Here is a 57,671-nt window from a genome sequence, read left to right as displayed (position 1 = left end):
CGGGACCGACGGCGGTGTCCACATCACCGACGTCACCAACGCCAGTCGCACGATGCTGATGAACCTGGAGACGCTCGACTGGGACGACGAGCTGATCTCGTTCTTCAACATCCCCCGCCAGATGCTGCCGGAGATCCGGCCGTCGTCCGACCCGAACAAGTATGGCGAGACGCTGGCGAGCGGCCCGTTCGGCGGTGTCGTACCGCTGACGGGTGACCTCGGGGACCAGCAGGCGGCCACCGTCGGCCAGGTCTGTTTCAACCCGGGCGAGGCCAAGAACACCTACGGCACCGGCAACTTCATGCTGCTGAACACCGGGACCGAGCTGGTCCGTTCGAAGGCCGGCCTGCTCTCCACGATGTGCTACAAGTTCGGTGACGACGCCCCCGTCTACGCGCTGGAGGGATCGATCGCCGTCACCGGGTCCGCCGTCCAGTGGCTGCGGGACCAGCTCGGCATCATCTCGGGCGCGAGTGAGACCGAGACCCTGGCCCGGCAGGTCCCGGACAACGGCGGCGTGTACTTCGTGCCGGCGTTCTCCGGGTTGTTCGCGCCGTACTGGCGGTCCGACGCTCGCGGGGCCATCGTCGGGTTGTCGCGGTTCAACACGAACGCTCACCTGGCGCGCGCAACACTGGAAGCGATCTGCTACCAGAGCAAGGACGTCGCCGACGCGATGGAGAAGGACTCGGGTGTGAAGCTCGAGGTCCTCAAGGTCGACGGCGGGGTCACGGCGAACGAGCTCTGCATGCAGATGCAGGCCGACATCCTCGGCGTCCCGGTGAGCAAGCCGGTCGTCGCGGAGACCACCGCGCTCGGCGCGGCGTACGCGGCCGGCCTGGCGGTGGGCTTCTGGAACAACACCGACGAGCTGGTCCAGAACTGGAACGAGGACAAGCGCTGGAGCCCGCAGTGGAACGACGACCAGCGTGCCGCTGGGTACAAGGGCTGGGAGAAGGCCGTCCAGCGCACGCTCGACTGGGTGGACGTCGACTGACGCCGCCCAGGCGAAGCGATAACACAGAGTAACAACAGGCAACAAGAAGTAAGACGAGGGAAGGAACAGCACAGTGGGCGCAGTGGCACTGTCACCGCAGGCGAGGACCGAGGCCATCGAGGCGATGGCGGACGGCCGGGAGCTCGACGTCCTGGTGATCGGTGGCGGGGTGGTCGGCAGCGGGTCGGCACTCGACGCCGCAACTCGGGGCCTGACCACCGGGCTGCTGGAGGCGCGCGACTTCGCGAGCGGCACCTCCAGCCGGTCGAGCAAGTTGATGCACGGTGGCCTGCGCTACCTGGAGATGCTGGACTTCCGGCTGGTACACGAGGCGCTGCAGGAGCGCGGTCTGCTCCTGCAGCGCCTGGCGCCGCATCTGGTGAAGCCGGTGCCGTTCCTGTACCCCCTGCAGCACCGGTGGTGGGAGCGGTTCTACGCCGGCGCCGGCGTAGCGCTGTACGACGCGATGGCGTTCAGCTCGGGCCACGGTGGCGGCATGCCCATCCACAAGCACCTGACCCGCCGCGGAGCGATGCGGCTGGTCCCGAGCCTCAAGAAGTCCGCCCTGGTCGGAGCACTGCAGTACTACGACGCCCAGGTCGACGACGCCCGCCACACGATGGAACTCGCCCGTACGGCGGCGTCGTACGGGGCGCACGTCGCGAACCGGGTCAAGGTGACGGGATTCTTGCGCCAGGGTGAGCGGGTCACCGGCGTGCAGGCGAAGGACCTGGAGAGCGGACGCGAGTTCGAAGTACGGGCCAAGCAGGTCGTCAATGCGACCGGGGTCTGGACCGACGACACCCAGGGGATGGTCGGCGAGCGAGGGCAGTACCACGTGCGCGCCAGCAAGGGCGTCCACCTGGTCGTGCCGAAGGACCGGATCCAGTCCAGCACCGGGATGATCCTGCGGACCGAGAAGTCCGTGCTCTTCATCATCCCGTGGGGCCGGCACTGGCTGATCGGCACCACCGACACCGACTGGAACCTGGACAAGGCGCACCCGGCCGCGACCAGCAAGGACATCGAGTATCTGCTCGACCACGTGAACGCCGTGCTCACCACACCGCTGACCCGCGAGGACGTGGAGGGCGTGTACGCCGGGCTCCGGCCGCTGCTGGCGGGGGAGTCCGAGAGCACGTCGAAGCTGTCCCGCGAGCACGTCGTCGCCCACGCGGCCCCCGGTCTGGTGGTTGTTGCCGGCGGCAAGTACACGACGTACCGGGTGATGGCCAAGGACGCGATCGACGCGGCCGCGAACGCGCTCGACGGACGGGTACCCAAGTCGGTCACCAAGAACACACCGCTGGTCGGCGCCGACGGGTACCACGCGATGTGGAACCAGCGGCACCTGATCGCGCAGCGCTCCGGGCTGCACGTCGCCCGGATCGAGCACCTGCTCAACCGGTACGGCGCTCTGATCGACGAGGTGCTCGATCTGGTCGCCGCGGACCCGTCGCTGGGGGAGCAGCTGCCCGGCACGCAGGACTACCTCAAGGCGGAGATCGTGTACGGCGCCACCAACGAGGGCGCCCGGCACCTGGACGACGTACTGGCCCGGCGTACCCGGATCTCGATCGAGGCCTGGGACCGCGGGGTCGAGGCGGCGGAGGCGGCGGCACGCCTGCTGGCACCGGTGCTCGGCTGGGACGAGGCGACGATCGAGCGCGAGGTCTCCTTCTACAAGCAGCGCGTCCAGTCCGAACGCGACTCCCAGGAACAACCCGACGACGAGTCGGCCGACAAGGTCCGCCTGGGCGCCCCGGACATCGTCTCGCCCACCTGAGCACGGCGCCGCCGTCTCGCGCGGTGCCGCCGTCTCGCGCGGCGAGGTGTCCGGCCGCCGCAGGCAGGCGAGCATGTTCAGAGCAACCGCTGAGCCGAGCACCCCATCCGGCCGCCAACTACCTAGCGCCCGAGGCAACCTGCCGCCGGCTCGACCCGTGCTCGGTGGTGCATGTGCCGGTGTTGCGCTGGGGACAGTGGGCGGGTGGCTCGGCTCGGCATGAGGGTGGGTGCTCGGGCTGGCATGCGTGCGGGTGGTCCTGCCGGGGCATGGGTGCGGGTGGTCCTGCCGGGGCATGGGTGCGGGTGGTTCTGCCGGGGTGTGGGGTGGTTCCGCCGGGTAGGGGTCTGGGTGTGGGTGTGGGTGGTTCGCGGTCTCCGCTGCGTGATGGTGCTAGTCGTGCTGGGGTGCGTCAAGAGCGCCTTTGGCGTCCCTTCGGGATCGAAACAAGTTTCGACTCTTGACCCACCCCATCCCGACCAGGGAAGGACGCAGCTACGCGGATCCCGCGCAGAGGTGTGAGCCGGGTTGGGGTGGTGTTTTCGGGGTGGGGTGTGCCGGGCGACGGAGGTGTGAGCCGGTCCGGGGTGGTGTTTCGGGGTGGGGTGTACCGACCGACAGGTATTGCTGGGGTGGTCGCGGAGGTTCCAGGCGTGGGCGGCCCGTCGGGGTGGGGTGTGCGGCGACTACTTCCTGTCCGTCGGTACGCCAGGGCTCCCGGGGGGTGGGTTTTCGCCCCCGAGGAGTGGTGGTTGCGGCGATTCGAGGGTTTGCGCTGGCGGTTTGTTCGACCGCTGGCAGGTTTGTGGCCGGTTGGCCGGTTGGGCGGGGTTGGTCGGCGGCGTGTGGCTCGTTTCGGGGTCGGCTGGCGGGGTGTTCGCTGGCTGGCGGCTTGTAAGGCGCCAGCGGCCGAACAGCCCGTCATCGGGAAGCCGATCGCCGGTCTGGGGGCCGACGGGGTGCGGTGGTGGGGACCGCGGACACCTTCTGGGGGGTGTGACGGCCGGCGGCGGTGCGGGTGGTGGGGACCGCGGACACCTTGTCGGGGGTGTGACGGCCGGTGGCGGTGCGGGTGGTGGGGACCGCGGACACCTTGTGGGGACCTGGGACAGGATATTTCGTGTCCGAGGTCCCGACTTGATGTTCGAGGTCCCGACTTGGTGTTCGAGGTCGCGACTTGGTGTCCGAGGTCCCCACCTTGTGCACCAGGCGAGCGTCTTTTGAGCGGGGCCTCCGCTGGGTTGTTGTACTTTCAACCACTAGTATTCTGGCGAGTATGACGATGGCTGAGCGGGTGGAGCGTCTCGAGGCCGAGCTGATCTTCCGGTTGTCGGGGTTGAACGGGCGGGTCCGGGATCGGATGGGGATCACCGCCGAGCGGATCGGCGGCGGCATCGCGGTGTCGATGGTGAACGATCCGTCCGGGTTCTGGTCGAAGGCGCAGGGATTCGGGTTCACCGAGCCGGTGACCAAGGACCTGATCGGTGAGGTGCTGGACTTCTACCGGGCCGCCGGCACGCCGGTGGCGAACGTCCATCTTGCCCCGGAGGTGCTGCCGGCGAACTGGGCCGAGATCTGCGAGGTGCAGGGCCTGGTGGAGGGACAGCCGACGGTGCGCAAACTGGTGCGCGACGCGCGGCCGGTGCAGCAGGTCGAGACCACCCTGCGGGTCGGCCCGATCGGGCCGGAGGACGGGGAAGCCTGGGCGGCGGTCCAGGTCGAGGCGTTCCAGATGCCGGACCCGGACGGCCGGATGGTCGAGATGCTTGCCTCGGTCAACGAGCTTCCGGGTCTCACCGGCTACGCCGCCTGGGACGGCGACAAACTGGTCGCCACTGGCGCCTTGTACGTCGACGGTGAGCTGGGAGAGTTCGTCAGCGCTGCAACCCTGCCGGAGTACCGCGGGCGCGGCGCGCAGTCCGCCCTGCTCGCCCGCCGCGTGCAGGACGCCCTCGCCGCCGGCTGCACAACACTCGCAGTCGAGGTCGTGAAACCCGCACGCGGCGAGGACAACCCGTCCCTGAACAACGTCCGCCGAGCCGGCTTCGAAATCGCCTACGACCGCCCAGTCTGGACCTGGAAGGGTTAACACCTGGTCCGTTGGGTCTGCTTCATAAGTGCCACGGAGAACAAGTGCTGTTGAGTGGTCAGGTGGATTTGAGCAGCATCGCGTGGCGTCGTGCGACCCCGTCGTTCATGACCTCAGCCAGAGCAGTGCTGTATCAGTCGGCGGTCTTTCGGGTGGGTGGAGTTCACTTGTTTGTTCACACTGGCGGCCTAGAGTCGAGGATGTAGTTCACCCCTGTTTTGGAGGATGTTCGATGTCGTGGGACCGGATCGCTGAACTGCTTGAGCTTGCTGAGGCTGAGGCGGTTTGGGGGTACGAGAACGCGGCGCCTCCCTCGGCGGTCGAGATGCTGGGGCTCGCGTCGAAGCGGCTTGGCGGTGGAGTGGTGTTGTCGGCGCGCAACGACGTGACGAAGTACTGGAGCAAGGCGCTCGGTTTCGGCTTCGAGAGCCCTGTCACGGCTGACCTCGTCGCGGAGATCACTGGTTTCTACCGCGAGCAGGGGGCACTTTTCGCGACTCTGCAGTTCGCGCCCGCGGTGCTGCCACCGGACTGGGACTCCATCCGCGAGAAGGAGGGCCTGACCGAGGGTGGCACCTGGGTGAAGGTCGCCCGGCTGGCGGGTCTGGTGCAGTCGCCCGAGACGGAGCTGCGGATCGCCGAGGTCGGTACCGCCGAAGCCGAGCAGTGGGCGTCGGTGCTGGCGCGCGGCTTCGGGATGCCCGAGGAAGGTATCGCTGAGATGGCGGCCGGAGTGGTCGGGCGGACCGGCTGGACGGCGTACGGGGCCTGGGACGGCGACGAGCTGGTGGCCGCCGCATCCTTGCTGATCACCGGTCAGGTCGCGGAGTTCCCGGGTGCCTCGACGTTGCCGGGTCACCGGGGCAGGGGCGCGCAGTCGGCGCTGCTCGCGGCCCGCGCTCGGCAGGCTGCCGCGGTCGGCGCGAAATGGCTGAGCGCCGAGACAGGCAAGCCGGAGGTGGAAGGCGCCAACGCCTCCCTGAACAACATGCTCCGCACCGGCTTCGAGATCCGCTACGAACGCCAGAACTGGATCTGGCGCCCCTGATCCGCGGCTATTGATCCGAGCCCGCCTGGTCGGGCCGGATCCAGCCGAAGGTGCGCTGGACGGCGGCCTGCCAGTTCGCGTACTCCGTTGCCCGGCGATCCGGATCCATGTGAGGGAGCCACTGGCCGGCCCGGTGCCAGTTGCTCCGGAGCCCCTCGAGATCGGGCCAATAGCCGACCGCCAGCCCAGCGGCGTACGCGGCGCCGAGTGAGACCGTCTCCGTCACCATCGGCCGGACCACCGGTACGTCGAGCAGGTCGGCCAGGAACTGCATCAGCAGGTTGTTCGCCGTCATCCCGCCGTCGACTTTCAACGCGGTCAGCGCGATCCCGGAGTCCGCGTTCATCGCGTTGACCACCTCGAGGGTCTGGAACCCGGTCGCCTCGAGCACCGCCCGGGCCAGGTGTCCCTTGGTGATGTAGCCGGTCAGCCCCGCGATCACGCCACGCGCCTCGCTCCGCCAGTGCGGCGCGAACAGCCCGGAGAACGCGGGCACGATGTAGGCGCCGCCGTTGTCCTCGACCGTCCGCGCGAGCGTCTCGATCTCCGCCGCCGTGTGGATCAGCCCGAGCCCGTCCCGGAACCACTGCACCAGCGAGCCGGTGACCGCCATCGACCCTTCCAGCGCGTACGCCGCGGGCTCGGAGCCGATCTGGTACGCCACAGTGGTGAGCATCCCGTGGGTCGATCGGACGATCTCCTTACCGGTGTGCAGCAGCAGGAACGACCCGGTGCCATACGTGCACTTGGCCTCGCCGGGACTGAAACACGTCTGCCCGAACAGCGCGGCCTGCTGATCCCCGAGCGCCGCACCGATCCGTACTCCGGGCAGCACCTCCGTGGCCGTCGCGAATACGCCGGACGACGGGCGGATCTCCGGCAGCACCGACCGCGGTACGTCGAAGGCGGCGAGCAGGCGGTCGTCCCACTCCAGGGTCTCGATGTTCATCAGCATCGTCCGGCTGGCGTTCGTCACGTCCGTCACGTGCAGGCCGCCCTGCGGACCACCCGTGAAGTTCCAGATCAGCCAGCTCTCCATCGTCCCGAACAGCACCTCGCCCCGCTCCGCGCGAGCGCGCAACCCGGGCGTGTGGTCGAGCATCCAGCGCAGCCGCGGTGCGGAGAAGTACGTCGTCAGCGGCAGCCCGCACAGATCCGCGAATCGGTCGGCGCCCTCGTCGCCGGCCAGTTCGGTGATCAGCCGGTCGGTCCGGGTGTCCTGCCAGACCACGGCGTGGCCGACCGGCTGACCGGTCCGGCGGTCCCAGAGCAGGCTGGTCTCCCGCTGGTTGGTGATGCCGATGGCAACGATCTGGGGCGGCTCGGCGGCGATCTGGCGGATCGCCGCGGGCACCACCCGGGTGACGTTGCGCCAGATCTCGGCGGCGTCGTGCTCGACCCAGCCGGGCCGCGGGAAGAGTTGCCGGTGCTCGCGCTGGGCGACCGACACCAGCCGCCCGCGCCGGTCGAAGAGGATGCACCGGGTCGAGTTCGTTCCCTGGTCCACCGCCGCGACGTACTGCTCAGCCATCCGAACCCCCCTTGCCCGACAGCACCCGTGGTACCGGCAGTACTTCGCACGGTAGGCCCCAGACGGCCGTCCGCGCACCCACCGAGGCGCGGACGCGCCGCTGCATCAGCGCTCTTCCCGCAGATCGCGGCCGATGGCCTCGGCGGTGGCGCGGACCATGGTGACCAGGTCGCTGCGGTGCCGCAGCCGGCTGTCGCAGATGCGTTCGATCCGGCCGGTCAGCCCGACCGCTCCGACCACCAGGCCGCCGAGACCGCGGATCGGCGCGGCGATCCCGGCCAGCTCCACGGTGTGCTCCTCGAACTCGCCGGCCCAGCCCTTCGCCCGGACCGCCATCAGTTCCTCGGCCAGCCGGGCCGGGTCGACGATCGTCCGGGTCGTGTACGAGTCGAGCCTGCCGGGCCGCGCGGCTCCGCTCGCGTCGAAGGCGAGCACGGCCTTGCCGAGGGCGCACGCGTGCGGCGGCAGCGTCGTACCGACGTCGAGGTCCTGGTCGCTGTCGTCGGGGCGGAAGACGTGGTGAACGACGACGACCTTGCCCTCGACCAGGCGGCCGACCCGGACCACCTCGCCGCTTCGGGAGGCCAGGGAGTCGGCCCAGTTGATGGCGCGGCTGCGAAGCTCGTTCGGGTCCAGGTAGCTCTCGCCGAGGCGGCCGAAGGCGTCACTGAGCCGGTAGTGCGCGCCGGTGTGGTCCTGCTCGACGAACCCGACCTGGTGCAGGGTCTTGAGGATGCCGTGCACGGTCGGCTTGGCCAGGCCGAGCGCGTTGCCGAGATCGGCCACACCGAGCCCGTTCGGCGCCGCCGCGAGCAGTCGCAGCACAGCGGCCGCCCGCTCGATGGACTGCACGCTGCCCGGCACACCGGCAGGCTACCCGCGAATTCCTGTCCTGGCTGCGGTTCACTCGGTGGCGATCGCCCGCAGTACGTCGAGCCTTGCTGCACGGCGTGACGGCCACACTGCAGCCAGTACGCCGACCGCTGCCGCGACCAGTACGGCGATCCCCAGCTGCAGCACCGGGATGTCCAGCACGGCCAGTCCGTCCTCCGCCATCACCTGCTGGATCGAGGCGCCGAAGAGCACCCCGATCACCAGGCCCAGCAGGGCGCCGAGGAGCGCGATCGCGATCGACTCGATCTGGAGCATCCGCCGCAACTGCGGGCGATCCATCCCGATCGCGCGGAGCAGGCCGATCTCCCGGGTCCGCTCGACCACGCCGAGCGCGAGGGTGTTCACGATGCCGAGCACGGCGATCAGGATCGCCAGCGCCAGCAGCATGCCGACCACGCCGAGGATCGCGTTGATCGGTCCACGCTCACCTTTCGCGTACGCCTGCTGGTCGCGGACCTGGACGGCGGGGTAGTCCTGCAGCTTGGCGACCACCGTCGGCAGCACGGTGGCAAGACTGGTGCCGTCGGCAACCTCGACGTAGAGGGTCGTGTCGGTGGCCGCACCGCCGATCGCGGTGTAGCCGGGCAGGGAGAGCGCGATCGCGTTGAGTTGCCGGTTCGGCGCGATCACGCCGGCCACGGTCAGCCGGTGAGTGCCGGTCGTGGTGATCAGCTGGAAGGCCTTGCCGACGGAGAGGTCGAGGGTCCTGGCCAGGTTGCGCGGGACGATCGCCTGGCCTGGTTGCAGGCCGTTGACCATGCCCGCCTCGACCTGCGCGGTGATCGGCCCGTCGAGCGTGCCCTCGTCGACTCCGGACACCCGCACCGAGGTGTCGCCGACCTTGCCGGCCATCTGACGGACCCGGTGCACCGAGGTGATGCCGGGCACCTCGGCGATCCGGTCACGGACCTGCCCGCTGAACGGGTTGCCGCCGTCGCTGGTGACCACCAGGTCCGAAGTACCGATGGCGTCGGTGATGCCCTTGTCGACGGACGCCTTCGCGGACGACGCGATCACGACCAGGCCGCTGACCAGGGCGAGCGAGATCATCAGTGCTGACGCGGTGGCCGACGTACGCCGCGGGTTGCGCTCGGCGTTCCGCCGGCCGAGGGTCACCGGCGCTTTGCGCCCGAACGGCGACATCAGCCCGCGTACGGCGTACCGGCTGATCAGGGGGCTCGTCATCACGACGCCCAGCAGGGTGATCGCCGCACCGAGGCCGAGCAGTACTGCGGCCGGCAGGCCTTTGAGGTTGACCGCGATCGCGTAGACGGTGGCTGCCATCAGCAGCATGAACGCACCGATGGTGACGCGGACCAGGATCGAGCGCTCGGGCAGCATCGCGTCGTCGCGCATGGCGGCGACGGGTGGGAGCTTCCCGGCGCGGCGGGCGGCCGGGGACGCGGCGGCGAGCGTGATGCCGATGCCGAGGAGATAGCAGGCGATGATCGTGGCCGGGCTGATCTGCAGCACCGCGGTGGGGATCGCCAGGTCGAGTCGCTGATAGAAGAACTGGAGCCCCGCAGCGACGCCTCCGCCGAGCAACAGACCGAGGGTGGAACCGATGGCGCCGAGCACGAGTCCCTCGGCGAGGACGGTCCCGGTCACCTGGCCGCGGGAGGCGCCGATCGCACGGAGCATGGCGAGCTCGCGGGAGCGCTGGGCGACGAGCATCGCGAACGTGTTGACGATCAGGAACGCGCCGACGAAGAGCGCGAGGCCCGCAAACATCAGCAGCACCGTGCTGAAGCCGCCGAAGGTGTCGTCCAGGGCGTTCTTGCCGTCGGCCGAGACCTGCGCGGCGGTACGCACGGTCGCGTCCTTGCCGGCGACAGCCTCGATCGCCTTCGTGACGGCGGCCGAGTCCTGCCCGGGCTGAACCGCGACACCGATGGAGGTCCAGCCTGGTCCGCCGAGCAGGAGTCGTTGGCCGGTGGCCGGGTCGAAGGTGACGAGCGGGGCGCCTGCCGCGACGCCGGCGAGTACTGGGGTGGTGATCGCGGTGAGGGTCCCGGTCACGGCCTTAGCGGGGGTGACCACCTTGACCTTGTCGCCGAGCTCGTACCCCTCGCGCTGAGCGGTGGACTGGTCGAGGCCGAGCTGGCCCTCGCCCCATGGCGCCTTGCCGTCGATCAGCTTGAAGGGGGAGGTGCGCGGATCGTGCGGCCAGCCGGCGCCGTACGTCGGGAGGCCGTACGTGTCGGTGGGTTTGCTGTCGGAGCCGAGGATCTGCGGGCCGGTGGTGAGGAGCTGCGGGTCGGTTCCGGCGACGCCGGGGACCCCGGCGATCTGGTTCGCGAGGTCCGACGAGAGGGTCGCCGGGCGGGCGCTCGAAGTACCGGTGTCGTCCGACAGCGCCGAGACCGGGGTGACGGTGATGTCGGCTGTGCTGCCGGCGAAGTTCTTCTTGAGCGCGGTCGACAGGGTGTCGGTGAAGATCATCGCGCCGGAGACGAAACCGATGCCCAGCATCACGGCCACCGTGCACAGGACGAAGCGGAGCCTGTGCGCGAGCACCGACCGCAGGCCGAGCTTGAGCATCAGCCCGCCTCGTGCGCGTCGAGCTGCTTCATCAGGTCGAGGACCGACTCCGCGGTCGGGTCGAGCAGCTCGGCCTCCAGACGGCCGTCGGCGAGGAAGAGCACCCGGTCGGCGTACGCCGCGGCGGTGGGATCGTGGGTCACCATCACCACGGTCTGCCCGAACTCGCGCACCGAGCGGTGCAGGAAGCCGAGCACATCGGCCGACGAACGTGAGTCGAGGTTGCCGGTCGGCTCGTCCGCGAACACCACGTCGGGCCGGGATACGAGCGCCCGGGCACAGGCGACCCGCTGCTGCTGACCGCCGGAGAGCTCGGACGGCTTGTGGTTGAGCCGATCCCCGAGACCGATGGTGGTGATCACCTTGTCGAGCCATTCCCGGTCGGGCTTCCGGTTGGCGAGGTCGAGCGGGAGCGTGATGTTCTCGAGCGCGGTGAGCGTCGGCACCAGGTTGAACGCCTGGAACACGAACCCGATCCGATCCCTGCGCAGATGCGTCAACGCTTTCTCGTCCAGCCGGGTCAGCTCGACATCCCCCAACCAGACCTGCCCAGCCGACGGCCGATCAAGCCCCGCCAGACAATGCAACAAGGTCGACTTCCCGGACCCCGAAGGCCCCATGATCGCGGTGAACCGCCCCCGCCCGAAGTCCACACTCACGTCATCCAGCGCATCAATCCGGGTCTCCCCGCCCCCGTACCGCTTCCCCACCCCCACAGTCCGAACCGCCACCACCCTCTCGACAACCTCCACACTCATACCCCGAACGCTAACCGCCCCCAGGCCCACCCAGCCCTCCAACCCACTACGCGCCTCTCGGGGAGCTGGCGCTGCCCAGAGTCCGGGTCTCTACCCCGGGGCAGCGGGAACTCCCCGAAACCGGCACCTTGTGCACCATCCGAGCCGCCACGGCTCCACGGCGGCCAGCGGGGTGTCCGATGGCCGGTTGTTCGACGGCTGGCGCCTTGTGCAAGCCGCTAGCCGTCGGACAGGCCGCCAGCCGGGCTGCTGGATCGACGAAACCGCCACTCGTGGCCCGAACGACGATCTGGATGCCGCCGGCGTGCCAATGGGAGTAGCTGCGCTGGTCTTGGTACCTGCAGCGGGTGCCTGGCTGAGCACGCGAGCGAGCTCGCAGCAGTGGTTGGAGTGTTCGGTTGACCGCGCGCGGTGGGTGTCTGGGGCTGTCTGGTCCAGCGGGGTAGTCGATCAGGCGTCGATGACGACCGGGATTACTACCGGGCGACGGCGCCAGTGGCGGTAGGTCCAGTTGCCTACGGAGCGGCCTACCAGTTCCTCCAGGGCGTTGGCCTCGCCGATGCCTTCGGAGGCTGCCTTCGCGAGGGTTTCCTCGATGACGGGGATGACCTCTTTGAAGGTGGTGTCGTCGTGGACGAAGCCGCGGGCCAGGAAGTCCGGCGGCTCGGCCAGGCGGCCCGTGTTGGCGTCGACGAGCAGGACGACGGTGACGACGCCCTCCTCCGCCAGCGCACGGCGGTCCTTCAGCGACGCCTCGGTGACCCCGCCGACCGTCATCGCGTCGACGTACACGTAGCCCGCCTCGACCTTGCCGACGATCCTCGCGCGGCCGCGGTCCAGGTCGACCACCACGCCGTCCTCGGCGATGATCACCCGGTCAGCCGGTACGCCGGTGCGGGTGGCAAGCTCGGCGTTCGCCTTCAGGTGGCGGAACTCGCCGTGGATCGGCATCACGTTGCGCGGCTCGACCAGGTTGTAGCAGTAGACCAGCTCGCCCGCGCTCGCGTGCCCGGAGACATGCACCTTCGCGTTGCCCTTGTGGATGACGTTCGCACCCCAGCGGATCAGGCCGTTGATCACCGCGTAGATCGCGTTCTCGTTGCCGGGGATCAGCGAGCTGGCCATCAGCACGGTGTCGCCCTCGCCGATCCGGATCATGTGGTCGCGGTTCGCCATCCGGGAGAGCGCGGCCATCGGCTCACCCTGCGATCCGGTGCAGATCAGCGTGACCTTGCGGTCGGGCAGCTTCTCCAGCTCCTTCAGGTCGACGATCAGACCCTTCGGAATCTTCAGATACCCGAGATCGCCGGCGATGCCCATGTTGCGGACCATCGAGCGCCCCACGAACGCGACCTTGCGGCCACCCGCCTTCGCGGCGTCCAGAACCTGCTGGATCCGGTGCACGTGGCTGGCGAAGCTGGACACGATGATCCGGCCGGGCGCTGTCCGGAAAACGGTGTCGATCGCCGGACCGAGATCCTTCTCGGCGGTGGTGAAGCCCGGTACGTCGGCGTTCGTGGAATCCGTCATGAACAGATCCACGCCCTCCTCACCGAGCTTGGCGAAGCCGCGCAGGTCGGTGAGCCGGCGGTCCAGCGGGAACTGGTCCATCTTGAAGTCGCCGGTGTGCAGTACTACGCCGGCCTTCGTCCGGATCGCGACCGCGAGGCCGTCCGGGATGGAGTGGTTGACGGCCAGGAAGTCGCACTCGAACGGCCCGAGCTTGCGCCGGTCGCCCTCCTTGACCTCCACGGTCACGGGCTTGATCCGGTGCTCCTTGAGCTTCGCGGTCAGGAACGCCAGGGTGAGCCTGGAGCCGACCACGGGGATGTCGGAGCGCTCCTTCAGCAGGTAGGGCACGCCGCCGATGTGGTCCTCGTGGCCGTGCGTGAGGACGATCGCGTCGATCTTGTCCAGCCGGTCCCGGATCCAGCCGAAGTCGGGCAGGATCACGTCGACGCCGGGCTGGTGCTCCTCGGGGAACAGCACGCCGCAGTCCACCACGAGCAACCGGCCGCGATGTTCGAACACGGTCATGTTGCGGCCGATCTCGCCGAGGCCGCCGAGAGCGACCACGCGGAGTGCGTTGTCGGGGAGTCTGGGCGGTTGACCGAGTTCGGGATGCGGATGGCTCATAGTGTGGACGGTATCCGAGTCCGGTGACACACCCAGGCATCGACCGGGTGTGACCAGTACCTCAGCCAACTGCTAACGCCCGTCATATCGCTCCTCAGCCATCGACTCCGACGAGGTCTACGCCGGCGGATTCCTGGGCAACCTCCTCGACGGAGCGCACCGGCAGCGGCGGGGGAGTGCCACCCCAGGCTGGGCAGATCGCCTTGTGGTCGCACCAGTCGCACAGCGGTCCCGGGCTCGGCCGCCAGTCGCCCGACTCCAGCGCCCGGGTGATCGCGTTCCACAATGCGCCGACCTTGCGCTCGCAGGCAAGCAGGTCGGCCTCGTCCGGGATATAGCGGACGATCTCGCCATTGCCCAGGTACACCAGCTGGAGCATCGCCGGGACCACCCCGCGCAGCCGCCACAGCACGAGCGCGTAGAACTTCATCTGGAAGAGCGCCTTCGCTTCGAAGAACTCTGACGGCGACCGGCCGGTCTTGTAGTCGACCACCCGGATCTCGCCCGTCGGAGCCACGTCCAGGCGATCGACGTACCCCCGGAGCGTGAGACCCGACTCGAGCTCGGTCTCGACGTACAGTTCGCGCTCGGCGGGCTCCAGCGCGTTCGGGTCCTCCAGGGTGAAGTACTTGCCGAGCAGCTGATGGGCTTCGGCCAGCCACTTGGCCAGCTCGGCACCGTCCGCGTCCTCGGCGAACAACTCGGCGACCTCGGGCTCGGCGGCGAGCACCTGCTGCCACTGCGGCTCGAGCATCTCGGCTGCGTGCTCGAGGGTGCGCTGGCCGGCCGGCAGGTCGAAGAGGCGCTCGAGAACGCCGTGCACCACCGTGCCGCGCACGGCGGCGGAAGACGGTTTCTCCGGCAGCCGGTCGATCACCCGGAACCGGTACTTGAGCGGGCAGGACATGAAATCCGCCGCCCGAGACGGGGACAGGGCTCCGCGCGGGTGGCCGTGCACATCGACTGCTGCTGCAACGCTCATGCCCGAAAGGCTAGGCGAGACCACCGACACTGCGCGCGCACGCCGCACCAGGCTGTGGACAACCACCTCACAACCGGCCCAGAACCGCCCGGCTACGGGTTGAATCGGCTCACAGGGAACTCCCAGCGGACTTTCGGCAAACCATCGGCCTCGGTCGGCACTCTGGAGTCACAGCCGACCAAGGAGACCGACCATGACACCCCCGCACGAACACGACCTGGGCCTCGTACACGACCTGGGCACGCTCCGCCGGCGGAACGTGCTGCGACTGCTGGCAGGCGTCGGCTTTGCGGCGATGGCCGGCTGCGCGACCGACGACTCCACCTCCGGCGGCTCCACGAGCCCCTCCAGCAGCAGCCCGTCCAGCAGCGGTACGACGTCGGCCGGTACGCCGAGCGCCACGACCTCGACGGGAGACGTCGACGAGATCCCGTCCGAGACAGCCGGCCCGTTCCCAGGAGACGGGTCGAACGGCCCGAACGTGCTGACCGAGTCCGGCATCGTCCGCAGCGACATCACCAAGAGCTTCGGATCCTCCTCAGGCGTTGCCGAAGGAGTCCCGCTCACGGTCGAGCTCGTAGTACTGGATGCGGACAAGGACACCGCACTGGCGGGTGCTGCCGTCTACCTGTGGCACTGCGATGCCCAGGGCAGGTACTCGCTCTACGACACTGAGATCACCGACGAGAACTACCTGCGCGGCGTCCAGGCGGCCGATGCCAACGGCAAGGTCACCTTCACCACGGTCTTCCCCGCGGCGTACTCCGGCAGGTGGCCCCACATCCACTTCGAGGTCTACGCCTCGCTGTCGGAGGCCACGGCCGCAGGGAAGATCAGTGCGACCTCCCAGCTGGCCCTGCCGGAGGAGGCCTGCAAGGCGGTCTACGCGACTTCCGGGTACGACGGGAGCACCCAGAACCTGTCCAGGACGTCGCTGCAGAATGACAACGTCTTCGGCGACGACGGCGGGATACACCAGTTGGCGAGCATGAGCGGCAGCGTGCAGGAGGGCTATGCGGCTCGCCTCACCGTGGGTGTGTAGCACGGTGTTACCTAGGGACCAGTAGCGTTACCTCGATGTCCGAGCCGCGTGATCCCCAGAGTCCCGCCCAGCCTGCCGGCGCACCACCCGGCACCTGGGTGCTCGGCCGTGTCAAGGGGATCCGGCTCACCATGCGGTACACCTGGCTGCCGGTCGCAGTACTGCTGGCTCTGGGCTTCTCCAGCATCATCGGGCAGCAGTTCCCCGACCTGGGCAACTGGCGCTACGTGGCGTCGTTCGCCTTCGTGATCGCGTTCACCGTGTCGATCCTGCTGCACGAACTCGCGCATGCGCTGGCGGCGCTGAAGTTCAACATCCAGGTGTCGGAGATCAACCTCGGCTTCTTCGCGGCCGGCACGCACATCGAGGGGGAGCGCAAGAGCCCCTTCGAGGAGTTCGTCGTGTCGGTGGTCGGCCCGCTGGCCTCCCTGCTCGTCGGCGGCCTCGCGTACCTCGGTGCGCGCGCAGCTGACGAAGGCGTCGCATACGTCGCGCTGTTCGAACTCGCCGTGGCCAACCTCATCGTTGGCGTCACCAACCTGCTCCCGGGGCTGCCGCTGGACGGTGGTTGGGTACTGCGGGCGTTCGTCTGGAAGCTGACCGGCAACATGCACACCGGGACGATCGCGGCCGCGTGGGCAGGCCGCCTGATCGCCATCGCGGTACTGGCGGCCCCAGTGATCCTGCAAGAGTTGTTCGACCGGCCGCCGACCATCATCGACTTCGTGATCGCCCTGGCGGTCGGCTTCTTCCTCTGGATGGGCTCGACGGCCTCGCTCATGCAGGCCCGGCTCCGGCGCAAGCTCCCCGCCCTCCAGGTCCGCACCCTCGCCCGCCGCGCGATCGCCGTACACGCCAATACTCCGGTGTCGGAAGCGGTCCGCCTGGCCGCCGGGGCGCAAGCGGGTGCCGTAGTGGTCATCGACGGCGACGACAAGCCGCATGCGCTCGTCTCGGAGTCCGCGGTCAACGCGATCGCCCCGAACCAGCGCCCCTGGACCACAGTCGGCGAAGTAGCCACCCGCATCGGCGCCGGCCACATCATCGGCGTCAACGACACCGGCGAAGAAATCCTCGCCACCCTCCGCAAGAACCCCGCCACCGAATACCTCGTCCTCGACGCCAACGGCGCCGTGTACGGCGTCCTCGCCACCGCCGACGTGGAAGAGGCCTTCCGCGCCCGCTGACCCGGTACCGCCGGTACGTCGGTACGCCGCGCGGGGTAGTGGGTGAACATCAGGTGCGGGTGGTTCGTCGGGCATGGGTGCGGGTGGTTCGCCGGGCGTGGCGTGCGGGTGGGTTCCCCGGGCATGGGTGGGGGTGGTTCGCGGTCTCCGCTGCGTGATGGTGCTAGTCGGGATGGGGTGCGTCAAGAGCGCCTTCGGCGTCCCTTCGGGATCGAAACAAGTTTCGACTCTTGACCCACCCCATCCCGACCAGGGAAGGACGCAGCTACGCGGATCCCGCGGAGGGGTGTGAGCCGGGTCGGGGTGGTGTTTTCGGGGGGTGGGGTGTACCGGGCGACGGAGGTGTGAGCCGGTCCGGGGTGGTGTTGTCGGGGTGGGGTGTACCGACCGACAGGTAGTGCTGGGGTGGTCGCGGAGGTTCCAGGCGTGGGCGGCCCGTCGGGGTGGCGTGTGCGGCGACTACTTCCTGTCCTTCGGTACACAAGGGGCTTCCGGGGCTGGGTTTCGCCATGGTGGGTGGTGGCCGTGCCGATTCGGGGGGTGGCGCCGCCGGGTTGTTCGACCACTGGCAGGTTGTCAGCCGGCTGGCCGGTTGTTCGGCCGCTTCTGACTCGTTTCGGGGTCCACTGGCGGGATGTTCGCCGGCTGGCGGCCAGTAGGGTGCCAGCGGCCGAACAACCCGCCAGCGACGGCCTGCCGACGGCCCCGGACCCGCATTTTGGGCACCAGACGTGCTCCCCGGCCCTTGTCGCCACACCCCTCAGCGGCTCCGGGATAGCTGCGTCCTTCCCTGGTCGGGGTGGGGTGGGTCAAGAGTCGGAACTTGTTCCGATCCCGAAGGGACGCGAAGCGCTCTTGACGCACACCGGCCCGACTAGCACCATCACGCAGCCCGGGGACGCAACCACCCGAACCGATGCCGCGGGAATCCATCGGCCGGTGCGAGGTGGAACCGCCCGGACCCTTGCCGGTGGACTGTCCAGAACCTGTGCCGACGGGGTCAGCCGGGGGCGGCGTACCGGCGTACCTGGGTACGGGTGGTGGGCAGTTAAGGTGAGCGCCTTATGTCTGATCTTCGTGACTTTCCTGATGTGTCGTACTCCGGGGTCCACCACGGGCCGCTCCAGGCGGGGGAGTGGATCACGTTGTCGGACCCGAAGGGGCGGCGGCACTCTGTGTTCCTGGAGCGGGGGAAGATCTTCCACACGACCAAGGGCGGGATCGCCCATGACGACCTGATCGACGGGCCGGACGCGGTGGTGATCCGGTCGGCGGGGAACGTCGAGTATCTGGCGCTGCGGCCGTTGATGGCCGACTACTCGGTGTCGATGCCGCGGGGGGCCGCGGTGATCTACCCGAAGGACACCGCGCAGATCGTCACGATGGCCGACATCTTCCCCGGCGCGAAGGTGGTCGAGGCGGGTGCCGGGTCGGGCGCGCTGACCACCGCGCTGCTGCGGGCCGTCGGCATCCACGGGGAGGTCATCTCGTACGAACGGCGCGAGGACTTCGCCGAGGTGGCCCGCAAGAACGTGACCGGGTTCTTCGGCGGGGAGCATCCGGCTTGGCGGCTCGAGGTCGGGGACCTGGTGGAGTCGCTGGACGAGACGGACGTCGATCGCGTCGTACTGGACATGCTGGCCCCCTGGGAGTGCGTTGACGCCGCCGCGGGTGCCCTGGTGCCGGGCGGGGTGTTCTGCGCTTACGTCGCCACCACGACCCAGTTGAGCCGGGTCGTCGAAACGCTGCGGGCGCACGGTGAGTTCACCGAGCCGCGGGCCTGGGAGTCGCTGGTCCGGGACTGGCACGTCGAGGGGCTCGCCGTACGGCCCGGCCACCGGATGCAGGGGCACACCGCGTTCCTGGTCACCGCTCGGCGGATGGCGCCGGGGGTGAAGGCACCCCGGAAGAAGCGGCGTCCGGCCCCCGGAGCGTACGGCGACGACTATTCCGGGCCGCGCCGGTCCGATTCGGTCGGGGACACGCCGACGGCAACCGATTCATCCGCAACCGACACGTGATGGGATTCAGCTTGCTCAGTGAGGTTTTCTGGGTAAGGTCCATAGGGTCGAGCCCCACATGGTGAGGTGATGATCGTGGCTGGAGACGAGAGTCCTACCGCGGCAGAGCTGCGTAATCAGGTCCGGTACCTGGAAGCCGAGGTCGCAGCGTTGCGGCGTCGGTTGTTGGAGCACCCGGCGGACAGCCGGTCGCTCGAGAGCAGACTGTCGGAAACCCAAGCGTCCTTGGCGAGCGTGACCGCGCAGAACGAGCGGTTGGCGGAAACGCTGCGCGAGGCCCGAGAGAAGATCATCGCCCTCAAGGAGGAGGTCGACCGGCTGGCGCAACCGCCGTCCGGTTTCGGTACCTTCCTGGGCCGCAACGACGACGACACGCTGGACGTGTTCACCGGGGGACGCAAGCTCCGGGTCGCGGCGAGCCCCTCAGTCGACCTGGACGCGCTGAAGCTCGGCCAGGAACTGATGCTGAACGAGGCGTTGAACGTGGTCGAGGCCTGCGACTTCGAGGTCGTCGGCGACGTAGTGATGCTGAAGGAGCTGCTGGCCGACGGCGAGCGGGCACTGGTCATCGCGCAGGCGGACGAGGAACGGGTCGTACGACTCGCGTCACCGCTGCTCGACCAGCCGCTGCGGGCCGGCGACTCGCTGCTGCTGGAGCCCCGCTCCGGCTATGTGTACGAACGGATCCCGAAGTCCGAGGTCGAGGAGCTGATCCTCGAAGAGGTGCCGGACATCGACTACACCCAGATCGGCGGCCTCTTCGGCCAGATCGAGCAGATCCGGGACGCGGTCGAGCTGCCGTACCTGCACAAGGACCTGTTCCTGGAGCACGAGCTCAAGCCGCCGAAGGGTGTTCTGCTGTACGGCCCGCCGGGCTGTGGCAAGACGCTGATCGCCAAGGCGGTGGCGAACTCGCTGGCCAAGAAGGTCGCCGAGAAGACCGGTGTCGAGGGCAGGTCGTTCTTCCTCAACATCAAGGGTCCCGAGCTGCTGAACAAGTACGTCGGCGAGACCGAGCGGCACATCCGGCTGGTCTTCCAGCGGGCCCGGGAGAAGGCCTCCGAGGGCATGCCGGTGATCGTGTTCTTCGACGAGATGGACTCGCTGTTCCGCACCCGCGGCTCCGGTGTCTCCTCCGACGTCGAGAACACCATCGTCCCGCAGTTGCTGAGCGAGATCGACGGCGTCGAGGGCCTGGAGAACGTGATCGTCATCGGTGCCTCGAACCGTGAGGACATGATCGACCCGGCGATCCTGCGGCCGGGACGGCTGGACGTGAAGATCAAGATCGAGCGTCCGGACGCCGAGGGCGCCCGCGACATCTTCTCGAAGTACCTGACCACCACGCTGCCGTTGCACGCCGACGACCTGGGGGAGTTCTCCGGGGACAAGTCGGAGACCGTGAACGGGATGATCCAGCGGGTCGTCGAGCGGATGTACACCGAGACCGACGAGAACCGCTTCCTGGAGGTCACCTACGCCAACGGTGACAAGGAGGTCCTGTACTTCAAGGACTTCAACTCCGGCGCGATGATCCAGAACATCGTCGACCGGGCCAAGAAGATGGCGATCAAGGCCTACCTGGACGAGAACCAGAAGGGTCTGCGGGTGCAGCACCTGCTGCAGGCGTGCGTCGACGAGTTCAAGGAGAACGAGGACCTGCCGAACACGACCAACCCGGACGACTGGGCGCGGATCTCCGGCAAGAAGGGCGAGCGGATCGTCTTCATCCGTACGCTCGTCTCCGGCAAGCAGGGCACCGAGCCCGGCCGCTCCATCGACACGGCCACCAACACCGGGCAGTACCTGTAACACCTGCCCACCACGCGACACCCCAGCCGCCCCGGTCCCCACGGACCGGGGCGGCTGTGCGTTGTCAGCTCAGGCGGAAACGCCGCGGAGCGGGCGGCTGCTGGAGGGTGGCTACTCAGGGGGTCGGACCGGGGTCTTCCCTGATCCGTCAGGTGGTGAAGCTGTCGTACCTTCCTGGGTATGGCGACGGACGAGATTCGCAAGGACCTGCGCGCCGCGGTGGCCGCGCGGCAGGAGCTGGGCCCGGAGTACGAGCCCGAGATCATCGACGCGTTCCTGGAGAAGATCGACGCCCGGATCGCCCAACGCCCTGTCGCTCCGGAGCCGGTCAGGACCGGGCCGCCGAGCAAGGAGAACGACCCCGGCGGCCTCGCCCTCGCGATCGTCTCCGTCGTGGCCGGTATCCCGATCACGGCCATCGCCGGCGAGATGGAAGGCACCTTCGCTGTCATCATCTGCTGGGGCGGCCTGGTCGGCATCAACCTGGCCCGCTCCATCTCCCGCTTCATCGCCCGCCAGCCGTAACCCGCCAGCAGATCGCCAGAACGGCTCACAGACGCGCCAGGATGCCCTTCAGGCCGCTCTCCACGTCCTCCGGCAGGTCGAGCAGCAGCCCGCGATGTACTTCGTACCAAGGCCCGAGCTGGTGCCAGTCGTGCGCCCGGCTGCGGAGCTCCGGGGTGACGCCGTACGTCTCGCTGACGCCCTCGGCGATGCCCGCCGGCGCGCCGTTGAGCAACCAGCACAGGTCCAGCGCCGGATCGCCGATCTCAGCATCGGTCCAGTCGATGATCCCGGTGATCCGCCCGTCAGCGACGAGCAGGTGATCCGGCCCGAGATCCGCGTGAACCAGTGCTGTCCGAACTCCACCGACCCGCTCCAGGAGCGCCCTGCCGGCAGCCTGCGCGGACTGCGGCAGCAGCGGCACAACCTGCGCCCGGGCCTCGTCGAGGAACACCGTCTTCTCCGCGGCCGCCGTCTCCGCGTCCACTGCGCCATGGGCGACGGCCTCGGCCGGATCCACCGCGTGGAGCGCTTTCAGGAACGACCCGAGCTCGCGGCCCAGCGCAGTACTGCCTGCTTCTAGTGGGTCCCCGACCATGAGACGATGGCGTACGCCGTACTCAGTGGGCTCGGGGACTGGCACGGGCAGCGGGAGTTGTGGCGCGAGCCAGGGGAGGAGGCGGGTCTCTGCGAGCAGGCGCGGGCGGACCTCCTCGCGGCGTGGTTCCCGGTGCAGCCAGTCGCCGTCCAACCAGGCGCGGCTGTCCCAGCCGTTGTCCTCGATCCTCATGCGAGGCTGCGGACGAGTGGACCGAGCAGGGCGGCGGTGTCGGGCATGAACGGCCACTCGGGGTCGTCCAGCCGCGCTACGAGCTCCGCGGGGGACATCCAGTCGCCCCACTCGACCTCCTCCGGCTGGTGCTTCACAGGGCCGTCCCAGACGCACGTGTAGAGGTAGGCGTGGTAGCTGGTGAACTCGTCCGCGTAGTCGCCCTCCGGCAGCCGGGCGAGCTCGACCCCGGCGATCCCCAACTCCTCGGCCAGCTCGCGCACGACCGCGTCGTACGGGTCTTCACCGGCCGCTACGACGCCGCCGGCCGCGAAGTCGTACCGTCCCGGGTAGACGTCCTTGGTGGGCGTTCGGCGGTGCACGTAGATGTCACCGGCCGTGTTCCGGACCAGTACTCCGGTCGCGCCGTGGCGCAGGTTGTCGCGCCGCATGACGGAACGTGGCGCGGATCCGCACACCCGGCCGTCGCTGTCCAGCAGTGCCACTTGTTCGTCCATTCGTGCAGTCTCACAGGTAACCCTGTGGACACAGCAACACCTTTAGTCGGCCCGACCGCGTAGGCTCGATCGCATGAGTGTTCGGCGGATCATGGGGACCGAGACCGAGTTCGGCATCTCGGTTCCAGGCCAGCCCGGGGCCAACCCGATGCTGACTTCCAGCCAGGTGGTGAACGGTTACGCACAGACGCAGCCACTGGCGCGCAAGACGAGGTGGGACTTCGACGAGGAGCACCCGCTGCGGGACGCGCGCGGCTTCGACCTGAGCCGGGAGGTGGCGGACTCGAGCCAGCTCACCGACGAGGAGACCGGGCTGGCGAACGTGATTCTCACCAACGGCGCCCGGCTGTACGTCGACCACGCCCACCCGGAGTACTCCGCACCCGAGTGCACGAATCCGCGCGACGTGGTGGTCTGGGACAAGGCGGGCGAACTGGTGATCATGGAGGGCGCGCGCCAGGCCCGGCAGATCCCCGGCGCCCCGCCGCTGAACCTCTACAAGAACAACACCGACAACAAGGGCGCGTCGTACGGGTCGCACGAGAACTACCTGATGCGCCGGTCCACGCCGTTCGCGTCGATCGTGCGGCACCTGACCCCTTTCTTCGTCAGCCGCCAGGTGGTCACCGGCGCCGGCCGGGTCGGCATCGGCCAGGACGGCAACGCGCACGGCTTTCAGATCAGCCAGCGGGCGGACTACTTCGAGGTCGAGGTCGGCCTGGAGACGACGCTGAAGCGCCCGATCATCAACACCCGCGACGAGCCGCACGCGAACCCGGACCGGTACCGTCGGCTGCACGTCATCATCGGCGACGCCAACCTGTCCGAGATCTCCATCTACCTGAAGGTCGGTACGACGTCGCTGGTGCTGGCGATGATCGAGGACGGCTGGCTGACCGACGACCTGAGCGTCGACCGGCCGGTCACCGCGCTGCACGAGGTCAGCCACGACCCGACCTGCACTCACCTGATGACGTTGAAGGACGGCCGCAAGCTGACCGCGGTCCAGTTGCAGACGGAATACCTCGAGCAGGCCCGCAAGTACGTCGAGGACAAGTACGGCGACGACGCGGACCGGCAGACCAAGGACATCCTGTACCGCTGGGAGCAGCTGCTCGACCAGCTGGCCACCGACCCGATGAAGCTGGCCGACCAGCTCGACTGGGTCGCGAAGCTGAAGTTGCTGCAGTCCTACCGCGACCGCGACGGGCTGGAGTGGGACGACCCGAAGCTGCACCTGGTCGACCTGCAGTACGCCGATCTTCGTCCGGACAAAGGGCTGTACTACAAGCTGGTCAAGGCCGCCCGGATGCAGCGCCTGGTCAGCGACGAGGAGATCCGGATGGCCGTCTCGCACCCGCCGACGGACACCCGCGCCTACTTCCGCGGCCGCTGCATGCAGCAGTACGCCGGGCAGGTGGCGGCGGCCTCGTGGGACTCGGTGATCTTCGACCTGCCGGGCCGGGAGTCGCTCCAGCGGATCCCCACGCTGGACCCGCTGCGCGGTACGAAAGCACATGTCGGGGCGCTGCTGGACCAGTGCGACACCGCGAGTGACCTGGTTCGCACCATTACTGGGGGCGCCGCCGGGTAGGGTCGCTGTAGAGGGTCGGTTGGGCGGCCCTCCACGGCGGTTCTAGGAGGTGTGTGCCATGGCGAAGGACGGCGGACAGCAGCACAAGCAGACGAAGCGCTCGTCGACCGAGGAAGAGGTCACCGAGGCCAAGTCGAGCGAGGACGTCGCTGAGCGCAAGGAAAGGCTCGACGACGATGTCGACTCGATCCTCGACGAGATCGACGAGGTGCTCGAGGAGAACGCGGAAGAGTTCGTCCGCGGCTTCGTGCAAAAGGGTGGGGAGTGAACCGCTAGATGACATTCGATGCCTCCGGCCGGTTGCCGGAAGCCTTCCTGACCCCAGGTGGCTCGTCCTTCATGGACTTCCTGGCCGGGCACGCGCCCGACCTGTTGCCCGGACGACGCTCCCTGGGGACAGGTGACCTGTCCAAGGACGTCCCGCACGGCACCACGATCGTCGCCGCCACCTTCGAGGGCGGCGTCGTGATGGCCGGCGACCGGCGCGCGACGATGGGCAACATCATCGCCCAGCGGGACATCGAGAAGGTGTTCCCCGCCGACGAGTACTCGTGCGTCGGGATCGCCGGCAGCGCCGGGCTCGCGGTGGAGATGGTGCGGCTGTTCCAGGTCGAGCTGGAGCACTACGAGAAGCTCGAGGGCACCACGCTGAGCCTGGACGGCAAGTCCAACCGGCTGAGCGCGCTGATCCGCGGCAATCTCGCGTTGGCGATGCAGGGCCTGGCCGTGGTGCCGCTGTTCGCGGGCTATGACCAAGACCAGAAGGGCGGCCGGATCTTCTCCTACGACCCGACCGGCGGACGGTACGAGGAGACCTCCTTCCACAGCGTCGGCTCGGGCTCGTTGTTCGCCCGCGGCGCGCTGAAGAAGCTGTACCGGGAGGGCATGTCGGCGACCGACTGCGTGACGGCGACGATCCAGGCGCTGTACGACGCGGCCGACGACGACTCCGCGACCGGTGGGCCGGACATGGCCCGGCGGATCTTCCCAGTGATCGGCGTGGTCACCTCGGACGGCTACCAGCGGATGCCCGAGGAGGAGGTCGGCGCGATCGTCGACTCCATCGTCGCGGCCCGGCTGCAGCGTCCGGACGGCCCGGCCGCACCGCTGACCTGAGCCCTCCCGCGCCTCGATAAGAAGGATTTCCATGAGCGTTCCGTTCTACGTCTCACCCGAACAGCTGATGCGGGACCGGGCCGACTTCGCCCGCAAGGGCATCGCCAAGGGCCGCAGCGCGATCGCCCTGCAGTACGCCGACGGCATCCTGTTCGTCGCGGAGAACCGGTCTCCGGCGCTGCACAAGGTGGCCGAGATCTACGACCGGATGGCCTTCGCCGCCGTCGGCCGGTACAACGAGTTCGAGAACCTGCGGATCGCCGGCGTGCGGCTGGCGGACATGCGCGGGTACTCCTACGACCGCCGTGACGTCACCGGCCGGGCGCTGGCGAACGCCTACGCCCAGACGCTCGGCGCGATCTTCTCCTCCGGCGGCGAGAAGCCGCTCGAGGTGGAGATCCTGGTCGCCGAGATCGGTTCCACCGCCGCCGAAGACCAGATCTACCGCCTCACCTACGACGGTTCGATCGCCGACGTCCGGGGGTACGCCGTGATGGGCGGCCCGGCCGAGCAGGTGGCGGACTACGTGGGCGAGCACTACTCGGAGGGCATCTCGCTCGCGGGCGCGCTCCGGCTCGCGGTGGACGCCCTCGGCCACGACGGCACCGAGACCCGGCAGCTCGAGCCGGACCAGATCGAGGTCGCCGTCCTGGACCGGACCCGGACCCAGGTGCGCAAGTTCAAGCGGATCTCGGAGGAGACGCTGGCCCGGATCCTGTCCGAGTCCAGGCCCGACACCTCCCCGTCCGAGCCGACCACGCACGCGGAGACGGCGGAGACGGTGAACGGCGGCACCTACGAGAGCGACTCCTCGTCCGCCGACGACGCCCCGGTGGCGCCGCCCGAGGACGACGCTCCCATCGCGCCGCCCGAGGACCCGGACACCGACCGCCCTCTGTGAGCGACCAGGAATCGTCCGCCGCGGGAGCACCTCCCGCGGCGGACGACGCTCTTTCGCGGCGGCCCCGGGCTGATGAGCGACCGCGGTCTGACGGCCGGCTTCCGGACAAGCAAGCTGATGGTTCGCGGCCTGGAGATCCGGAGGCTTGGGTGCTGCTGGACGAGAAGCCCGGGTTCGAAGGGTTCCTGACCGTCCGGCTGCGGCGCTACCGGCTGCCGGACGGCCGGGAGGTGGACTGGGATGTCTTCGGCCCGAAGCTCTCGGCTGGGATCACCGCGGGCATCACCGTGCTGCCGCTGACCCCGGAAGGCGGGATCGTCACCGTGCGCATGTTCCGCGCCGGCCCCGACCAGATCGTCACCAACCTCCCGGGTGGTCTGATCGACCCGGGTGAGGAGCCGGACGCGGCCGGTCGGCGGGAACTGGAAGAGGAGACCGGCTACACCTGCGAGTCCATCGAGGTGGTCGGTTGGCACTGGTCGTCGGCCTCGTCGGTCTACCGCAAGTACCTGGCGATCGCCCGCGGCTGCCGACCGGACGGCGTGCAGCACCTGGACGAGACCGAGGACTGCGTCCCGGTGGAACTCACCGTCGAGGAGTTCCGCCGCGAACTCCGCACGCCCGGCGCGATGACCGGCACCGACGCGGCGTACCTGACCCTCGACCACGCCGGCCTCCTGTGACCAGCGGCTTGCACGTCACTGGACTCGTCGGCGCGGCTTAATCCGTTTGCCGGGAGCGATCCAGAGCCCGAGGATGTCCGCGTGCTGATTGATCACTGGCCGCTCCGAGGCCTCCGGCTGACCACCGACCGGCTCGTACTCCGCCTCCCTGACGAGCAGGAGTTGTCGGCACTGGCCGATCTCGCCGCCGGTGGGGTCCACAAGGCCGGCGAACGCCCCTTCCTGACCCCCTGGACCGATCTACCTCCCGCCGAGCGAGCGCGGTACGTCCTCCAGGGGTACTGGAGCTGCCTCGGCAGCTGGACTCCGGACGACTGGGCCCTCGACCTGGGCGTGGTCCAAGGCGACCAACCGATCGGTTTCGTGACGCTCAGGGCCCGTGAGTTCGCCACCCTCCGCGAGGTGAAGACCTCGTCATGGCTCGGCCTCGCCCACCACGGCCAAGGCCTTGGCACCGAAGCCCGTACTGCGCTGCTGCACCTTGCGTTCGAGGGACTCGGCGCTGAGGCGGCACTCTCGGAGGCGTTCCAGGACAACCTCGGGTCCCAGGGGGTGTCCCGCAAGCTCGGCTACCTCCCGGACGGCATCTCCCGCGACGTCCTGCACGGCGAGGTGGTGATCTCGGACCGCCTCCGGCTGACCCGCGAGAACTGGCAGCAGGTCGACCGCCGACCGGTCGAGATCTCCGGGCTGGACAGCTGCCGCGAGTTCTTCCTCGCCGCGGACGGGGCCGGGGGAGCGGAGCGGTAAACTCTACTACGGACCGCTACTGGCGTTGAGGTGGTGTACCACCGGGGAACGGTCCGTCGGCGGATCCGTCGACCAGCAGCCGCGCGCCTGGGCCACCCGACCTGTTCGTCGACGCCCGAAGGAGCGCGCCATGACCTCTCCCAGCAACCACACCCTCACGTTCTCGAACCCGGACGACCCCAAGTCCGCGCCCCGCGAAGCCGCTCGGCTGATGGTGGGGACGGACCTCGCCGCGGAGATGGTGGCGAAGGCCGCCGAGCGCGCGAAGGCGTTGAAGGACGCGACCGGGGTCGAGGCCTGCCTGGCGACCGTGCTGGTGGGGGATGACCCGGCGTCGGCGACGTACGTCCGGATGAAGCAGAACCGCAGCAAGAAGGCGGGCATCGGCTCGCTCAGCGTGGTCCTGCCCGCCGAGACCACCACCGAGGAGCTCGTCGCCGAGCTGCGCAAGCTCTCGGAAGACCCGAAGGTGCACGGGATCCTGCTGCAGCACCCGGTACCGGCTCACATCGACGAGCGTGCCGCATTCGAGGCGATCGACCCGGCCAAGGACGTCGACGGGGTCACCATGCACGCTTTCGCCGCGATGGCCTTTGGTGAGCCCGGGTTCCGCTCGTGCACGCCGGGTGGAATCATCCGCCTGCTCGAGGCGTACGACGTACCGCTGGCCGGCGCCCACGCGGTCGTCATCGGCCGCAGCCCGATCCTCGGCAAGCCGGTCGGGATGTTGCTCCTGGCATCGAACGCGACGGTCACCTACACCCACTCGAAGACCCGCGACCTGGCGGACATCGTGAAGACCGCCGACATCGTGGTCGCGGCGGTCGGCAAGGCGAACTTCGTCCGCGGCAGCTGGCTGAAGCCCGGCGCGGTCGTCATCGACGCCGGCTACAACGAGAACAACACCGGCGATGTCCACTTCGAAGAGGCCACCCTGGTAGCCGGCCTCATCACCCCAGTCCCGGGCGGAGTCGGCCCCATGACCATCGCCCTCCTCCTGGAACAAACCGTCGCCGCCGCCGAGGCGCAGACCACCACCGCCTGAGGGGCAGAATCCGAGACGGCTGTCCGTCTGTTGGCGGGGCTGTCCTAGGGTTGAGGTAGGTAGGGACGACGAAACCAGGAGGCAGGCGCTGTGGCGGTACGGGCGATCCGGGGTGCCACCCAGCTAGAGGTGGACGAGCGCGAGCATCTGCTCGATCGGTCCGCGGAGCTGGTCCGGGCGGTACTCGAGGCGAACGATCTCGACTCCGCGGACCTGATCAGCATCCTGTTCACCGTCACGCCGGACCTGCACTCGGAGTTCCCGGCGGTGGCCGGCCGGCAGATCGGGCTGACGGACGTCCCGCTGATGTGCATGCAGGAGATCGACGTGCCGCACGCGCTGCCGCGGGTGGTCCGGATGATGGTGCACGTCGAGACGTCGCGCTCGCGGGAGAAGATCCAGCACGTCTACCTGCACGGCGCCGTCAGCCTGCGCCCGGACCTCACCGGCGCCCAGTGAAGACCCCAGTGAACGCCCCAGTGAGCACCGCAACGGTGGTCGACCGATGACCGAGCTCCGCGGTCCGGTCCGGATCGTCGGCACCGGCCTCATCGGTACGTCGATCGGCCTGGCGCTCGGGCGGCTCGGCGTCGTGGTCGAGCTGGTGGACGCCGACCCGGACAACGCACTGATGGCGGAGCGGATCGGCGCCGGTTCGCGGCTGGTCCAGATCGAGCCGCAGCTGGTCGTCGTCGCAGTACCGCCGGACCACGTCGGCGCGGTGATCGCCGAGCAGCTGCGCCAGACCGACGCGGTGATCACCGACGCGGCGAGCGTGAAGTCGAAGCCGCTCACCGATGCGTCCGCCCTCACCGACGACCTCAGCCGCTACGTCGGCAGTCACCCGATGGCCGGCTCCGAGCGATCCGGCCCGCTCGCCGGCCGAGCCGATCTCTTCGACGGCGCGACCTGGGCGATCACCCCGCACGAGACCAGTGACCCCAAGGCCGTCGACCTCGTACGTCGTCTCGCCGAGGCGGCCGGGGCTCGTACGGTCGAGCTGTCCGTGCAGGACCACGATCTCGCCGTCGCCCGGGTGTCCCACCTGCCGCACCTGATGTCGGCGTTGGCCGCCGGCACCCTCGTCGACGCACCGAACTCCCACCTCGAGCTTGCCGGGCAGGGCGTCCGCGACGTCACCCGGATCGCGGCCGGCGACCCTCGGCTGTGGACCCAGATCGTGTCCGCGAACTCGACCGCGCTGACCGGCCTGCTCGAGCGGATCCGCGACGAGCTCGACCGGATGCTCGTTGCCCTAGGCAAGGAAGAGGCGGGGGAGGAGCTCGCCTCGATCCTCGGCCAGGGCGTGTCCGGCGCGGTCCGGGTTCCCGGCAAGCACGGCGCCCCGCACATCGAGCTGGTCCCGGTGCTCGTCACCATCCCCGACCGGCCCGGCCAGCTGGCCCGGCTGTTCGCGGACGCGGCCGAGTCCGGCGCCAACGTCGAGGACCTGCGGATCGACCACAGCCCGGGCCGACCGGTCGGTGAGGTCGAGCTGGCGGTCAAACCGGCCTCGGTGGATCAGCTGGTCCGGGTACTGACCGAACGTGGCTGGTCCGTTCACCGGTAACCTTCGGCCCATGATCATCGCTGTTGACGGCCCGAGCGGTTCCGGCAAGTCGAGTACCGCCCGTGGTGTCGCGACCAAGCTGGGGCTGCGCTACCTCGACACCGGAGCGATGTACCGGGCGGTGACCTGGTCGGCGCTGGAACACGGCCTCGACCTGGACGACACCGCGGCGGTCGCCGCGCGAGCCTGCGCACTGGTGCTGTCGGTCAGCACGGATCCGCAGCGGGCCCAGTTCGCCGCCGACGGCACCGACGTCACGGAGGCGATCCGGGACCCGCGGATCAGCGCCAGCGTCAGCAAGATCGCCACCAACCTGGACGTGCGCAAGGAGCTGATCCGCCGCCAGCGCGAGATCATCGAGCAGTCCCAGCCGACCGGCGGGGCGGTGGTCGAGGGCCGCGACATCGCGACCGTGGTCGCTCCGCAGGCCGAGCTGAAGGTGCTGCTGACCGCCGACCAGGACGCCCGGATGGCCCGCCGCAAGGCCGAACTGGCCGACGCGGTCACCGCCGAGCAGTTGCGCGACCAGATCGTTCGCCGCGACGCCGACGACGCCACCGTCTCGCAGTTCCTGGTGGCCTCCGACGGCGCCGTCGAGATCGATTCGACCCATTTGTCCCTGGAGGAGGTCGTCGACGTGATCTGCCGGCTCGCGAAGGAGGCTGAGGCCGCGCCGCGCGACCAGGAGTCATGACCGCCGAACTGACCGGGCACCAGGACCTGCCCCGCACAGACGACCTACCCCCGCTGCCGCACCGGCTCGGCAGCGTGATGCGCCATTTGGTCGGGCCGTACTTCCGCCGGCGCTACGACGTGACCGTGCACCACGAGGACAACTTCCCCCGGACCGGCCCGGTACTGCTCGCCCCCAACCACCTCGGCCTGCTGGACGGACCGCTGCTGGGTTCCACCGCCCCGAGGATGCTCCACCAGCTCGGCAAGATCGAGGCCTTCGGTGGTCTCCAGGGGTTCCTCCTGCAGCGTGCCGGGCAGATTCCCGTCGACCGTTCGACGTACGACGTAGGGGCCATCCGCCGGTCGATCCAGGTACTGCGGGACGACCGCGTGCTGAGCATCTACCCCGAGGGCACCAGAGGGCCGGGGGACTTCCGCCGGGTCCGGACCGGGATCGCCTACCTGGCCATGGTGACCGGGGCGCCGATTCTGCCCGTGGCGCTGCTCGGGACCCGGCTGCCGGGTGGGAACGTGGAGCACTTTCCGCCCCGGGGGAGCCGGGTGGACGTGGTATATGGCGAGACCTTCGCCTTGGACCGCGTACCCTTTCCTCGGAGGCACTCCGACGTACGCGCGGTTGCCGACCAGATCGGCGAGGTGTTGCGGGCGCATGTCCGGGCGGCCGTCGAAGCCACCGGCCACCCGCTTCCGGGTAAGCCAGACCAGAAGGATCCTGATGAGTGACCTGCCCACCGGCTACGGCGATGCCTTCGCCGAGACGACCCACGACCGCGAAGACACAGGCCCCGTGCCCGTGCTGGCGATCGTCGGCCGGCCGAACGTCGGCAAGTCCACGTTGGTGAACCGGATCATCGGCCGCCGCGAGGCTGTGGTCGAGGACACACCCGGCGTCACCCGCGACCGGGTCCCGTACGACGCGAACTGGTCCGGGCGCGAGTTCACCGTGGTCGACACGGGTGGCTGGGACCCCGACGCCGTCGGCATGGCCGCGCTGGTCGCCGCTCAGGCAGAGGTGGCGATCAACGCCGCTGACGCCGTTCTTTTCGTGGTGGACGCGACCGTCGGGATCACCGATGCCGACGAGGCCGTAGTACGGGTGCTGCGCAAGTCCGGCAAGCCGGTCGTGCTGGCCGCCAACAAGGTCGACGACCAGCGGGTCGAGGCCGAGGCGATGAACCTGTGGAGCCTGGGCATCGGGGAGCCGTTCCCGGTGTCGGCGATGCACGGCCGCGGTACCGGCGACATGCTGGACGCTGTGCTGGCCGCCCTGCCGGAGGCGCCGCGCGAGCGGGACGCCGAGACCGCGGGACCTCGCCGGGTCGCGATCGTCGGCAAGCCGAACGTCGGCAAGTCCTCGCTGCTGAACAAGGTGGCCAAGGAGGACCGCGTCGTCGTCAGCGACGTCTCCGGGACGACGGTCGACCCGGTGGACGAGTTCATCACGCTGGGTGGGAAGCCGTGGCGGTTCATCGACACCGCCGGCATCCGCCGCAAGGTGAAGAACGTCCAGGGTCACGAGTACTACGCGAGCCTGCGCACCAACAGCGCGATCGAGCGCGCCGAGGTGGTCGTCGTGGTGATCGACGCCTCCGAGCCGATGAGCGAGCAGGATCTGCGGATCATGAACTCGGTCGAGGAGGCCGGCAAGGCGCTGGTGATCGCCTACAACAAGTGGGACATGGTCGACGAGGACCGGCGCTACTACCTGGAGCGCGAGATCGACCGCGACCTGGTCCAGTTCCGCTGGGCGCCGCGGGTGAACATCAGCGCGCTGACCGGCCGGCACATGGAGAAGCTCGTGCCCGCCATCGAGGCCGCGCTGGACGGCTGGCAGACCCGCGTCCCGACCGGCCAGCTGAACGCGTTCCTCGGCCGCCTGGTCGCGGCGCACCCGCACCCGGTGCGCAGCGGCAAGCAGCCGAAGATCCTGTTCGGCACCCAGGCGACCACGATGCCCCCGACGTTCGCGATCTTCACCTCCGGCGCGTTCGAGCCGTCGTACCAGCGCTTCATCGAACGCCGGCTGCGCGAGGACTTCGGCTTCGTCGGCAGCCCCGTGCACGTCCAGATCCGCCCGCGGAAGAAGAAGGAGAAGCGCTGACCGGCTTCTCGTTGCCATAAGCAACGGTGTGGCCGCGGCCCTGCTCACCAGGCCGCGGCTCGCTCCGGTGGAGCCCCGGAGCAGGGGGTCCGCACGTCCATCGAGACACCCGCGACCCGTGGTGAGAAACGCCCCGGGAATGGGGTAAGGTTTACCCGCTCGCTCCTGAGGAGCAAGTGTTCGGGCTGTGGCGTAGTTTGGTAACGCGTTCGGCTGGGGGCCGAAAGATCGCAGGTTCAAATCCTGTCAGCCCGACCCTGCAAGGGCACCGACCTGGTCGGTGCCCTTCGTGTTTTCCGGAGTTCTGCTGCCCTCCCCGCCGGGGTCGAGGGAGCAGGCGTCACCAGCTACGGCTAGGAAGTTCGGTGCCAGAGTGCTGCCAGCGCTTGATTGCGGGGTAATGATGTAATCAGGAGGCAGCGAGATGATGGATGACGACGTACTGGACGCCTACTCCCGGGTGGTCTCGGGAGTGGCGGAGCATTTGATCCCGCGGGTGGCGAGCCTGCGGGTGCAGGGGCGGCGCGGTGACTCGTCCGGGTCGGCCGTGGTACTCACTGGAGACGGGCACCTGCTCACAAACGCACATGTGGTCGGCGACGGCGGCAGTGCGACCGCGGAGTTCGCGGACGGTACGACGGCGCAGGCGCGCGTGGCCGGGGTGGACCGGCTGTCCGACCTGGCGGTACTGCGAGCCGACCGGGAGATCCCGGATCCACCGGAGTACGGGGACGCGGATCGGCTGAAGGTCGGGAACCTGGTGGTTGCCGTGGGCAATCCGCTGGGCCTGGCGGGTAGCGTCACGGCCGGCGTGGTGAGCGCTCTCGGGCGTTCTCTGCCGGTCCGCCTCGGAACCGCGAGCAGGATCATCGAGGACGTGATCCAGACCGACGCGGCGCTGAACCCGGGCAACTCGGGCGGAGCACTTGCCGACGGCAATGGCCGGGTGATCGGTATCAACACGGCGGTCGCGGGCATCGGCCTCGGTCTCGCGGTGCCGATGAACCCGACGACGCGACGCATCATCTACTCGCTGCTCCACGACGGCCGCGTCCGCCGCGCGTACCTCGGCCTGGTGACGACCCCGGCGCCGCTCCGACCACAACTGGCCGAGCGCTTCGGCCAGCGATCTGCCCTGCGAGTGGTCGAGGTGATCTCCGGCAGCCCCGCCGCCCTGGCCGGCCTACGCCAGGGAGACCTGGTCCTGGCAGTCGACGGCACCCCACTCCGAGACGCCCAATCCCTCCAACGCCAGCTCTTCGCCGACGCCATCGGCCGCCGCACCGAAGTCACCGCAGTCCGCAATGGCGCCCTGGTGGACGTAGTAGCCCACCCCGCCGAACTAACTGACTGAACCCCTAACCCTCAGCCAAACCCTCACTCGGGCAATTGCTTCCACTGCGCGACGAGGGGCGCCCGCAGGAGTACGCAGGTGCCGGGCTGCAGGGGAGCGCCCGGAAAGGTGAAGTCACGGGTCACCTCCTCGAAGCCGAACCTCTCGTGGAGGTCGAGGATCGCGCCGTTGGCGAGGTTCGCGAAGTACCAGATGGAGTCGGCGCGCTCGGCCGTCCACCGCATCCGTTCGAGCGTGAGCAGCTCGCCGATCCCGTGCCGCCGCCACCCGGCCGCGACGATCAGCCCGATCAGGAAATACCCACTCGGCGCCGTATCGGCTGGATGCTCAGGCAACCGCTCATGCCGAATCACCCCGCCATACCCGACCACCTGCTCGTCCGCCCCGGACCCCGCGCAGGCGACCGCGACGTACCGCTCCGGATCCTCGAGATCACCCTGCAACCGCTCGACCCGCTCCTCGGCCGGACCACCGGTCCGCGACACGATCAACTCCGCGCAGACGGCGAGGTCAGCAGCCCGCGCACCCCGCACCGAGATCACGTCATTCGCAGGGTGGCGAGAAGCCTCAGGGTCATAAGCGGCGAATCCATTCACGTCCGAAGCCTAGTGTCCCGTCGAGCCTCAACAGGACCGCCGCGTAGGCCACCGGCGGGAGCTGGAGGACACCAGCGACGTCCCGTGCAGCACGATCAACGACCCGAGCGGTACATCACTCGGGAGACCGCGACCTCCCCGGCATCCGGATACGGCGGCTGATGCGGGGAAGCGACGCCGATGCTGACCCGGCACCGGCGTCGGACTCATCGTTGCCCCGTTCTGAGGTTGCCTCAGGTCGTGATGGGCGGTGAGAGCTGGGCGCCGTTCGCCCGCTCCTGTGCCGCGGCCCGGCGGGCGTGCCGCATGCCCAGCAGGCCGAGAATCAGCAGGATGATCGCTCCGATGTACGCGCCGATCGCCGCAATGCCGGCGATGGTGCCCATCGTGGCGAACGCGTAGCCGTAGAGCAGCAGGCCGCGCAGCGTGTTGCCTTGGAACAAGGTCTCGCGCAGTCCGGCGAGCGCCTGACCCTGCGGGGAGGCCTTCTCTGCGATGGTCATGGCCTGGTACTCGCCGCTTACCTGCTGGTAGGTGCGGCCGTCGGAGGCGGCGTTCATGTGCACGAGGATGTAGTGGTCGGCGTAGGCCTTGGCCTCGGGGCCGGTGTCCAAGGGGCTGCCGGCGTACTGTTCGAGCGCGTCACGGTCCTCCTGCGGCAGCGACTCCAGTGCCTGACCCTCAGGCATCGTGATGCCCTGGATGGATAGCTGGCTCTCGACCTCGTTGCCGATGAAGACGTAGGCCCAGGTCAGCAGAGCGCCCGCCAACAAGAGAAACGCGGCGAGCAACAAGCCGGTCCACGAGATGAGTTTGTCGAACGAGGAACGCATCGGAGGCTCCCTTCGCGGCGCGACGATCGTGCCGTTGCTTCGACGATAGGGATCCTCCGGACCGCCTCGCATGACCCGCCAGGGGTGATAGCCAGCCGCTACCAACCGCGGGCGCGCCACTCCGGGAGGCTGGGTCGTTCGGCGCCGAGGCTGGTGTCGGCGCCGTGGCCGGGGTAGACCCAGGTCTCGTCCGGGAGCCGGTCGAAGAGCTTGGTCTCCACGTCGTTCAGGAGCGACCGGAAGTTCTCGGCGTCACCGCGGGTGTTGCCGACGCCACCCGGAAACAGGGAGTCGCCGGTGAATACATGTGGCGGCCCGGTCGGGTCGTCGTACAGCAGGGCGATCGAGCCGGGTGTGTGGCCGACGAGGTGGATCACCTCGAGTCCGATCTGGCCGAAGTGGATGCGGTCGCCGTCCTCGACGGGCTCGTCGGTCGGCACCTCGATGCCCTCGGCGTCATACTGGCCCGCGATGGTCTGGGCACTGGTCCGCGCGACGACCTCGGCGAGCGCCTGCCAGTGGTCGCCGTGCCGGTGCGTGGTGATCACTTTGCTGATGCCTTCGGAGCCGATCACGTTCAGCAGGGTGTTCGCGTCGTTGGCGGCGTCGATCAGCACCTGCTCGTCGGTGAGGCGGCAGCGCAGCAGGTACGCGTTGTTGTCCATCGGGCCCACGGCGACCTTGGTGATCATCAGTTGCGCGAGCTCGTGCGTCTGCGCGGGACCACCGACATGGACGTTGCCGTGATACTCCGTCATGCGTTCTCCCATAGCTCGTGTCATCCCCAGGGCGGCGGTTCCGGCAGCGTGCCCTCGAGCGTGAGGGTGCTCCCGTCGGTCCGGCCGAGCGCCCAGCCCAGCAGCGCCGCGGTGCCGCCAGTGATGATCCTTGCACCGGCGGGCCGCTCAGGCGACGACCAGGTCGAGTCCGAGCTCCGCAGTACCGCGTTGAAGTCGTCGGGCCACCTGGTGGTCACGTAGGTGAGCAGCGCCTCGCGGGACCCGGCCGGTACGTCGTCGAAGGTGTAGCCGAGGCCCAGGTCGACGTGGTGCACCTCCAGTTCGTTGAGGCGAGCCGCCACGATCTGGTCCGCGGTGCGGGTCGTTCCACTGGGCCAGGTGACCTCCGCGGCCCAGGCCTCCGCCGGGAGATCCTCGAACCGCTCCAGCAGCCGGGCTTCGGCCGCCTGGATATCCTGGAGCTGTACTGCGATCGGCCGCGCGGCGCCTGCCTCGATGTCGGACTCGCGGGCCTCCACGGACACGTACATCGGCTTGCGCACGCCGGTGAGAGCCCAGTCACACAGATTCACCAGGGCGTCGGCGTTGCGGGCGACGTGGCTGAGCACGTGCCCGAGGGTCCAGCGGGGCAGCAGCGACGGGCGCAGTACGTCGGCGTCCGTCAGCCGGGCGGCGGTGGCCAGCAGTCTCCGGTTAGCGGACGGTAACTCCGCCAGCAGCCGGCTCGTTTGCGGGGGTACGACCATGGTCGAAGACTATCGAATATGCTTTCGAAGAGGCTGCATCCTGGCCGTCGGAGACTTCGCGGAAGTTTTTGTCGGAGGGCCTCGTTAGCATGATCGGGCATGTCCCCGGAGCGTGTCGGGAAGCCTGTTGATGGGCACCCGGAGCGTCCCACGAAACCCTCGAGAACGGCTGAGAGTGAGCTTGTGTCTGATCGTCTGATCGTGCGTGGAGCGCGTGAGCACAACCTGAAGGACGTCTCGCTCGACCTGCCGCGCGACGCCATGATCGTCTTCACCGGGCTGTCCGGGTCCGGCAAGTCCAGCCTGGCCTTCGACACGATCTTCGCCGAGGGCCAGCGGCGCTACGTCGAGTCGCTCTCGGCGTACGCGCGCCAGTTCCTCGGCCAGATGGACAAACCGGACGTCGACTTCATCGAGGGCCTGTCGCCCGCGGTCTCGATCGACCAGAAGTCCACCTCGAAGAACCCGCGCTCGACCGTCGGCACGATCACCGAGGTCTACGACTACCTCCGGCTGCTGTTCGCCCGCGCGGGCCGGCCGCACTGTCCCGAGTGCGGCGAGCCGATCAGCCGGCAGACCCCGCAGCAGATCGTGGACCGCGTCCTCGACCTGGACGAGGGCACCCGGTTCCAGGTGCTCGCTCCGGTCATTCGCGGCCGCAAGGGGGAGTACCTCGACCTCTTCCGGCAGCTGACCGGTCAGGGCTTCTCCCGCGCCCGGGTGGACGGCGAGACCATCCAGCTGACCGAGCCGCCGAAGCTGGACAAGCAGAAGAAGCACACCATCGACGTCGTGGTCGACCGGCTCGCGGTCAAGGGTTCCGCGAAGCAGCGGCTGACCGACTCGGTGGAGACCGCGCTCGGCCTGTCCGGCGGCATCATCACGCTCGACTTCGTCGACCTGCCGGAGGACGACCCGCACCGCGAGCGCCGGTTCTCCGAGAAGCTCTCCTGCCCGAACGACCACCCCCTGGCCATCGACGAATTGGAGCCGCGCTCGTTCTCGTTCAACTCGCCGTACGGCGCCTGCCCGGTCTGCTCCGGGCTCGGCACCCGGATGGAGGTGGACCCGGAGCTGCTGGTCCCGGACCCGTCGAAGTCCCTCGACGAGGGTGCGATCCAGCCGTGGTCGGGGCAGAACGTCTCGCAGTACTTCGAGCGGTTGCTCGGCGCGCTGGCCAAGGACCTCAAGATCAAGACGAGCACGCCGTTCGGCGAACTCCCGGCCAAGGCGAAGAAGTCCCTGCTGACCGGGCACGACCGCCAGGTGCACGTCTCGTACAAGAACCGCTACGGCCGCGAGCGCTCGTACTACACCACCTTCGAGGGTGTGATCCCGTACGTCGAGCGCCGGCACGCGGAGTCGTCCAGTGACACCAGCCGGGAGCGCTTCGAGGGCTACATGCGCGAGGTTCCGTGCCTCGCCTGCAACGGCGCCCGGCTGAAGCCGATCTCGCTCGCGGTCACGATGGGCGGCAAGAACATCGCCGAGGTGAGCGCGATGTCGATCGACGAGGTGCACGCGTTCCTCGCCGACATGGAGCTGAGCCCACGGGAGAAGCAGATCGCGGAGCGGGTGGTCAAGGAGATCGGCGAGCGGCTGCGGTTCCTGCTCGACGTGGGCCTGGACTACCTGGCGCTGAACCGGCCGGCCGGCTCGCTGTCCGGCGGTGAGGCGCAGCGGATCCGGCTCGCGACGCAGATCGGCTCCGGCCTGGTCGGCGTCCTCTACGTGCTGGACGAGCCGTCGATCGGTCTGCACCAGCGGGACAACCGCCGGCTGATCGACACCTTGGTCCGGCTGAAGGACCTGGGCAACACGCTGATCGTGGTCGAGCACGACGAGGACACCATCGACCACGCCGACTGGGTGGTCGACATCGGCCCGGGTGCCGGCGAGCACGGCGGCCAGGTCGTCGTCTCCGGCACGGTCGAGGACCTGCGCAACCACCCGGACTCGATCACCGGTGCGTACATCTCGGGCCGTCGCGAGATCCCGATCCCGCCGGTGCGGCGGCCGTTGACGGAGGGCCGCGAGCTCACCGTGTACGGCGCGCGCGAGCACAATCTGCAGGACATCGACGTGACGATCCCGCTCGGGGTCTTCGTCGCGGTCACCGGGGTGTCCGGCTCGGGCAAGTCGACGCTCGTGAACGACATCCTCTACACGTCGCTCGCGCGGCAGATCTACGGCGCCCGGACGATCCCCGGCCGGCACACGAAGATCTCCGGGATGGAACTCGTCGACAAGGTGATCCACGTCGACCAGTCACCGATCGGCCGTACGCCGAGGTCGAACCCGGCGACGTACACGGGAGTCTGGGACCACGTCCGCAAGCTGTTCGCGGAGACGCCGGAGGCGAAGGTCCGGGGCTACCAGCAGGGCCGGTTCTCGTTCAACGTCAAGGGCGGCCGCTGCGAGGCCTGCTCGGGTGACGGCACGCTGAAGATTGAGATGAACTTCCTGCCCGACGTCTACGTGCCCTGCGAGGTGTGCCACGGCGCCCGGTACAACCGGGAGACGCTCGAGGTGCACTACAAGGGCAAGACGGTCGCGGACATCCTGGACATGCCGATCGAGGAGGCCGCCGACTTCTTCGCGGCGATCCCGGCGATCGCCCGGCACCTGACCACGCTGAACGAGGTCGGTCTGGGGTATGTTCGGCTCGGCCAGCCCGCACCGACCCTGTCCGGCGGTGAGGCCCAGCGGGTCAAGCTGGCGTCGGAGCTGCAGAAGCGGTCGACCGGGCGCACGGTCTACGTGCTGGACGAGCCGACCACCGGTCTGCACTTCGAGGACATCCGCAAGTTGCTGGGCGTGCTCGGCAGCCTGGTGGACAAGGGCAACTCGGTGCTGGTCATCGAGCACAACCTCGACGTGATCAAGACCGCGGACTGGATCGTCGACCTCGGCCCGGACGGCGGCCGCCGCGGTGGCACGCTCGTCGCGGAAGGCACCCCGGAGGAGGTCGCGGCGAACCCGAACTCCTACACCGGTGAGTTCCTCGCGGAGATCCTGCACGGTCGTGCCGCGAAGCCGAGTGCGAAGGAGCTCGCGGCCGCGGCGAAGTCCGGCGGCACCACGGCGACCGCCCAGAAGACCGCGAACGGAACTGCCACGAAGGCGGCCAACGGTGCTGCGAAGAAGGCGGCCAACGGTGCGGTGAAGAAGGTCGCGACCGGGGCAGCGAAGAAGGTGGCGACGAAGACCGCCGCCAAGAAGGCTCCGGCGAAGAAGACCGCCGCCGCCAAGCGCGTGGCGCGCTAGCAGTACAGGATCACGCGCTAGCAGTACAAGGGATCAACCGTCGGCCAGGAGTGTCATGCTCCTGGCCGACGGTGCGTTCGTGGCCGATGGTGCAGTCCTGGCGAACCTTTCACCGTCTAGATTTGGGCGCGCGTTGTGTTCGGTCCGGATGAAGGGGAGTACGTGTCGCGCCAGTACGACACCCAGCTGATCGAGTCGGTGGCGGTGCGCCGCAGGCGTCTGCGGGAGGCCTGGCTGTTCGGTTCGGCCCGATCGCGGAACACCCTCGACGAGGGTGTCACCAAGCTGTTCGCGAGCGCGGCGGTGGCCGCCGTCGTCTGCGCGGGCTGCGTGGGTTACTCCTTCCTCCAGGACCAGCGTGGCAAGAATCCCGGTGGTCCGGTGGCGCCGAGCCCGAGTGCTCCGGCCACTTCGGGGCCTACGGCCCCTATCGGTACGCCGACCGCCGGCACCTCGTCGAACACGCCGAAACCGCCAACCCCGTCACGATCCTGAGCCTTCGCCGAGCTTCGGCGGGGACGATCCTGGGCCTTCGCGCAGGAGCCGGGGCGACCCCATCCGCGTCTAGGGTGGAGCAGGTCGGGAGTCGAGACCATCACTTCGGAGGGACACGCAGCAGTGAGTGGACAGCGTTGGGACATGGGCAAGGACACCCTGAGCACCCTGGCCAAGAAGACGGGCACGAACACGTCCGACCTCGGTGGCCTGGTGAAGCGCCTGGCCGCGGCCGCACAGCCGCTGGAGGGCAAACTGCAGGGCGGCGGTCACGATGCGTTCATGAGTTTCAAGGGCCGCGTCGACAAGATCGCGGCGGACCTGAATGCCGGGATGTCGGCGATCGCGGCGGGCCAGCAGGGCATGGACAAGGCGGTCCGCACCGCGGAGACCGACATGAGCCAGGCCGCCAAGAAGGCAGAAGGCGCGGCGAACTTCGACGCCGCCAAGTTCGGCAACCGCTGAGACGGGGAGTAGCTCACATGTCAGGTCGTACCGGATTCGACAGCAGCGCCAGCGGCGAGACCCAGGCGGGGATCAAGAGCCTGTCGGGCCAGATCGAGACCCTGCTCGCGCAGCACAAGTCGAACGTCAAGGCGATGCGCGCGGACGCCACCATGACCAAGGTGATGGACGACTACGGCGCGGTCGAGGAGAAGTTCAACGCCGCCGCGGCCGAGGTGCAGGGCATCATCAAGTCGCTGGCCGAGACGCTGAAGCAGTTCGACGGCATCGGCGAGACCGCGCACAGCAGCGCCGCCAGCGCAGTACGAGGAATGACCAACAGCTGATCGCGACCCATCGGGTCCGGCCACCAGCACGCCCGCGTGTGCTGGCGGTGAGCTACGCCGCCGGGACGGCGGATCGATCAATCGTTGAGCCCCGGGCGGGGCATCGAGAGGTATGAAGCATGGTCAAGTGGACCGTCGAATCCGCCGCGGCGATGGACAGCCTGAAGGGCCTCCAGACGCAGGCCGGCGGCTTCGAGAGCATCGGCAGGAAGCTCGGCGACTCGTTGCAGACCGCTGCCACGCAGGCGTCGATGAGCGGCAAGGGCGGCCCGATCGGGATCGCCATCAGCGAGTTCATCGACAAGTGGAAGGACTCGCTGCCGGGCATGGTGAAACACACCGGCGACGTCCTGCAGGGCACTTCGAAGGCACTCACGGCCCTGGCCAATGGTCAGCAGGAGATGGCACTGGCCGCCCAGCGCGGGATCCAGCGCGCCGAGGGCGTCGACCCGCGGGCCGTGATCGCCTCCGCTGCCCAATCCGCCAAGCCCAAGCCGTCGCCGCACGTGGTCTGACCGGGAGACGACGATGATCAAACCCGAAGGCATCCCGAAGTTCGTCGGCGACCTCGAGAAGGTCAGCAAGGCGGCCGGCGACATGGTCACGGTCGGCGGCGAGATCGTGAAGATCGCGCAGGGCCTGGAGAAGACGTTCCGCAACGGCATGACCGCGCACTACATCGACGGCCCCGAGAAGCATCTGCTGGTCGACGCGATGCTGCCGGTGAAGAAGGAGGGCGAGCTGTTCGGCCCCGAGCTGAGCAAGGTCGCCGCCGCGCTGAACACCTTCGTGTCCGAAGTACAGGGCAACGTCACCAAGCTGAACGGCGTGAAGGGCCGGGCCGACGCGTTCATCCGCAAGGTCGGCGACACGCCCGAGGACGAGATCGACGACAACGAGGACTGGGTCAAGGAGGAGAACCAGCTCCACAAGGACATCCAGGACTCGATGGACGGCATCAGCGCCGCCGAACATCGCTGCGCCAACAAGATCGCGGCCCTCTACGGTGGCAAGAAGTGGGACGAGAAGAGCGGCCACCGCGAAGGTGATCCCGAGCCCAAGGCATCCGACGAGGAGGAGAAGGACCCGCCGTGGGGCAAGCCGCTGGAGTACGACGCCCCGTGGTACGAGGACTGCGTCGACTTCGTCGGCGGGGTGCTGAAGGGCGTCTTCGTCGACGGCCTGCTCGGCACCCTGGACGCGCTCACCACGCTGATCCCGATCCAGCCGCTGCTGAAGTCGATAGGCGTCGACTCGATCTTCGGCCACGAGCTGGCCGGCTGGGACAAGGCCGGTGAAGCCTGGAAGGGCGTCGGCCTGACGCTCGCCTCGGCCGCGATGTACACCATCCCGGGTGCCGCGGCGTTCATGCACGTGGCGTTCCCCGAGACCGCGGCGTACCTGGACAACGTCGGGCTGACTGTGCTGAAGGGCATGGTCGCCTGGGACATGTGGGGCGAGGATCCGGGCCGCGCGCTCGGGCAGGTCGGCTTCAACGTGATCACCACCGTCGGTACCGGTGGTGCTGGTGGTGCCATGCGCGCTACCGCGATAGCCGGCAAGTACGGCTCCGTGGCCGCGAAGGTTGCCAAGGGCGCCGATGTCGCGGTGAACGTGGCGGGCAAGCTCCGCCCGGGACAGCTGGCGATCAACACCGCGCTGAAGCTGCCGAAGGTCAGCGACCTGGTGATCAAGGTCGGCAATGCGCCGGTGATCGGCGGACTCGCCAAGTTCAGCGGGCTGGACATCCCGACTTCAAAGGTCAGCCTCCCGAACGCCCCGCACGTCGGCGGCGTCGACGCACCTCACGTCTCCGCTCCCGAACATTCACCGGTGTCCGTCGGCTCAGGTGGCGACTCCACCCCGTCCTTTCACTCGGACAGCCCGAGCTCGACATCCCACTCACAAGCCCCGGCACCCACTCACAGCGGCGGCGATTCGCCCCCACCGTCTTCTCACAGTGGCGGCGATTCCACCCCACCGTCTTCTCACAGTGGCGGCGATTCCACCCCACCGTCTTCTCACAGCTCCTCGGATTCCCCGGCGTCGCACGGAGACTCGTCGAACACACCGGCTTCGCATGCCGACTCTCAGGACGCGCCGGCTTCGCACGCGGACTCGGGCGACGCTCCGGCCTCGCCTGCTGACGCGCCAACCTCTCATGCGGGCTCCGGGGACGGACCTTCGTCGCACAGCGGCTCCCCGGACGGCCCGACCTCGTCGCACGCCGATTCACCGGACGCCCCGGCGACGCACGGCGGCTCGGATTCACCCGGTACGTCGCACTCCGAAAGCCCGAGCGGCTCGCACTCGGAGAGCCTGGCTGCTTCGCACTCGGAGAGCCCGGGTGGTTCCCACTCGGAGTCGCCCGCGACGCACACCTCCGACGGCCCTGTCGCGCACACGTCCAACGGACCGGGCACCCATACGCCCGACGGTCCGTCGACGCACTCGCCAGAGACTCCCGCCGCGCACACCTCGGACGGGCCCGCGGCACACGCTCTGGATCGTCCTGCCGCGCATTCGCCGGAGGCGCCGACCACTCACACGCCGGACCGTCCTGCGACCCACACACCCGAGTCGCCGACGCACGCGCCAGACCGTCCGGCGACGCACACGCCGGAGACGCCGGCGGCTCGTACGCCGGAGTCGCCGACCACCCACACGCCAGACCGGTCGACGACGCCCGACGGACCCGGCACGCACGCCCCGGACCGGCCGACGACGCACACGCCCGACGGGCCGACGACGCACACGCCGGACGGGCCGTCCACGCGTACGCCGGATTCGCCGCGGACGCCCGATCCCGTAGGTGCTCCGCGGGCTGCGGATGCGCCGCCTGTCATGCCGACGCCGGTACACACCGGCGGATACCAAGGCTCTCCGGGTCGGGCAGGCGAGAGTTGGGGCCGCAACGATCCGACCGGCCCCAGCACACCCCGCCAGCCCAACCCGCGCGACCCGAACGCAAACCGGGACCCGAACCAGCCGAACGACCCGAACCAGCCGAACAACCCGGACGACGGCAACACGCCGCCGCCGGACGGCCCGGACGGTACGCCGCCGCGGAACGGGGACGACGATTTCGACTGGTTCCGCCGCCCGGACCGGGATGCCGGCCAGCCGCACGCCGACGCGGAGCGTCCGCAGTACGACGACAGCGGAGTACTGCACGAGGGCCGCAACGAAGCGCGCTGGATCACCGACGAGAACGGTCTGCCGCGCAGCATCCAGGCGACCCTGCGCGAGGTGACGCCGGGCAAGCCGCGGCACCAGAGCGAGCAGGACGCGGCCGCCGGGCGCGGGATCGCCGACGACCAGGGCGGGCACGGCATCGGGCACCGGTTCTTCGCGGATCAGAAGGCCCACCAGATGTTCCCGCAGAACAAGAACTTCAACACCGGCGCCTGGAAGCGGATGGAGAACGAGTGGGGGGCGTGGGTCAAGAAGGGCCACGAGGTCGACGTCGAGATCATGCCGCTGCCGCCGGGCAAGGCGCGTCCCGACAACATCCAGGTCACCTACAAGGTCCGCGATCCTGCGACCGGTAAGACGGTCTGGGCGAGCGGCCGCAACTTCGAGAACCGGGCCGGGCTGAAGCACGAGCGCTTCCCCAACAAGAAGGTCCGCGACTTCGACGCCCCCACCGACGACGTCTTCGCCGCCGGCCGCCGAGGCGACGACGGCCCGGCCGGAACCCCCAACCCCACCAACGGCCCCGACACCAACCCCCCAGACTTCTCCGGAGCCCCCACCCACGCCCCAGACGCCCCAACCGTCCGCTCCTCAGACGGCCCACCGACGCGTACTGCGGATGGTTCCGCGCCGCACACCCGGGACGGGTCTGCCTCGGACGGCCCGACCGCCCGTACTTCGGACGGTTCTGCGCCGCACTCCCCAGACGGCTCACCGACGCGTACTGAGGAGGGTTCTGCGCCGCACTCACCGGACGGCTCACCGACGCGTACTGCGGACGGTTCCGCCCCGCATTCCCCGGATGGTTCGCCGACGCGTACTGCGGATGGCTCCGCGCCGCACAGCCGGGACGGGTCTGCCTCGGATGGCCCGACCGGGCGTACCTCGGATGGTTCTGCGCCGCACTCACCGGATGGCCCGACCGCGCGTACGCCCGACGGAGCGCCACACACGCGGGACGGGTCTGCGCCGCACACGCCCGACGGTCCGACGACGCGTTCGCCGGAGCGGACGCATTCGCCTGATGGGCCTGAGGGACGCCGGTCGGACGGAGACCAGCCCGGCGCGCACCGCGGTGATGAAAGCTCGTCGCACCCGGACCGCGATACGTCGTCCCACTCGGATCGCGACACGTCCACTCACCCCGACCGCGACGGCTCGTCGCATCCCGACCGGGAGACTTCATCGCACCCGGATCGCGACACCTCGACGCACCCGGACCGTGAGACCTCCTCTCGCCCCGACGGCGACACGTCGCGCTCCGACGACCACCCGCGTTCAGGTGATGGGACGCATTCCCCTGCCGGCGACGGGAACCAGCCGCATGCCGGCGACGGGGATCGGCATGCCGGTGACTCCGACCGGCCGCGTGCTGGCGACCGCGCGCGTGCCGGTGATGGGGATCCGTCGCGTCCTGGTGAGTCGGATCGGCCGCGGAATGACGGCGGGGATCGGTCGCATGGTGGGGAGCGGGCGCGGGAGCCGGGTGTGGGGAGGCCGGAGGATGCGCTGACGCCGGAGGATCACCAGTGGTTGGGGGACAACAAGGCGCCGGACGGCACCAACCCGAACCCACCTGCCGGAGCGCCCGGTCAGCATCGGCACGAGGTGGAGCCCGACCGGTACAACGACTTCGACACCGACGGGAAGCTGACCAACCGGCTGAAGAAGGCTGTCGGCGACAACCCGCTGAAGAACGTCGGCAAGTGGATCAAATCCGGGAACCCGTTCTTCAAGACGAAGCTGGCTGCGTTCCGGAACAACTGTGGTGATTCCAGCCGCGCGTTCGCCGACACCCTGCAGGGCCGGGAACCGCGGCTGGCGAACGGTGACCTCAGGCACCCGCCGGGTGAGCGCCGGGAGATGTACGAGTACACCGGCGTACGGCCGGACCGGATCAACGTGCCGGGCTCGAAGAACTCCCGCGAGTACACCGACGGCGCGCTGAAGATGATCGAGGACAGCCTGAAGGGCAAGCCGCCGGGCACGGTCGCGATCGTCGGTGGGTCGTGGCACAAGGGTCCGCTGCCCGACGGTTCGCTGCCTCCTGGTGGTGGGCACTGGTTCAACGCCTTCGTGGACGAGAAGGGCGTGGTCCGCTGGGCCGACAACCAGAGCGGCAAGGTCGGCCCGTGGCCGCCGAAGTACGGGAACGGCAAGGCGACCTTCGACGACCTCGAGGTCATGGTCCGCGAGCCCAACGGCCCCTGGACCTCCCCGCTGGCCCCCAGCCACCCCGTCAACGCCACCAAGCCACCCACCCCGCCGATGCCGCAGCATGCGCCGAAGGTGCCGCCGCCGCATCAGCCGACCCAGCAGGTCCCGCCGATGCCGCAGCACGCGCCGAAGGTGCCGCCGCCGCATCAGCCGAGCCAGCAGGTCCCGCCGATGCCGCAGCACGCGCCAAGCGTGCCGCCGCCGCATCAGCCGAGCCAGCAGGTCCCGCATCAGCCGTACCCGCCGCAGCCTGCTCATGCGCCGCAGCAACCGACGCATGCTCCGCAGACGCATGCGCCGCAGCAACCGACGCACGGGCCGGGTCAGCCGATGCCGCCGCACGCACCGAACACGCATGCACCGCATCAGCCGGCGTACGCGCCGCCTGCTCATGCGCCGCAGCAACCGACGCATGCTCCGCAGACGCACGCCCCGCAGCAGACGCACGCGCCGCAGCAGCCGACGCCGGCATCGCACACGCAGCAGTCGACGCAGGCTTACCCGCAGCAAGCGGCGTCCGAGTCGCATGCACCGCAGCAGCCCCCGCATGCGCCGCAGCAACCTACGCACGCTCCTGACGGGCAGGCGCCGGCGCATTCGCCGGAGCAGCCGAACGTGGCGCAGGAGGCGGGCATCCGCAAGCCGCGCAGGCTCATTCGGAGCAGCAGGTGGCGCCGGGTCATCCGCAGGAGGGTCGTCCTGGGCCGTCGCGGATTGAGCGGGCGTTGGATCCGGAGGGCGCTGCTCGGGCGGATCGGGAGGCTGCGCGAGTGGCTCACCAGGATGGACTGGTGCCCGGGCCTGGTGAGATCGGTCAGCGGTTGAACCCTGAGCACCGTCCGCATTCGCAGGATGGACCGGGGAACAGGCCGGGTGAGCCGGTGGATCCGCGGGTTGAGTGGGCGCAAAGGCAGCAACCTGCCCCTGAGCAGCCTGGGCCCGTGGACCCACGTGTCGAGTGGGCGCAGAGGCAGCAACACGGGCCTGGTCCGCGCGCTGCGGATGGTCCGCAGGCGAGGGCTGTCGATCCGCGGGTTGAGTGGTCGCAGGGGCGGCCGGAAGGGTCGGGGCAGGTTGGGACCGGTCGTCCTGAGGCACATTCGCAGGCTGTAGGGCGCGCTGATCCGCGTACTCAGCAGCAAGGTGGGCCTGTGGACCCGCGTGTTGAGTGGGCACAGGGTCGGCAGAACGCCCCGGGTCAGGTCGACCCGAGTGCCTACCCGCAGCAGGCGCCTGTGGATCCGCGGGTTGAGTGGGCTCGGGATGGGGACGCGGGGTTTGGGAGTGGACGGGAGCCTGGTGAGGCGTCGTTCGGGGGGAGTGATGACGTCCAGCTGAGTCGGGAGGTTGACGGGGTACTGCGGGAGCAGCCGGAGGCGGCTTCGGTGGTTCAGAAGTTGACGGCTGATCCGAATCCGTTGAATGTGACGGAGCGGCTGAGAGATCCGGCGACTCGGCAGGAGACGTTGAACACGATCAAGGAGTTGGCTGACGGACGGGTGCTTGGCGACAAGCCGCTGTTGGAGTTCCTCGACGAGCACCCCGGCGACGGAACCTTGTTCGAGCCGATTCCGGATGCGGTCAACTTGCTGCCGGACGGGACGACCCGGAAGGACGCGTTCGTCCGGGAGTCGCAGCTCCATGACCCGGTGAGGGCCGTGGGGGCGGAGCCGACGCCGGCCGAGTTCGCCGAGGTGACGGAGTACGCGCGGCGGCTGCTGCGGGCTGAGCAGGTGGTGAAGTCCGAGCTGCGGCACTTGATCGAGGGCACGGACGCGACCTTGAACGCCCGGACCAAGACTCCCGCGGGGCTGATCGACAAGGTCCAGCGGATGGTGAACGGGGCGCCGGAGCGGCCGCCGCGGCCGGAGTACAAGGTCGGGGACGTGATCGACGCGGTCGGGGCGCGGATCACCGTCAAGGACACCGCCGAGCTGGCCGAGGTGATCGAGCGGGTCCGAGGGCACTTCGGTTTCGGTGACGAGGGGCGCATTCTCGAGGTGGAGAACATGTACGCCCAGCCGAAGGGGCGCAACCCTGCCTACCGGGTGGTGCCGATGGTCATCAAGGTCGGGTCGGGCGGCCAGCTGTTCACGTTCGAACTGCAGCTGACCACGCGGCGCGCCTCCATCGCCGCGGACATCAACCACAACACGATCTACAAGCCGTACATCGAGGCCGGTGAGGCGGAGCGGGCGAAGGTCGCGAGGATGTTCGAGGAAGCGGCCGCGCTGGACCAGATCGAGAACCGAGGGCTGAACAATGGCTGACCCCGTGGAACTGACCGTCGTGCAGGTCCGCGACGGCGACCGGTGGCGAGGGGTGGCGGTGATCGACGGCCGCAACTACCCGGACCGGGCGAGCTTCGACCAGGCCGTGATGGACGCGTTCGACACGCTGGCGGAGCTGCGGATCCCGTCCCAGCTGGCGACCCGGGACGTGACGGCGACCGAACCGCCTTCGCAGCTGCCGGCCTGGTACGACTACCGGAAGACCCTGGCGCCGAAAGGAGCCGGGGAGACCGAATGAAGGTGTACGAGTCGTGGCGGACGTGGACGGAAGCCGAGCCGGACCTGCGGGACCGGTTGCCGGCCGAGGTCGTCGACCGCCTCGGCCAGGCCTACCGGTACGCCGAGACCTGTCACGCTGACCAGCGTCGCCCGGCCGGCGAGCCGTACGTCGAACACCTGCTCCAGGCGCTCGAGATCGCTCTGGACGTAGGTGTCACGTCACCCGAGGTGCTCACGGCAACACTGCTGCACGACGTGGTCGAGGACACCCCGGCCACGATCGAGGACGTCCGCGAACGCTTCGGCCCTCGGACGGCTGACCTCGTCGCCTGGGTGACGAAACCCGAGCCGCAACCGGACGAAGACCCCAAAGCCGTACGAGCCGCGTATCTCGAGTCCTTCGCCGATGCGCCGCCCGACGTACTCGTGGTGAAGCTCGCGGATCGCTACAGCAACGTGCAGCGGCTGGACACGCATCCCCGTCCGACGAAGCAGGCGAGCTACTACCGCGAGACCGTGCGCGCGGTGGCACCTCTGACCGCCCGGGCGCCGCAGTTCGCGAGACTGTTCGAGGACTGGCAGAACGAGTTGGCCTACCTGGCCTCCGACCCGACGGAGCAGGATTCCGGCCGGACAGAAAGGACGGGCCATGCCTGAGGGCATCGACCAGGAGACGCTGGACCGCGCGTATGAGCGGCTGGCCGAGTATCACAACGAGGATCTGCCCGACGGGTTCCCACGGTCGACCCCGGACGACTTCAAGAGCTACCAGATCGTGCCGTACGAGGACTGGCTGATCTTCGCCGCGCCGGACGGCTACACCAACCAGACCTTCCTGGTCAGCGATCCGATGGTGTACGAGTCGCCCGGCTGGGAGTCCTACGAGGACGCCCTGACCGAGGCCAAGGCTCTCAAGGCCGCGGGCGCGACCCGCCGCCCGGACGACCCCGACGACGAAGACGACCCCGACGACGAAGACGACCCCGACGACGAAGACGAGACCGAAGAGGACGAGGACTGAGAGCGGTCTCAGCGACGAAGACGCGACCAGCGGCGCCAGACCGGAGTCTGCAAAGGCTTCGGCAGCAGTACTGCGGGGGAGTGCAGCGGGTCGACCGGCAGTTCGGCGAGCAGATCCCCCACCAGCCAGAAAACCCCCGCAGTACAGGGGTCCTCGGCGTTCAGATGCACTTGATAGACCCACCGCGCGAACTCGTCCGCACGGCGCTGCATGTCGTCCCGTCGATCCACCCGGCACACCGCCAGCAGATCAGAAGCCGGTACTGCGAGCAGCGCCCCGCGCCCGGCACCAACCTTGGGGAGCAACCGCTCGTGATCCACCAGCGCCATGCCGACGGTGGGATCGCCCGGCCTGTGCAGCACGGACCACGGCACCCCGTCGACCGGCTGAAACGTCAACCCGGTCAGGCCGTCCAGCGTCAGGTCGAGACCGGACGGCCGGTCCGGCAGGTGCAACCCGTGCATCACCCGGCGGACCTGGGTCAGCCGTCGCCAGTCGCTGCCACTCTGGATGCCGAACACGATCTCGAAGTACCGGCCGAACGGCACCGTCAGATCAGCCAGTACTCCGCCCGTGGCGGCGGCCCAGCCGGTGGGGCGCAAGGTGGCCCGCTGGCGGGCGGCGACGTCGCCGTACAGGTGTTCGTCGGTGGCGACGCCGATCTCCTCGACGACGCCGTGCAGCCACTCGTCGACGGTGCGCGGCCACAGGTGATTCGGTTGCTCACGGCATCGATCGATCAGCTCGACCAGACCGACCTCGGCGCTGGAGCTGAGACCACCGCGACTCCAGTGCAGCTTGACCAATGGGCCCGCCGGATCCAGGTCGGCGTCCGGCAGCAGCACCGGCAGCAGATCCTCCACCAGGTCGAGCACCTGGCGCGGATCGAACGGCGTCTTGGTCATCAGCAGTGAACTCCGCCTCTACTAGAGTCCCGTGCAGCATGCCATCTGAGGCGTTCATCCAGACATACCGTCGAAGGGCCGGCCGGCTCAGCTGAGGAGAGAAAGTGTCGACACGACTCGTGCACCGCCCGGCGCGGAGCACCCGGAGTATCGACACCGGGCAGCCGCGGGTGATCGAGACTCCGCCGCCCGGCGCGCGAGGCAAGGCGGGCGGGAACCCGATGCAGGCGCTGATGCCCGCGGTCGGCGTGCTCGGCTCGGTCGGGATGATGAGCACGATGCGCAACGGCCTGTCCGCGATCATCGGCGTCGGTGTGCTGTTCCTCACCCTGGCCGGCACCTTCGGGATGGCGTTCTCGCAACGCGGCCGGGCCGGCAAGGAGAGCCGGGAACAGCGCAACCGCTACCTGGACTACCTCGAGCGGCTGCGCGAGGACTTCGGCAAGATGGAGCGCTCGACCCGCAAGACGGCGCTGGCGCTGAACCCGCCGGCCGACGCCCTGGTGGACTGCGTCCGGGATCCCGCGCGGTTGTGGGAACGCCGTCGCGGTGACCAGGACTTCCTGCTGGTCCGCTGCGCGATCGGCCGGATGCCGGTGGTCCCGGCCACGCTGGCGTCGTCGGGCTCGATGATGGACCCGCCGGACCCGTTCATGATGGCCGAGGCGGAGGCGCTGGCCCGGCGGTTCGCCCTGATGCCGGACATGCCGCTGACGATCCCGCTCGACCTCGCGGGCAACGTCAGCATCGTCGGCGACCGGGACAGCGTCGTACGGATCGCGCGGGCGTTGATTTTGCAGGCCGCGGTCTTCCACGCGCCCGAGGATCTCGAGCTGGCGGCCTGTTTTCCGCCGTCCGCGCTGGATCAGTGGCAGTGGGTCGGCTGGTTGCCGCACGCAGTCGACCCCGAGCGCCGGGAGGGGCCGCACCCGTTTCGCCGGATCGCCGAGAAACCGGACGAGCTGGCCGGGCTGATCCGTGACGACGTGGCGTCGCGTGCGACGCTGGCGAGCGAGGCGAAGCGCGGTTCGCTCGGAGCGGGTGACGCGCGCCGGATGATCCAGCGGCTGCTGGTGCTGCACGACACTTACGGCGAGGTCGCGACCGAGGTGACGACCGCTGACGAGACGCTGACCATCGGCGATCTCGGTGTCACGGTGCTGCACCTGGTGTCCGACCGGATGCAGGAGCCGAGCAACGTCGCCGTGCGGTTGACCGTCCAGCAGGGCGAGGTCCTGGTCGAGGATCTGCGTGGCGGTGGATACCTGACTGCGCAGGGACAGCTGGACGACACCCCGCTGGCGACGGCCGAAGGTCTGGCCCGGACGCTGGCCCCGCTGCGCCTGTCGGAGGAGTCCCTCGAAGAGGACGCCTCGCTCAAGACTGTCGACTTCATGAGCCTGCTGCAGATCGAGGACCCGGGAAGCATCGACCTGGAACGGATGTGGGTGCCGCGGCACGAGCGCGCCTTCCTCCGCGTCCCGCTCGGCCTGGACAGCCAGGGACAACCCGTCGTGCTCGACCTGAAGGAGTCTGCCCAGCTGGGCATGGGCCCGCACGGCCTGTGCATCGGGGCCACCGGTTCCGGTAAGTCCGAGGTACTGCGCACGCTGGTGATGGGCCTGCTCGCGACGCACTCGCCGGAGGACCTGGCGATGGTGCTGATCGACTACAAGGGTGGAGCGACCTTCGCTCCGTTCGACGGCGTACCGCACGTGGCCGGCATCATCACCAACCTGGTGGACGATCCGAGCCTGACCGAGCGCGCGTACGCGAGCCTCGCGGGCGAAGTACAGCGGCGTCAGCAGATGCTGAAGGACGCGGGCAACGTCGCGAACATCACCGACTACCGGTTGCTGCGGCAGCAGCGCCCGGACCTGCCGCCGTACCCGCACCTGTTCGTGCTGATCGACGAGTTCGGCGAACTGCTGACCGCGCGGCCGGACTTCATCGACCTGTTCCTGTCGATCGGGCGGATCGGCCGGTCCATCGGCGTCCACCTGCTGCTCGCCAGCCAGCGGGTCGAGGGCGGCAAACTGCGCGGCCTCGAGACGTACCTGTCGTACCGGCTCGGCCTGCGCACGTTCTCCGAGGAGGAGAGCCGGACCGTCCTCGACACCGACGACGCATTCCACCTGCCGCCGCTGCCGGGCTTCGGTTACCTGAAGGTCGACACAAGCGTGTACCAGCGGTTCCGCGCCGCCTATGTCTCCGGTCCGTACAAGGGTCGCGTGATCCCGGAAGAGGAGAAGGCCAAGGACGGCCCGGCGGTCCGCCCGTACCTCGTCACGCCGTACCAGCAGCCAGATCTGGAGGCACTGGCCGCGGCCGACGTGAAGTCGGAGAAGGACGACTCGACGGAACGGACCATCGGGCCGACGGTGCTCGGGGTGTTCGTGGAGCAGGTGAAGCCGGCCGCGACCCCGGTCCCGCAGGTGTGGCTGCCGCCGCTGCCGAAGATCTGCACGCTGGACCAGGTCGGCGGCCCGGTGGACATCAGCCCGCGCGGGTTGCAGTTCGCGGTACAGAGTCCGCCGATGGCTCCGGCGATCGGCGTGGTGGACGATCCGCGCAAGCAGACGCAGAGCGTGATGCGGCTCGACCTGACCCTGACCGGCGGTCACTGCGCGGTGATCGGTGGACCGCAGTCGGGCAAGACCACCTTCCTGCGCACGCTGGTGACCTCGCTGGCGCACAGCTACACGCCGCAGGAGGTCGCGATCTACGCGATCGACCTGGCCGGTGGTGGTCTGCAGCCGCTGATCGATCTGCCGCACGTCGGCGGGGTCGCGATCCGGACCGACCGGGAGAAGATCCGCCGGACGCTGGAAGAGGTCCGCGGCATGCTCGACCAGCGCGAGATCGTCTTCCGCGACCGCGGCATCGACACGATGGAGCGGCTGCGCTCGATGCACGCGAGCGGCGCGGTGCCGGAGTTGCCGGTGGCCGACGTCGTGCTGGTGCTGGACAACTACGGCGCGATCAAGACGAACTTCGAGGAGATCGAGGAGACCGTCGCCGACCTGGTCCAGCGCGGCAGCAGCTACGGCATCCACCTGGTCACCACGATGATCCGCTGGAGCGACGTGCGGATGAACACGCAGGCGCTGTTCGGCACGGTGATGGAGCTGCGGCTGAACGACCCGGCCGACTCGACCATCGACCGCCGCCTGCAGGACACCATGCGGAACGCCGGTCCGGGCCGGTTGCTGACGCCGCGGAACAAGCTGTTCGCCCAGCTCGCGCTGCCACGGGTGGACAGCCTGCTGCAGGACGACGACCTCAGCGAGGCGATCCAGGGACAGGCTCTCGCGCTGGGTTCGGCCTGGCAGGGGCCGACCGCGCCGAAGGTCCGGGTGCTGCCGCTGAAGCTCGAGCGCAAGACACTGCCGACCGCCCAGGACGAGCCGGTCAAGGTGCCGATCGGCCTCGACGAGACCGCGATGGCGCCGGTGCTGCTCGACCTGTTCGACCGCGACGGCAACCTGGTGATCTTCGGCGACACCGCCTCGGGCAAGACCAACCTGCTGAAGCTCGTCATGCAGCAGTTGATCGACCGGTACAGCTCGGACGAACTGGTGTTCGCGGTGATGGACCCACGCCGCGGTCTGCGCGGTTTCACGCCGGAGGCGTACCTCGGCGGCTACGCGACCAGCGGCCGGGTCGGCGCCGGGCTGTCCGCCGGCGTGGCCGGTGAGCTGGAGAAGCGGGTGCCGGACGACAGCAGCGATGCCGCCCCGGCACCGGTCGCCGGCCCGAAGGTGGTCGTCGTGGCCGACGACTACGACCTGCTGACCAGCGGCGGACAGGCCCCGATGGACCCGTTCCTGCCGTACGTCGCGTCCGGGCGCGACCTCAACCTGCACTTCCTGATCGCCCGTCGTGCCTCCGGAGCCGGCCGGGCCCTGTACGAACCGTTCCTGACCACCGTGATGGAGTCCGGGACCGCCGGACTGGTGCTGTCGGGTGACAAGAGCGAGGGTGCGCTGTTCACCGGCGCCGTGCCGGGCACCTTCCCGGCCGGCCGCGGCCTGTTCGTCCGCCGGGGCGAGCGCCCGTCGCTGATCCAGACGGCACTTGCGGAAGGCGCCGAGAGCACCGAAGACGGAGATGGCGGAGGAGTGAAGTGAGCTACGACGTGGTGGCACTGATCGACGGGCGGCCGTCGTACAAAGACGTGCTGGCGGGCATGCTCGCCGCCGGCCCGGACTGGCTGGTGCGCGACGTGTCCGACGGCGCCGTGCTGCAGCTCTGCGATCCCGAGGGGCAGCCGATGGCTTCGCTGGAGTCGCCGATCCTGATCCAGGTCCCCGGCGAGGTGGAGCGGTTGCTCGGCCCCGAGGTGTCCGGCGTACAGACGCCGGTCTGGTGGGCCGAGGTCCGCGCGACGCCACGGGAAGGTGCCGCCGAGCTCGCCGACCGGTACGCCGCGACGCTGGTCGAGCGGCTCGGCGGACAGGTCTGGAAATCCGCTGTGGCCGGGCCGCCCGCGGTCGTGCCGAATGGTGCTGGAGGCAACAATGCCTAATCCGGTGGAGCTCAGTCCGGGCATCGACGTCCGGACCGAGAAGGTCGTCGTCATCATGCAGGACCGTCCGGTGGTCGGGATGTCCGCCTGGTTGGTGGACGCGCTGGCGGCGGCCGAGTCCGAAGGCCTCGGCGTGCAACTGGTCACGCCGTCGACCACCCGGCTGACCTTCGCGGTCCGGACCACCCTGTTCAGCGGCCGCGAGTCGCGCTGGGTGGTGACCGAGCCCGGCGGCGAGGGCGCGTACGACGGCCAGGGTGGCTCGCGGCTGAAGTGGGACGGCCAGATGTTCGCGGCCGTGGCGGCCGGCGAGCAGGACAAGGTCGACATGAGCCCCACCTTCGTCGCGGTCGACCTCGAACTGCCGTTCCAGCTCCTGATCACCGCGCGAGTCCGCTACCAGGCGCTCGAGTCGACCGTCGTCGGCAAGGCTGCCGAACTGCTGTTCAAGGAGCTCACGGGTGACGAGCCGGCCGGCTGGGGGACCGCCGAGCCGGTGACGCAGCCATGGAACGTCGGCCAGCTCACCGCGTACTGCCGGCGGCGCGCGCCGAAGCCGACGTGGCTCGCCGTGGTCGGTGGCAAGGACGGCCGCAGCGCCACGGGTGCCGTCGAGATCCACCGCCGCCCCGCCGGTCTCGAAGAGGTCATCACCGTCGCCGTCGCGACTCCCGAGGGACTGCCGTCGCCTGGCGAGGTGCAGGCCGTGGCGGAGAAACTGGCCGACTCGTTCAGCCTGGTGTCCTTCTTCGCTCAAGGCGCCCGCGGTGGCACCGATACGAACGCGATGCCGCACTGGACCGGCGTGCCGGCTCCGATGGGGATGGCGGTCGGGAACGACGCACTGCAGGGCGATGGCCTGGCCAAGGCGATGGACATGACCGGCGTGGCGGAGATCGTGCCGGTGAAGATCGGCCCGGCGGCGTCTCCCGCGGTCTGGTACCCGATCGGAGACGGCAAGAGCCAGCTGGACTGGAACATCTACAGCGCGCTGCTCGGCCGGCTGGTCCCACCGGGCGCACCGCGTTCGTAGTACCCCCAGCTCGCAGTACCGAGTGAGTGTCAGTAGTTCGCGAATGATCAGAGAGGTGGACGGGTGGCTGCGGTCTACAGCCGGGTGACGATCATCGGGCGGCAACGTCAGATGGACGCCGTACTGCCGGTCGACGAGCCCTTGGGCCGGCTGATGCCGGACCTGTTGCGGATGCTCGGCGAGCCGGTCGATCCGTCGCCCCGGCGCCGGTACCTGACCACGCCGACCGGCCAGACGGTCTCGCTGGAGCTCACCCTGGGCTCTGCGCAGATCGGCGACGGTTCGGTACTGCGGCTCGCGGCCGAGGGCGAGGTGCCTCCGCCACCGACCGTGTACGACGTGGCCGAGGAGGCGGTGGACGACCTCGAG

49 protein-coding genes, 1 tRNA gene and 1 riboswitch (2 of these 51 cut by a window edge) are annotated in these 57,671 nt (G+C 69.2%); of the genes, 37 read left to right on the top strand and 13 right to left on the bottom strand.

Annotated features, from left to right (window positions below; translation table 11 throughout):
• The 4 genes from glpK (EV644_RS25845) to EV644_RS25830 all read left to right on the top strand — a co-directional run.
• Positions 1 to 997: the 3' portion of a glycerol kinase GlpK gene (gene glpK / locus EV644_RS25845; RefSeq protein ID WP_132191309.1), read on the top strand. Its footprint begins 521 nt before the window's first position; the window shows 997 of its 1,518 coding nt (coding positions 522–1,518); the start codon falls outside the window, past its left edge; the stop codon is at positions 995 to 997.
• A 73-nt stretch (positions 998 to 1,070) separates the two neighbouring features.
• Entirely contained in the window at positions 1,071 to 2,783 is a 1,713-nt protein-coding gene (locus tag EV644_RS25840; RefSeq protein ID WP_241998756.1) for a glycerol-3-phosphate dehydrogenase/oxidase, read from the top strand.
• A gap of 1,276 nt (positions 2,784 to 4,059) precedes the next feature.
• Entirely contained in the window at positions 4,060 to 4,872 is an 813-nt protein-coding gene (locus EV644_RS47560; RefSeq protein ID WP_132191308.1) for a GNAT family N-acetyltransferase, read from the top strand.
• A 232-nt stretch (positions 4,873 to 5,104) separates the two neighbouring features.
• Entirely contained in the window at positions 5,105 to 5,920 is an 816-nt protein-coding gene (locus tag EV644_RS25830) for a GNAT family N-acetyltransferase (protein ID WP_132191307.1), read from the top strand.
• 7 nt (positions 5,921 to 5,927) lie between these two features.
• On the opposite strand, the gene glpK (EV644_RS25825) is transcribed toward EV644_RS25830, so the two are convergent.
• The 6 genes from glpK (EV644_RS25825) to EV644_RS25800 form a co-directional block, all read right to left on the bottom strand.
• The gene (glpK, locus tag EV644_RS25825) at positions 5,928 to 7,451 is read right to left on the bottom strand and encodes a glycerol kinase GlpK (RefSeq protein WP_132191306.1); all 1,524 of its coding nucleotides are present in this window, start codon (positions 7,449 to 7,451) and stop codon (positions 5,928 to 5,930) included.
• Between the two features lie 105 nt (positions 7,452 to 7,556).
• Positions 7,557 to 8,315, bottom strand: coding sequence for an IclR family transcriptional regulator (locus EV644_RS25820; protein ID WP_132191305.1), 759 nt, complete (start codon positions 8,313 to 8,315; stop codon positions 7,557 to 7,559).
• Between the two features lie 39 nt (positions 8,316 to 8,354).
• Complete coding sequence (locus EV644_RS25815) at positions 8,355 to 10,886, bottom strand: ABC transporter permease (protein WP_132191304.1); 2,532 nt, start codon at positions 10,884 to 10,886, stop codon at positions 8,355 to 8,357.
• Complete coding sequence (locus tag EV644_RS25810; protein WP_132191303.1) at positions 10,886 to 11,644, bottom strand: ABC transporter ATP-binding protein; 759 nt, start codon at positions 11,642 to 11,644, stop codon at positions 10,886 to 10,888. Before EV644_RS25810 ends, EV644_RS25815 begins: the two co-directional genes overlap by 1 nt.
• Positions 11,645 to 12,094: 450 nt before the next feature.
• The gene (locus tag EV644_RS25805; RefSeq protein ID WP_132191302.1) at positions 12,095 to 13,780 is read right to left on the bottom strand and encodes a ribonuclease J; all 1,686 of its coding nucleotides are present in this window, start codon (positions 13,778 to 13,780) and stop codon (positions 12,095 to 12,097) included.
• Positions 13,781 to 13,874: 94 nt separating this feature from the next.
• Positions 13,875 to 14,762, bottom strand: a complete 888-nt coding sequence (locus tag EV644_RS25800) for a RecB family exonuclease (protein WP_132191301.1) — start codon at positions 14,760 to 14,762, stop codon at positions 13,875 to 13,877.
• Positions 14,763 to 14,955: 193 nt separating this feature from the next.
• Between EV644_RS25800 and EV644_RS25795 the strand changes: the two genes are divergently transcribed.
• The 5 genes from EV644_RS25795 to EV644_RS25775 all read left to right on the top strand — a co-directional run bounded on the left by EV644_RS25795 (position 14,956) and on the right by EV644_RS25775 (position 21,349).
• Positions 14,956 to 15,804: an intradiol ring-cleavage dioxygenase gene (locus tag EV644_RS25795; RefSeq protein WP_132191300.1), complete on the top strand. Its 849-nt coding sequence runs from the start codon at positions 14,956 to 14,958 to the stop codon at positions 15,802 to 15,804.
• Positions 15,805 to 15,839: 35 nt separating this feature from the next.
• Positions 15,840 to 16,991, top strand: coding sequence for a site-2 protease family protein (locus EV644_RS25790; protein WP_241998754.1), 1,152 nt, complete (start codon positions 15,840 to 15,842; stop codon positions 16,989 to 16,991).
• Positions 16,992 to 18,055: 1,064 nt separating this feature from the next.
• The gene (locus EV644_RS25785; protein ID WP_132191299.1) at positions 18,056 to 19,012 is read left to right on the top strand and encodes a tRNA (adenine-N1)-methyltransferase; all 957 of its coding nucleotides are present in this window, start codon (positions 18,056 to 18,058) and stop codon (positions 19,010 to 19,012) included.
• Positions 19,013 to 19,081: 69 nt separating this feature from the next.
• On the top strand, positions 19,082 to 20,824 hold the full coding sequence (arc, locus tag EV644_RS25780) for a proteasome ATPase (RefSeq protein WP_132191298.1): 1,743 nt from the start codon (positions 19,082 to 19,084) through the stop codon (positions 20,822 to 20,824).
• Positions 20,825 to 21,004: 180 nt separating this feature from the next.
• On the top strand, positions 21,005 to 21,349 hold the full coding sequence (locus EV644_RS25775) for a hypothetical protein (RefSeq protein ID WP_132191297.1): 345 nt from the start codon (positions 21,005 to 21,007) through the stop codon (positions 21,347 to 21,349).
• A gap of 25 nt (positions 21,350 to 21,374) precedes the next feature.
• On the opposite strand, the gene EV644_RS25770 is transcribed toward EV644_RS25775, so the two are convergent.
• Both EV644_RS25770 and EV644_RS25765 read right to left on the bottom strand, forming a co-directional pair.
• Positions 21,375 to 22,118, bottom strand: coding sequence for a phosphotransferase (locus tag EV644_RS25770; RefSeq protein ID WP_132191296.1), 744 nt, complete (start codon positions 22,116 to 22,118; stop codon positions 21,375 to 21,377).
• Entirely contained in the window at positions 22,115 to 22,615 is a 501-nt protein-coding gene (locus EV644_RS25765; protein ID WP_132191295.1) for an NUDIX hydrolase, read from the bottom strand. Before EV644_RS25765 ends, EV644_RS25770 begins: the two co-directional genes overlap by 4 nt.
• A gap of 73 nt (positions 22,616 to 22,688) precedes the next feature.
• Between EV644_RS25765 and dop the strand changes: the two genes are divergently transcribed.
• From dop to EV644_RS25695, 14 genes are all read left to right on the top strand, one after another.
• Positions 22,689 to 24,209 (top strand): depupylase/deamidase Dop, encoded by a 1,521-nt coding sequence (gene dop / locus EV644_RS25760; protein WP_132191294.1) that lies wholly within the window; start codon positions 22,689 to 22,691, stop codon positions 24,207 to 24,209.
• Positions 24,210 to 24,267: 58 nt separating this feature from the next.
• The gene (locus EV644_RS25755; protein WP_132191293.1) at positions 24,268 to 24,477 is read left to right on the top strand and encodes a ubiquitin-like protein Pup; all 210 of its coding nucleotides are present in this window, start codon (positions 24,268 to 24,270) and stop codon (positions 24,475 to 24,477) included.
• 8 nt (positions 24,478 to 24,485) lie between these two features.
• A complete protein-coding gene (gene prcB, locus EV644_RS25750) occupies positions 24,486 to 25,325 on the top strand; it encodes a proteasome subunit beta (RefSeq protein WP_132191292.1) in 840 nt (279 codons plus the stop codon).
• Between the two features lie 31 nt (positions 25,326 to 25,356).
• A complete protein-coding gene (gene prcA / locus EV644_RS25745) occupies positions 25,357 to 26,226 on the top strand; it encodes a proteasome subunit alpha (RefSeq protein WP_132191291.1) in 870 nt (289 codons plus the stop codon).
• A 149-nt stretch (positions 26,227 to 26,375) separates the two neighbouring features.
• Entirely contained in the window at positions 26,376 to 26,909 is a 534-nt protein-coding gene (locus EV644_RS25740) for an NUDIX hydrolase (protein ID WP_158292924.1), read from the top strand.
• An 81-nt stretch (positions 26,910 to 26,990) separates the two neighbouring features.
• On the top strand, positions 26,991 to 27,659 hold the full coding sequence (locus tag EV644_RS25735) for a GNAT family N-acetyltransferase (protein WP_132191289.1): 669 nt from the start codon (positions 26,991 to 26,993) through the stop codon (positions 27,657 to 27,659).
• 5 nt (positions 27,660 to 27,664) lie between these two features.
• Positions 27,665 to 27,759: riboswitch (ZMP/ZTP riboswitch) on the top strand.
• A 30-nt stretch (positions 27,760 to 27,789) separates the two neighbouring features.
• Positions 27,790 to 28,704: a bifunctional 5,10-methylenetetrahydrofolate dehydrogenase/5,10-methenyltetrahydrofolate cyclohydrolase gene (locus EV644_RS25730; protein WP_305000085.1), complete on the top strand. Its 915-nt coding sequence runs from the start codon at positions 27,790 to 27,792 to the stop codon at positions 28,702 to 28,704.
• A 90-nt stretch (positions 28,705 to 28,794) separates the two neighbouring features.
• Positions 28,795 to 29,163, top strand: a complete 369-nt coding sequence (aroH, locus tag EV644_RS25725; protein ID WP_132191288.1) for a chorismate mutase — start codon at positions 28,795 to 28,797, stop codon at positions 29,161 to 29,163.
• Positions 29,164 to 29,209: 46 nt separating this feature from the next.
• Positions 29,210 to 30,274: a prephenate dehydrogenase gene (locus EV644_RS25720; protein ID WP_132191287.1), complete on the top strand. Its 1,065-nt coding sequence runs from the start codon at positions 29,210 to 29,212 to the stop codon at positions 30,272 to 30,274.
• Positions 30,275 to 30,284: 10 nt separating this feature from the next.
• Positions 30,285 to 30,968, top strand: coding sequence for a (d)CMP kinase (gene cmk, locus EV644_RS25715; RefSeq protein WP_132191286.1), 684 nt, complete (start codon positions 30,285 to 30,287; stop codon positions 30,966 to 30,968).
• A complete protein-coding gene (locus tag EV644_RS25710; protein WP_132191285.1) occupies positions 30,965 to 31,693 on the top strand; it encodes a lysophospholipid acyltransferase family protein in 729 nt (242 codons plus the stop codon). Before cmk ends, EV644_RS25710 begins: the two co-directional genes overlap by 4 nt.
• Positions 31,686 to 33,071: a ribosome biogenesis GTPase Der gene (der, locus tag EV644_RS25705; protein ID WP_132191284.1), complete on the top strand. Its 1,386-nt coding sequence runs from the start codon at positions 31,686 to 31,688 to the stop codon at positions 33,069 to 33,071. The genes EV644_RS25710 and der overlap by 8 nt, the downstream gene beginning before the upstream one ends.
• 181 nt (positions 33,072 to 33,252) lie before the next feature.
• Positions 33,253 to 33,326, top strand: a tRNA-Pro gene (locus tag EV644_RS25700).
• A gap of 169 nt (positions 33,327 to 33,495) precedes the next feature.
• Complete coding sequence (locus tag EV644_RS25695; RefSeq protein ID WP_132191283.1) at positions 33,496 to 34,425, top strand: S1C family serine protease; 930 nt, start codon at positions 33,496 to 33,498, stop codon at positions 34,423 to 34,425.
• A 23-nt stretch (positions 34,426 to 34,448) separates the two neighbouring features.
• On the opposite strand, the gene EV644_RS25690 is transcribed toward EV644_RS25695, so the two are convergent.
• The 4 genes from EV644_RS25690 to EV644_RS25675 all read right to left on the bottom strand — a co-directional run bounded on the left by EV644_RS25690 (position 34,449) and on the right by EV644_RS25675 (position 37,340).
• Entirely contained in the window at positions 34,449 to 35,021 is a 573-nt protein-coding gene (locus EV644_RS25690) for a GNAT family N-acetyltransferase (protein WP_132191282.1), read from the bottom strand.
• Positions 35,022 to 35,254: 233 nt separating this feature from the next.
• Positions 35,255 to 35,854, bottom strand: a complete 600-nt coding sequence (locus tag EV644_RS25685; protein WP_132191281.1) for a hypothetical protein — start codon at positions 35,852 to 35,854, stop codon at positions 35,255 to 35,257.
• A 98-nt stretch (positions 35,855 to 35,952) separates the two neighbouring features.
• The gene (locus EV644_RS25680; protein ID WP_132191280.1) at positions 35,953 to 36,612 is read right to left on the bottom strand and encodes an MBL fold metallo-hydrolase; all 660 of its coding nucleotides are present in this window, start codon (positions 36,610 to 36,612) and stop codon (positions 35,953 to 35,955) included.
• A 20-nt stretch (positions 36,613 to 36,632) separates the two neighbouring features.
• Positions 36,633 to 37,340: a maleylpyruvate isomerase family mycothiol-dependent enzyme gene (locus EV644_RS25675; RefSeq protein WP_132191279.1), complete on the bottom strand. Its 708-nt coding sequence runs from the start codon at positions 37,338 to 37,340 to the stop codon at positions 36,633 to 36,635.
• Between the two features lie 183 nt (positions 37,341 to 37,523).
• On the opposite strand from EV644_RS25675, the gene uvrA reads away from it, so the two are divergent.
• The 10 genes from uvrA (at position 37,524) to EV644_RS25625 (ending at position 50,836) form a co-directional block, all read left to right on the top strand.
• The gene (gene uvrA / locus EV644_RS25670; RefSeq protein ID WP_132191278.1) at positions 37,524 to 40,607 is read left to right on the top strand and encodes an excinuclease ABC subunit UvrA; all 3,084 of its coding nucleotides are present in this window, start codon (positions 37,524 to 37,526) and stop codon (positions 40,605 to 40,607) included.
• Between the two features lie 162 nt (positions 40,608 to 40,769).
• A complete protein-coding gene (locus EV644_RS25665; protein ID WP_132191277.1) occupies positions 40,770 to 41,102 on the top strand; it encodes a hypothetical protein in 333 nt (110 codons plus the stop codon).
• A gap of 144 nt (positions 41,103 to 41,246) precedes the next feature.
• Positions 41,247 to 41,567 carry a hypothetical protein gene (locus tag EV644_RS25660; RefSeq protein ID WP_132191276.1) on the top strand — a complete coding sequence of 107 codons (321 nt, stop codon included), beginning with the start codon at positions 41,247 to 41,249 and terminating at the stop codon, positions 41,565 to 41,567.
• A gap of 17 nt (positions 41,568 to 41,584) precedes the next feature.
• Positions 41,585 to 41,893 carry a hypothetical protein gene (locus tag EV644_RS25655; protein WP_132191275.1) on the top strand — a complete coding sequence of 103 codons (309 nt, stop codon included), beginning with the start codon at positions 41,585 to 41,587 and terminating at the stop codon, positions 41,891 to 41,893.
• 119 nt (positions 41,894 to 42,012) lie between these two features.
• A complete protein-coding gene (locus EV644_RS25650) occupies positions 42,013 to 42,408 on the top strand; it encodes a DUF6507 family protein (RefSeq protein ID WP_132191274.1) in 396 nt (131 codons plus the stop codon).
• A gap of 13 nt (positions 42,409 to 42,421) precedes the next feature.
• Entirely contained in the window at positions 42,422 to 48,130 is a 5,709-nt protein-coding gene (locus tag EV644_RS25645; protein ID WP_132191273.1) for a toxin glutamine deamidase domain-containing protein, read from the top strand.
• A gap of 560 nt (positions 48,131 to 48,690) precedes the next feature.
• Entirely contained in the window at positions 48,691 to 49,575 is an 885-nt protein-coding gene (locus EV644_RS25640) for a RelA/SpoT-related domain-containing protein (RefSeq protein ID WP_132191272.1), read from the top strand.
• The gene (locus EV644_RS25635) at positions 49,568 to 49,834 is read left to right on the top strand and encodes a hypothetical protein (protein WP_132191271.1); all 267 of its coding nucleotides are present in this window, start codon (positions 49,568 to 49,570) and stop codon (positions 49,832 to 49,834) included. The genes EV644_RS25640 and EV644_RS25635 overlap by 8 nt, the downstream gene beginning before the upstream one ends.
• Entirely contained in the window at positions 49,831 to 50,472 is a 642-nt protein-coding gene (locus EV644_RS25630) for an HD domain-containing protein (protein ID WP_132191270.1), read from the top strand. Before EV644_RS25635 ends, EV644_RS25630 begins: the two co-directional genes overlap by 4 nt.
• Entirely contained in the window at positions 50,465 to 50,836 is a 372-nt protein-coding gene (locus EV644_RS25625; RefSeq protein ID WP_132191269.1) for a hypothetical protein, read from the top strand. Before EV644_RS25630 ends, EV644_RS25625 begins: the two co-directional genes overlap by 8 nt.
• 8 nt (positions 50,837 to 50,844) lie before the next feature.
• Here EV644_RS25625 and EV644_RS25620 read toward each other — a convergent pair whose 3' ends face one another.
• Positions 50,845 to 51,741 carry a hypothetical protein gene (locus EV644_RS25620; RefSeq protein ID WP_132191268.1) on the bottom strand — a complete coding sequence of 299 codons (897 nt, stop codon included), beginning with the start codon at positions 51,739 to 51,741 and terminating at the stop codon, positions 50,845 to 50,847.
• A 104-nt stretch (positions 51,742 to 51,845) separates the two neighbouring features.
• Here EV644_RS25620 and eccCa point away from each other — a divergent pair, with 104 nt between their 5' ends.
• The 4 genes from eccCa to eccD form a co-directional block, all read left to right on the top strand.
• Positions 51,846 to 55,871 (top strand): type VII secretion protein EccCa, encoded by a 4,026-nt coding sequence (gene eccCa / locus EV644_RS25615; protein WP_132191267.1) that lies wholly within the window; start codon positions 51,846 to 51,848, stop codon positions 55,869 to 55,871.
• A complete protein-coding gene (locus tag EV644_RS25610) occupies positions 55,868 to 56,269 on the top strand; it encodes a hypothetical protein (RefSeq protein WP_132191266.1) in 402 nt (133 codons plus the stop codon). Before eccCa ends, EV644_RS25610 begins: the two co-directional genes overlap by 4 nt.
• Positions 56,262 to 57,302, top strand: a complete 1,041-nt coding sequence (locus EV644_RS25605; protein ID WP_132191265.1) for a DUF6177 family protein — start codon at positions 56,262 to 56,264, stop codon at positions 57,300 to 57,302. The genes EV644_RS25610 and EV644_RS25605 overlap by 8 nt, the downstream gene beginning before the upstream one ends.
• 63 nt (positions 57,303 to 57,365) lie before the next feature.
• Positions 57,366 to 57,671, top strand: the beginning of a protein-coding gene (gene eccD / locus EV644_RS25600) for a type VII secretion integral membrane protein EccD (RefSeq protein WP_132191264.1). The gene runs 1,020 nt beyond the window's last position; the window shows 306 of its 1,326 coding nt (coding positions 1–306); its start codon is at positions 57,366 to 57,368; the stop codon falls past the right edge of the window.

The organism is Kribbella orskensis, from assembly GCF_004342085.1.
Lineage (GTDB): Bacteria > Actinomycetota > Actinomycetes > Propionibacteriales > Kribbellaceae > Kribbella > Kribbella orskensis.
This window is presented reverse-complemented; position numbering and strand designations above follow the sequence as displayed.

What these genes read in the sequence shown, in the direction of transcription:
- EV644_RS47560 (WP_132191308.1), top strand. Translation starts at nt 4,060, where the DNA reads ATGACGATGGCTGAGCGGGTGGAGCGTCTCGAGGCCGAGCTGATCTTC.
- EV644_RS25830 (WP_132191307.1), top strand. Translation starts at nt 5,105, where the DNA reads ATGTCGTGGGACCGGATCGCTGAACTGCTTGAGCTTGCTGAGGCTGAG.
- glpK (WP_132191306.1), bottom strand. Translation starts at nt 7,451, where the DNA reads ATGGCTGAGCAGTACGTCGCGGCGGTGGACCAGGGAACGAACTCGACC.
- EV644_RS25815 (WP_132191304.1), bottom strand. Translation starts at nt 10,886, where the DNA reads ATGCTCAAGCTCGGCCTGCGGTCGGTGCTCGCGCACAGGCTCCGCTTC.
- EV644_RS25810 (WP_132191303.1), bottom strand. Translation starts at nt 11,644, where the DNA reads ATGAGTGTGGAGGTTGTCGAGAGGGTGGTGGCGGTTCGGACTGTGGGG.
- EV644_RS25805 (WP_132191302.1), bottom strand. Translation starts at nt 13,780, where the DNA reads ATGAGCCATCCGCATCCCGAACTCGGTCAACCGCCCAGACTCCCCGAC.
- EV644_RS25800 (WP_132191301.1), bottom strand. Translation starts at nt 14,762, where the DNA reads ATGAGCGTTGCAGCAGCAGTCGATGTGCACGGCCACCCGCGCGGAGCC.
- EV644_RS25795 (WP_132191300.1), top strand. Translation starts at nt 14,956, where the DNA reads ATGACACCCCCGCACGAACACGACCTGGGCCTCGTACACGACCTGGGC.
- EV644_RS25790 (WP_241998754.1), top strand. Translation starts at nt 15,840, where the DNA reads ATGTCCGAGCCGCGTGATCCCCAGAGTCCCGCCCAGCCTGCCGGCGCA.
- EV644_RS25785 (WP_132191299.1), top strand. Translation starts at nt 18,056, where the DNA reads ATGTCTGATCTTCGTGACTTTCCTGATGTGTCGTACTCCGGGGTCCAC.
- arc (WP_132191298.1), top strand. Translation starts at nt 19,082, where the DNA reads ATGATCGTGGCTGGAGACGAGAGTCCTACCGCGGCAGAGCTGCGTAAT.
- EV644_RS25775 (WP_132191297.1), top strand. Translation starts at nt 21,005, where the DNA reads ATGGCGACGGACGAGATTCGCAAGGACCTGCGCGCCGCGGTGGCCGCG.
- EV644_RS25770 (WP_132191296.1), bottom strand. Translation starts at nt 22,118, where the DNA reads ATGAGGATCGAGGACAACGGCTGGGACAGCCGCGCCTGGTTGGACGGC.
- EV644_RS25765 (WP_132191295.1), bottom strand. Translation starts at nt 22,615, where the DNA reads ATGGACGAACAAGTGGCACTGCTGGACAGCGACGGCCGGGTGTGCGGA.
- dop (WP_132191294.1), top strand. Translation starts at nt 22,689, where the DNA reads ATGAGTGTTCGGCGGATCATGGGGACCGAGACCGAGTTCGGCATCTCG.
- EV644_RS25755 (WP_132191293.1), top strand. Translation starts at nt 24,268, where the DNA reads ATGGCGAAGGACGGCGGACAGCAGCACAAGCAGACGAAGCGCTCGTCG.
- prcB (WP_132191292.1), top strand. Translation starts at nt 24,486, where the DNA reads ATGACATTCGATGCCTCCGGCCGGTTGCCGGAAGCCTTCCTGACCCCA.
- prcA (WP_132191291.1), top strand. Translation starts at nt 25,357, where the DNA reads ATGAGCGTTCCGTTCTACGTCTCACCCGAACAGCTGATGCGGGACCGG.
- EV644_RS25730 (WP_305000085.1), top strand. Translation starts at nt 27,790, where the DNA reads ATGACCTCTCCCAGCAACCACACCCTCACGTTCTCGAACCCGGACGAC.
- EV644_RS25720 (WP_132191287.1), top strand. Translation starts at nt 29,210, where the DNA reads ATGACCGAGCTCCGCGGTCCGGTCCGGATCGTCGGCACCGGCCTCATC.
- cmk (WP_132191286.1), top strand. Translation starts at nt 30,285, where the DNA reads ATGATCATCGCTGTTGACGGCCCGAGCGGTTCCGGCAAGTCGAGTACC.
- EV644_RS25710 (WP_132191285.1), top strand. Translation starts at nt 30,965, where the DNA reads ATGACCGCCGAACTGACCGGGCACCAGGACCTGCCCCGCACAGACGAC.
- der (WP_132191284.1), top strand. Translation starts at nt 31,686, where the DNA reads ATGAGTGACCTGCCCACCGGCTACGGCGATGCCTTCGCCGAGACGACC.
- EV644_RS25695 (WP_132191283.1), top strand. Translation starts at nt 33,496, where the DNA reads ATGATGGATGACGACGTACTGGACGCCTACTCCCGGGTGGTCTCGGGA.
- EV644_RS25685 (WP_132191281.1), bottom strand. Translation starts at nt 35,854, where the DNA reads ATGCGTTCCTCGTTCGACAAACTCATCTCGTGGACCGGCTTGTTGCTC.
- EV644_RS25680 (WP_132191280.1), bottom strand. Translation starts at nt 36,612, where the DNA reads ATGACGGAGTATCACGGCAACGTCCATGTCGGTGGTCCCGCGCAGACG.
- EV644_RS25675 (WP_132191279.1), bottom strand. Translation starts at nt 37,340, where the DNA reads ATGGTCGTACCCCCGCAAACGAGCCGGCTGCTGGCGGAGTTACCGTCC.
- EV644_RS25660 (WP_132191276.1), top strand. Translation starts at nt 41,247, where the DNA reads ATGGGCAAGGACACCCTGAGCACCCTGGCCAAGAAGACGGGCACGAAC.
- EV644_RS25655 (WP_132191275.1), top strand. Translation starts at nt 41,585, where the DNA reads ATGTCAGGTCGTACCGGATTCGACAGCAGCGCCAGCGGCGAGACCCAG.
- EV644_RS25650 (WP_132191274.1), top strand. Translation starts at nt 42,013, where the DNA reads ATGGTCAAGTGGACCGTCGAATCCGCCGCGGCGATGGACAGCCTGAAG.
- EV644_RS25645 (WP_132191273.1), top strand. Translation starts at nt 42,422, where the DNA reads ATGATCAAACCCGAAGGCATCCCGAAGTTCGTCGGCGACCTCGAGAAG.
- EV644_RS25635 (WP_132191271.1), top strand. Translation starts at nt 49,568, where the DNA reads ATGGCTGACCCCGTGGAACTGACCGTCGTGCAGGTCCGCGACGGCGAC.
- EV644_RS25630 (WP_132191270.1), top strand. Translation starts at nt 49,831, where the DNA reads ATGAAGGTGTACGAGTCGTGGCGGACGTGGACGGAAGCCGAGCCGGAC.
- EV644_RS25625 (WP_132191269.1), top strand. Translation starts at nt 50,465, where the DNA reads ATGCCTGAGGGCATCGACCAGGAGACGCTGGACCGCGCGTATGAGCGG.
- EV644_RS25620 (WP_132191268.1), bottom strand. Translation starts at nt 51,741, where the DNA reads ATGACCAAGACGCCGTTCGATCCGCGCCAGGTGCTCGACCTGGTGGAG.
- EV644_RS25605 (WP_132191265.1), top strand. Translation starts at nt 56,262, where the DNA reads ATGCCTAATCCGGTGGAGCTCAGTCCGGGCATCGACGTCCGGACCGAG.